The organism is Natronomonas sp. CBA1123 (genome assembly GCF_009741925.1).
Lineage (GTDB): Archaea > Halobacteriota > Halobacteria > Halobacteriales > Haloarculaceae > Natronomonas.
Genome location: NZ_WPCC01000007.1, coordinates 55,032 through 102,032 on the forward strand (window position 1 = coordinate 55,032; position 47,001 = coordinate 102,032).

At 64.5% G+C, this 47,001-nt stretch carries 53 protein-coding genes (1 of these 53 cut by a window edge); 26 read left to right on the forward strand and 27 right to left on the reverse strand.

Annotation, left to right across the window (positions count from 1 at the left end; all coding sequences use genetic code 11):
* The 3 genes in view from GJ631_RS05380 to GJ631_RS05390 are tightly spaced (at most 43 nt apart) and all read left to right on the forward strand, a layout consistent with a single transcriptional unit that may run on beyond the window.
* Nucleotides 1-452, forward strand: partial view of a DNA topoisomerase IV subunit A gene (locus GJ631_RS05380; protein ID WP_156708161.1) — the 3' end only. 655 nt of this gene lie to the left of the window's left edge; 452 of the gene's 1,107 nt are visible here — the last part of the coding sequence; its start codon lies beyond the left edge, outside the window; it ends in the stop codon at nucleotides 450-452.
* Nucleotides 453-492: 40 nt separating this feature from the next.
* Nucleotides 493-1,392 (forward strand): hypothetical protein, encoded by a 900-nt coding sequence (locus GJ631_RS05385; protein ID WP_156708162.1) that lies wholly within the window; start codon nucleotides 493-495, stop codon nucleotides 1,390-1,392.
* Between the two features lie 43 nt (nucleotides 1,393-1,435).
* Nucleotides 1,436-1,708, forward strand: coding sequence for a hypothetical protein (locus tag GJ631_RS05390; protein WP_156708163.1), 273 nt, complete (start codon nucleotides 1,436-1,438; stop codon nucleotides 1,706-1,708).
* Nucleotides 1,709-1,718: 10 nt separating this feature from the next.
* Here the strand turns inward: GJ631_RS05390 and GJ631_RS05395 are convergent, their stop codons facing one another.
* The gene (locus tag GJ631_RS05395; RefSeq protein ID WP_156708164.1) at nucleotides 1,719-2,411 is read right to left on the reverse strand and encodes an MBL fold metallo-hydrolase; all 693 of its coding nucleotides are present in this window, start codon (nucleotides 2,409-2,411) and stop codon (nucleotides 1,719-1,721) included.
* Nucleotides 2,412-2,508: 97 nt separating this feature from the next.
* On the opposite strand from GJ631_RS05395, the gene GJ631_RS05400 reads away from it, so the two are divergent.
* On the forward strand, nucleotides 2,509-2,763 hold the full coding sequence (locus GJ631_RS05400) for a hypothetical protein (protein WP_156708165.1): 255 nt from the start codon (nucleotides 2,509-2,511) through the stop codon (nucleotides 2,761-2,763).
* On the opposite strand, the gene ligA is transcribed toward GJ631_RS05400, so the two are convergent.
* Complete coding sequence (gene ligA / locus GJ631_RS05405) at nucleotides 2,760-4,406, reverse strand: ATP-dependent DNA ligase LigA (protein WP_156708166.1); 1,647 nt, start codon at nucleotides 4,404-4,406, stop codon at nucleotides 2,760-2,762. The genes GJ631_RS05400 and ligA overlap by 4 nt on opposite strands.
* A 204-nt stretch (nucleotides 4,407-4,610) precedes the next feature.
* On the opposite strand from ligA, the gene GJ631_RS05410 reads away from it, so the two are divergent.
* Nucleotides 4,611-5,033, forward strand: coding sequence for a hypothetical protein (locus GJ631_RS05410; RefSeq protein ID WP_156708167.1), 423 nt, complete (start codon nucleotides 4,611-4,613; stop codon nucleotides 5,031-5,033).
* A gap of 144 nt (nucleotides 5,034-5,177) precedes the next feature.
* Here the strand turns inward: GJ631_RS05410 and psmB are convergent, their stop codons facing one another.
* Together psmB and GJ631_RS18490 are read right to left on the reverse strand one after the other, a co-directional pair.
* Nucleotides 5,178-5,897: an archaeal proteasome endopeptidase complex subunit beta gene (psmB, locus tag GJ631_RS05415; RefSeq protein WP_156708168.1), complete on the reverse strand. Its 720-nt coding sequence runs from the start codon at nucleotides 5,895-5,897 to the stop codon at nucleotides 5,178-5,180.
* Between the two features lie 40 nt (nucleotides 5,898-5,937).
* Nucleotides 5,938-6,114, reverse strand: a complete 177-nt coding sequence (locus GJ631_RS18490) for a hypothetical protein (protein WP_197424842.1) — start codon at nucleotides 6,112-6,114, stop codon at nucleotides 5,938-5,940.
* A 313-nt stretch (nucleotides 6,115-6,427) separates the two neighbouring features.
* On the opposite strand from GJ631_RS18490, the gene GJ631_RS05420 reads away from it, so the two are divergent.
* A complete protein-coding gene (locus tag GJ631_RS05420; protein ID WP_156708169.1) occupies nucleotides 6,428-6,790 on the forward strand; it encodes a DUF555 domain-containing protein in 363 nt (120 codons plus the stop codon).
* Here the strand turns inward: GJ631_RS05420 and GJ631_RS05425 are convergent.
* The 5 genes from GJ631_RS05425 to GJ631_RS05445 all read right to left on the reverse strand — a co-directional run bounded on the left by GJ631_RS05425 (nucleotide 6,787) and on the right by GJ631_RS05445 (nucleotide 11,825).
* A complete protein-coding gene (locus tag GJ631_RS05425) occupies nucleotides 6,787-7,335 on the reverse strand; it encodes a CBS domain-containing protein (protein ID WP_156708170.1) in 549 nt (182 codons plus the stop codon). The two genes, GJ631_RS05420 and GJ631_RS05425, sit on opposite strands and share 4 nt — an antisense overlap.
* A gap of 173 nt (nucleotides 7,336-7,508) precedes the next feature.
* The gene (gene purM, locus GJ631_RS05430) at nucleotides 7,509-8,483 is read right to left on the reverse strand and encodes a phosphoribosylformylglycinamidine cyclo-ligase (RefSeq protein ID WP_156708171.1); all 975 of its coding nucleotides are present in this window, start codon (nucleotides 8,481-8,483) and stop codon (nucleotides 7,509-7,511) included.
* A 43-nt stretch (nucleotides 8,484-8,526) separates the two neighbouring features.
* Nucleotides 8,527-9,618, reverse strand: coding sequence for a HAMP domain-containing sensor histidine kinase (locus GJ631_RS05435; protein ID WP_156708172.1), 1,092 nt, complete (start codon nucleotides 9,616-9,618; stop codon nucleotides 8,527-8,529).
* A gap of 60 nt (nucleotides 9,619-9,678) precedes the next feature.
* Entirely contained in the window at nucleotides 9,679-10,326 is a 648-nt protein-coding gene (locus tag GJ631_RS05440) for a metalloprotease (RefSeq protein ID WP_156708173.1), read from the reverse strand.
* Entirely contained in the window at nucleotides 10,323-11,825 is a 1,503-nt protein-coding gene (locus tag GJ631_RS05445) for a TraB/GumN family protein (RefSeq protein ID WP_156708174.1), read from the reverse strand. The genes GJ631_RS05440 and GJ631_RS05445 overlap by 4 nt, the downstream gene beginning before the upstream one ends.
* Nucleotides 11,826-11,944: 119 nt before the next feature.
* Here GJ631_RS05445 and GJ631_RS05450 point away from each other — a divergent pair, with 119 nt between their 5' ends.
* Entirely contained in the window at nucleotides 11,945-12,385 is a 441-nt protein-coding gene (locus GJ631_RS05450; protein WP_156708175.1) for an acyl-CoA thioesterase, read from the forward strand.
* Here GJ631_RS05450 and GJ631_RS05455 read toward each other — a convergent pair.
* Complete coding sequence (locus GJ631_RS05455) at nucleotides 12,382-12,801, reverse strand: universal stress protein (RefSeq protein WP_156708176.1); 420 nt, start codon at nucleotides 12,799-12,801, stop codon at nucleotides 12,382-12,384. The two genes, GJ631_RS05450 and GJ631_RS05455, sit on opposite strands and share 4 nt — an antisense overlap.
* Before the next feature lie 104 nt (nucleotides 12,802-12,905).
* Here GJ631_RS05455 and GJ631_RS05460 point away from each other — a divergent pair, with 104 nt between their 5' ends.
* A complete protein-coding gene (locus tag GJ631_RS05460) occupies nucleotides 12,906-13,358 on the forward strand; it encodes a hypothetical protein (RefSeq protein ID WP_156708177.1) in 453 nt (150 codons plus the stop codon).
* Here GJ631_RS05460 and GJ631_RS05465 read toward each other — a convergent pair.
* Nucleotides 13,355-13,912, reverse strand: a complete 558-nt coding sequence (locus tag GJ631_RS05465) for a YbhB/YbcL family Raf kinase inhibitor-like protein (RefSeq protein WP_156708178.1) — start codon at nucleotides 13,910-13,912, stop codon at nucleotides 13,355-13,357. The genes GJ631_RS05460 and GJ631_RS05465 overlap by 4 nt on opposite strands.
* A 98-nt stretch (nucleotides 13,913-14,010) precedes the next feature.
* Here GJ631_RS05465 and GJ631_RS05470 point away from each other — a divergent pair, with 98 nt between their 5' ends.
* The 3 genes from GJ631_RS05470 to katG all read left to right on the forward strand — a co-directional run bounded on the left by GJ631_RS05470 (nucleotide 14,011) and on the right by katG (nucleotide 16,787).
* A complete protein-coding gene (locus GJ631_RS05470; protein WP_156708179.1) occupies nucleotides 14,011-14,223 on the forward strand; it encodes an HEWD family protein in 213 nt (70 codons plus the stop codon).
* The gene (gene cutA, locus GJ631_RS05475; protein ID WP_156708180.1) at nucleotides 14,223-14,534 is read left to right on the forward strand and encodes a divalent-cation tolerance protein CutA; all 312 of its coding nucleotides are present in this window, start codon (nucleotides 14,223-14,225) and stop codon (nucleotides 14,532-14,534) included. The genes GJ631_RS05470 and cutA overlap by 1 nt, the downstream gene beginning before the upstream one ends.
* A gap of 81 nt (nucleotides 14,535-14,615) precedes the next feature.
* On the forward strand, nucleotides 14,616-16,787 hold the full coding sequence (gene katG / locus GJ631_RS05480; RefSeq protein ID WP_197424844.1) for a catalase/peroxidase HPI: 2,172 nt from the start codon (nucleotides 14,616-14,618) through the stop codon (nucleotides 16,785-16,787).
* A gap of 23 nt (nucleotides 16,788-16,810) precedes the next feature.
* Here katG and GJ631_RS05485 read toward each other — a convergent pair whose 3' ends face one another.
* The 7 genes from GJ631_RS05485 to GJ631_RS05515 form a co-directional block, all read right to left on the reverse strand.
* Complete coding sequence (locus tag GJ631_RS05485; RefSeq protein WP_156708181.1) at nucleotides 16,811-17,305, reverse strand: FlaD/FlaE family flagellar protein; 495 nt, start codon at nucleotides 17,303-17,305, stop codon at nucleotides 16,811-16,813.
* A 63-nt stretch (nucleotides 17,306-17,368) separates the two neighbouring features.
* Nucleotides 17,369-19,090, reverse strand: a complete 1,722-nt coding sequence (flaJ, locus tag GJ631_RS05490) for an archaellar assembly protein FlaJ (RefSeq protein WP_156708182.1) — start codon at nucleotides 19,088-19,090, stop codon at nucleotides 17,369-17,371.
* Nucleotides 19,091-19,108: 18 nt separating this feature from the next.
* Complete coding sequence (locus GJ631_RS05495; RefSeq protein ID WP_156708183.1) at nucleotides 19,109-20,794, reverse strand: type II/IV secretion system ATPase subunit; 1,686 nt, start codon at nucleotides 20,792-20,794, stop codon at nucleotides 19,109-19,111.
* On the reverse strand, nucleotides 20,791-21,531 hold the full coding sequence (locus GJ631_RS05500; protein WP_156708184.1) for an ATPase domain-containing protein: 741 nt from the start codon (nucleotides 21,529-21,531) through the stop codon (nucleotides 20,791-20,793). The genes GJ631_RS05495 and GJ631_RS05500 overlap by 4 nt, the downstream gene beginning before the upstream one ends.
* A complete protein-coding gene (locus GJ631_RS05505) occupies nucleotides 21,528-21,992 on the reverse strand; it encodes a flagellar protein G (protein ID WP_156708185.1) in 465 nt (154 codons plus the stop codon). The genes GJ631_RS05500 and GJ631_RS05505 overlap by 4 nt, the downstream gene beginning before the upstream one ends.
* Nucleotides 21,993-22,433, reverse strand: a complete 441-nt coding sequence (locus GJ631_RS05510; RefSeq protein ID WP_156708186.1) for a fla cluster protein FlaF — start codon at nucleotides 22,431-22,433, stop codon at nucleotides 21,993-21,995.
* Nucleotides 22,433-23,293: a FlaD/FlaE family flagellar protein gene (locus GJ631_RS05515; protein WP_197424846.1), complete on the reverse strand. Its 861-nt coding sequence runs from the start codon at nucleotides 23,291-23,293 to the stop codon at nucleotides 22,433-22,435. The genes GJ631_RS05510 and GJ631_RS05515 overlap by 1 nt, the downstream gene beginning before the upstream one ends.
* A gap of 301 nt (nucleotides 23,294-23,594) precedes the next feature.
* On the opposite strand from GJ631_RS05515, the gene GJ631_RS05520 reads away from it, so the two are divergent.
* Genes GJ631_RS05520 through GJ631_RS05540 form a run of 5 tightly spaced genes read left to right on the forward strand, consistent with a single transcriptional unit; the run spans nucleotide 23,595 to nucleotide 27,612 of the window.
* Nucleotides 23,595-24,170, forward strand: a complete 576-nt coding sequence (locus tag GJ631_RS05520) for an archaellin/type IV pilin N-terminal domain-containing protein (RefSeq protein ID WP_156708188.1) — start codon at nucleotides 23,595-23,597, stop codon at nucleotides 24,168-24,170.
* 3 nt (nucleotides 24,171-24,173) lie between these two features.
* Complete coding sequence (locus GJ631_RS05525; protein ID WP_156708189.1) at nucleotides 24,174-24,761, forward strand: archaellin/type IV pilin N-terminal domain-containing protein; 588 nt, start codon at nucleotides 24,174-24,176, stop codon at nucleotides 24,759-24,761.
* A gap of 6 nt (nucleotides 24,762-24,767) precedes the next feature.
* Entirely contained in the window at nucleotides 24,768-25,223 is a 456-nt protein-coding gene (locus tag GJ631_RS05530; protein ID WP_156708190.1) for a hypothetical protein, read from the forward strand.
* Nucleotides 25,220-27,181 carry a hypothetical protein gene (locus GJ631_RS05535; RefSeq protein ID WP_156708191.1) on the forward strand — a complete coding sequence of 654 codons (1,962 nt, stop codon included), beginning with the start codon at nucleotides 25,220-25,222 and terminating at the stop codon, nucleotides 27,179-27,181. The genes GJ631_RS05530 and GJ631_RS05535 overlap by 4 nt, the downstream gene beginning before the upstream one ends.
* On the forward strand, nucleotides 27,178-27,612 hold the full coding sequence (locus tag GJ631_RS05540) for a hypothetical protein (RefSeq protein WP_156708192.1): 435 nt from the start codon (nucleotides 27,178-27,180) through the stop codon (nucleotides 27,610-27,612). The genes GJ631_RS05535 and GJ631_RS05540 overlap by 4 nt, the downstream gene beginning before the upstream one ends.
* A 22-nt stretch (nucleotides 27,613-27,634) precedes the next feature.
* Here the strand turns inward: GJ631_RS05540 and GJ631_RS05545 are convergent, their stop codons facing one another.
* Entirely contained in the window at nucleotides 27,635-28,099 is a 465-nt protein-coding gene (locus tag GJ631_RS05545; protein ID WP_156708193.1) for a PadR family transcriptional regulator, read from the reverse strand.
* Nucleotides 28,100-28,236: 137 nt separating this feature from the next.
* Nucleotides 28,237-29,130 (reverse strand): NAD-dependent epimerase/dehydratase family protein, encoded by an 894-nt coding sequence (locus GJ631_RS05550; protein WP_156708194.1) that lies wholly within the window; start codon nucleotides 29,128-29,130, stop codon nucleotides 28,237-28,239.
* Between the two features lie 135 nt (nucleotides 29,131-29,265).
* On the opposite strand from GJ631_RS05550, the gene GJ631_RS05555 reads away from it, so the two are divergent.
* The 3 genes from GJ631_RS05555 to GJ631_RS05565 are packed head-to-tail and all read left to right on the forward strand — an operon-like array spanning nucleotide 29,266 to nucleotide 30,429.
* Nucleotides 29,266-29,424, forward strand: a complete 159-nt coding sequence (locus GJ631_RS05555) for a hypothetical protein (RefSeq protein WP_156708195.1) — start codon at nucleotides 29,266-29,268, stop codon at nucleotides 29,422-29,424.
* Nucleotides 29,425-29,458: 34 nt separating this feature from the next.
* A complete protein-coding gene (locus GJ631_RS05560; protein ID WP_156708196.1) occupies nucleotides 29,459-30,157 on the forward strand; it encodes a sugar phosphate nucleotidyltransferase in 699 nt (232 codons plus the stop codon).
* A complete protein-coding gene (locus GJ631_RS05565) occupies nucleotides 30,154-30,429 on the forward strand; it encodes a hypothetical protein (RefSeq protein WP_370518564.1) in 276 nt (91 codons plus the stop codon). The genes GJ631_RS05560 and GJ631_RS05565 overlap by 4 nt, the downstream gene beginning before the upstream one ends.
* Before the next feature lie 9 nt (nucleotides 30,430-30,438).
* On the opposite strand, the gene GJ631_RS05570 is transcribed toward GJ631_RS05565, so the two are convergent.
* Nucleotides 30,439-31,527, reverse strand: coding sequence for a TIGR04024 family LLM class F420-dependent oxidoreductase (locus GJ631_RS05570; protein WP_231753893.1), 1,089 nt, complete (start codon nucleotides 31,525-31,527; stop codon nucleotides 30,439-30,441).
* On the opposite strand from GJ631_RS05570, the gene GJ631_RS05575 reads away from it, so the two are divergent.
* Together GJ631_RS05575 and GJ631_RS05580 are read left to right on the forward strand one after the other, a co-directional pair.
* Entirely contained in the window at nucleotides 31,514-32,548 is a 1,035-nt protein-coding gene (locus GJ631_RS05575; protein WP_156708197.1) for a trans-acting enoyl reductase family protein, read from the forward strand. The two genes, GJ631_RS05570 and GJ631_RS05575, sit on opposite strands and share 14 nt — an antisense overlap.
* Nucleotides 32,549-32,683: 135 nt before the next feature.
* Nucleotides 32,684-33,337: a helix-turn-helix domain-containing protein gene (locus GJ631_RS05580; RefSeq protein WP_156708198.1), complete on the forward strand. Its 654-nt coding sequence runs from the start codon at nucleotides 32,684-32,686 to the stop codon at nucleotides 33,335-33,337.
* A gap of 23 nt (nucleotides 33,338-33,360) precedes the next feature.
* Here the strand turns inward: GJ631_RS05580 and glpK are convergent, their stop codons facing one another.
* Nucleotides 33,361-34,878, reverse strand: coding sequence for a glycerol kinase GlpK (glpK, locus tag GJ631_RS05585; RefSeq protein ID WP_156708199.1), 1,518 nt, complete (start codon nucleotides 34,876-34,878; stop codon nucleotides 33,361-33,363).
* Between the two features lie 78 nt (nucleotides 34,879-34,956).
* Between glpK and thiC the strand changes: the two genes are divergently transcribed.
* Both thiC and GJ631_RS05595 read left to right on the forward strand, forming a co-directional pair.
* Entirely contained in the window at nucleotides 34,957-36,384 is a 1,428-nt protein-coding gene (gene thiC / locus GJ631_RS05590) for a phosphomethylpyrimidine synthase ThiC (protein WP_156708200.1), read from the forward strand.
* Nucleotides 36,385-36,424: 40 nt separating this feature from the next.
* Nucleotides 36,425-37,294: a pyridoxamine 5'-phosphate oxidase family protein gene (locus tag GJ631_RS05595; protein WP_156708201.1), complete on the forward strand. Its 870-nt coding sequence runs from the start codon at nucleotides 36,425-36,427 to the stop codon at nucleotides 37,292-37,294.
* On the opposite strand, the gene GJ631_RS05600 is transcribed toward GJ631_RS05595, so the two are convergent.
* Nucleotides 37,291-37,791, reverse strand: coding sequence for a gamma carbonic anhydrase family protein (locus tag GJ631_RS05600; protein ID WP_156708202.1), 501 nt, complete (start codon nucleotides 37,789-37,791; stop codon nucleotides 37,291-37,293). The two genes, GJ631_RS05595 and GJ631_RS05600, sit on opposite strands and share 4 nt — an antisense overlap.
* A gap of 120 nt (nucleotides 37,792-37,911) precedes the next feature.
* Between GJ631_RS05600 and GJ631_RS05605 the strand changes: the two genes are divergently transcribed.
* Nucleotides 37,912-39,354 (forward strand): sorbosone dehydrogenase family protein, encoded by a 1,443-nt coding sequence (locus GJ631_RS05605; RefSeq protein WP_231753894.1) that lies wholly within the window; start codon nucleotides 37,912-37,914, stop codon nucleotides 39,352-39,354.
* Between the two features lie 16 nt (nucleotides 39,355-39,370).
* Here GJ631_RS05605 and GJ631_RS05610 read toward each other — a convergent pair whose 3' ends face one another.
* The 3 genes from GJ631_RS05610 to GJ631_RS05620 are packed head-to-tail and all read right to left on the reverse strand — an operon-like array spanning nucleotide 39,371 to nucleotide 42,781.
* Nucleotides 39,371-40,852: an oligosaccharide flippase family protein gene (locus GJ631_RS05610; protein WP_197424848.1), complete on the reverse strand. Its 1,482-nt coding sequence runs from the start codon at nucleotides 40,850-40,852 to the stop codon at nucleotides 39,371-39,373.
* Between the two features lie 7 nt (nucleotides 40,853-40,859).
* Complete coding sequence (locus GJ631_RS05615; RefSeq protein WP_156708203.1) at nucleotides 40,860-41,783, reverse strand: NAD(P)-dependent oxidoreductase; 924 nt, start codon at nucleotides 41,781-41,783, stop codon at nucleotides 40,860-40,862.
* Nucleotides 41,780-42,781, reverse strand: coding sequence for a Gfo/Idh/MocA family protein (locus GJ631_RS05620; RefSeq protein ID WP_156708204.1), 1,002 nt, complete (start codon nucleotides 42,779-42,781; stop codon nucleotides 41,780-41,782). The genes GJ631_RS05615 and GJ631_RS05620 overlap by 4 nt, the downstream gene beginning before the upstream one ends.
* A gap of 141 nt (nucleotides 42,782-42,922) precedes the next feature.
* Between GJ631_RS05620 and GJ631_RS05625 the strand changes: the two genes are divergently transcribed.
* Nucleotides 42,923-43,645, forward strand: coding sequence for a histidine kinase N-terminal 7TM domain-containing protein (locus tag GJ631_RS05625; protein WP_197424850.1), 723 nt, complete (start codon nucleotides 42,923-42,925; stop codon nucleotides 43,643-43,645).
* A 288-nt stretch (nucleotides 43,646-43,933) separates the two neighbouring features.
* The gene (locus GJ631_RS05630; RefSeq protein WP_156708206.1) at nucleotides 43,934-45,694 is read left to right on the forward strand and encodes a glycosyltransferase family 2 protein; all 1,761 of its coding nucleotides are present in this window, start codon (nucleotides 43,934-43,936) and stop codon (nucleotides 45,692-45,694) included.
* 1 nt (nucleotide 45,695) lies between these two features.
* On the opposite strand, the gene GJ631_RS05635 is transcribed toward GJ631_RS05630, so the two are convergent.
* Entirely contained in the window at nucleotides 45,696-46,643 is a 948-nt protein-coding gene (locus GJ631_RS05635; protein WP_197424852.1) for a DUF1616 domain-containing protein, read from the reverse strand.
* Nucleotides 46,644-47,001 lie beyond the last annotated feature (358 nt).

Here is a 47,001-nt window from a genome sequence, read left to right on the forward strand (position 1 = left end):
ACGTCATCGTCGTCCACCTCAAGGGCCAACCCGCCCGTGCGACCCGCCGCATCACGAAACGACTCCACGACGAACTCGATTTGCCGGTCGTGGTGTTCACAGACGGCGACCCGTGGTCGTACCGCATCTACGGCTCCGTCGCTTACGGCTCCATCAAGTCCGCCCACCTCTCGGAGTACCTCGCGACGCCGGAGGCGGAGTTCGTCGGCATCCAACCCGAGGACATCGTCGAGTACGACCTGCCGACCGACCCGCTGTCGGATTCGGACATCAACGCCCTCGAGAGCGAACTCGAGGACCCACGGTTCCAGAGCGAGTACTGGACCGAGCAGATAGAACTCCAACTCGACATCGAAAAGAAGGCCGAACAGCAGGCACTCGCCTCGCGGGGGCTGGACTTCGTGACCGATACCTACCTCCCCGAGCGACTCGGGGAGATGGGCGTGCTGTAATCGGCTGCACTATTTTTAGCACGGCCGCCGTGGCCGGCGCATGGACCTCCCTAGGCGTCAAGCGTTGGCCCTCATCGCTGCTGGCGGCATGCCCGCGCTTGCTGGCTGTACGCCCTGTGGTGAGACATGGACAGGTGTTGGGTTCCACGTCGAACCGACGGTCATAGAACAGACAGGTGGATGGCGCGTCAACGCACGTCTGACGGTGAACTTCGACTTCGGTCGGGACGGCTACGGCATCGCGGCGCCTGCTCTGGCACTTTTTGGCACCGACGGCGCCTTGCTGGCAGAAGCGCCGGTTGACGGTCTGATGTGGAGCGACGTTCCGGAAGACGACCGCCGGTCGGACGACTGTGGGGAGTACGCCACAGTAGAGCGTGCGGCGACGCTGGAAAGCGACCGATTCCCAGAGTGGGTTGGTCTCCGGTTCGACCGGTTCGAAAGCGGCTACGATAACCCGACAACGGTTTCAAAATATCGTGGCAAGACACCGGATGGTGACGCTTCGAGTGCGGAGTACGAACGCGTCGATTTGGAAACGGTTGGAGCGCTGTCCGAATCGGTCGAATACGGGGAGGCAACGCAGGACGTGAGGTTCGACACCGGTCGACTCACCTGTGAAAAAATCGAGGGGAATGCGGAAGCACAAACGAACGTTGACCTGTCTTTTAGTGGCCAACGAGCACTCCCCGCCGAACATTACCGCCCGTTCCTCTCGGATATGGAGTTGTCCGGTGACCAGCTGACGGCGACTATAGGTCTTCAGTCTGCCCCTCGGTTCCATCGCGGTGACTGCCTTCGGAGTTCGTGGACAGCAACGGTCGCTTTCGCGGACCGGGAGTCGATGCCGACTGCAGTCGAGGTCAAGAATCTCGATACCGACGGCGAGGTGACGGACGCGACAACACTCCACGTTGAGACTGACACACCGGAATCGTGACCGCTGGGCACACGCTTTTTTAATCCCGGAACGTAGCTTAGTTGTGAAGTGGCGCTGCGGGGACTGTGACCGAGTGTACGACGAACCGCCGGAGACCTGCGTCTGTGGCTCAGCGAACCTCAATCCGGCGTCCGATGAGGACGAGGGTGGCCGCTCTCGTTACTCGCTTCTCGCGGCGCGAGAGCGACTGCTGAATCACAAAAACTCCGACCGAAGCCTCGTCCGCGAGGAACCCTACGTCTCGCTGGCCTTCAGAATCCTGCTTGCCGTCGCCGTGTTCTGTGCCGTTTTGGTCGTCGTCGGCTTGGTATTCTGAACGAGTCGACTCAACCGCCGAGTACGACATCGACGCCCCGCGAACGCAACTCCGCTGTGAAGGCCTCGGCATCAGTTTCGATTTCCGGGAAGGTGTCGTAGTGAATCGGGACGACCACTTCGGGGTCCATCGTTTCCGCGAGGTCGGCCGCCTCATGGCGGTCCATTGTGAACGTCCCGCCGATGGGTGGACAGAACACGTCCACGTCGAGGTGTTCCTGTCCGTCCAGTACGTCGGTGTCGCCCGGCCAGTAAACCGAAACACCACCCAGCGTGACGTGAAACCCACAGCCCCGGCCTTTCGGGTGATACGGCTCCCCGGAGGGCCGGACGTGTGGACCGTCGGGGTCGTTGTACGCCGCCGTCGTCCGGACGATAGCGTCGCCGACGGCGATGTCGGCTTCGGCGTCGACCGTCCGCCGGTCGTACGGGAGGTCAGCTGGCCGCTCTACGTCCCGGTCGATGTGGTGGGTGTTGATGCCTTCAAAGAGAACGAGCGTGGCGTCGGCGGTGGCGACGCGTCGAATCGCGTCAGTATCGTAGTGGTGGTCGTGAGTGACACAGACAACGTCCCCGTCGTTGCCCTGATAGTTGTCCAAGACCCCGTATCGTCCGGGGTCGAGATACACGACGGTTCCGTCGGCTTCGAGTCGGAGCGTCGCGTAGCCGAGCCACTCGAGCTTCAACCCCTCGTGTTCGAGCATACCCCGAGGGAGGCGTTCCGACACCACAAGCCCGGCGGTTTTTCACGCGCTGAAAGTGCGCTGCTCGGTTTATGAGATGGTGGTCCGATTAACTCGTATGGCGACGGACGAGGAGCTGAAACAGCGCGTCACACAACTGGAATCGTCGGGGAACACCGGCGGGTTGACGCCGGCATCGGCGAGCGAGGAACTGGCGGAGTATCGAGCGACGACCAGCGAGATACACGACGAGCTCGCGCGTCGAATCGAGGAACTCGACGACTGTACCGCCGCCGAGGAGGCTCTCGAGGAGATTATCGACCGACTGGACGACCTCGAAGCACGTCTCGACGACCTCGAAGCCCGGGATTAGGTGTCAGCGAGTCGTTCGACGCGTTCGAGGCTGTCGGCATCGTCGGGCGATTTGTCTTTCCGGATGCCGACGAACCGTGGGAATCGAAGGGCGTACCCCGAGGAGTAGGTCGGCGAACGCTGTATCTCCTCGTATCCGACCTCGAAGACGACGGCCGGTTCGATGTCGACCTCGGTGCCCGATTCGGAACGGACGTACGGCTCCAGTCGGTCGTGTAACGCCGCGAGTTCTTCGTCGGTGATGCCGGTTGCGACTTTCCCCAGTGTCTCGTAGCCGTCTTCCGTTCGGGCCGAAAGCAGGAACGTCCCCAGCAGGTTCGCCCGACGCCCCTCACCCCACTCGGCACCGGTGACGACGAGGTCCAGCGTCTCCACGTCGGGCTTTCGCTTGAGCCAATTCTTCCCTCGGTTTCCCGGCGTGTACGACGAGTCGGGGTTCTTGAGCATGATGCCCTCGTGGCCGGCGTCGAGAGCCTCGGCCTCGTACTCGGCGACGGCGTCTGCGTCGTCGGTCAGGACCAACTCCGAAATGCCCGCCGAGAGCAGGTCACGCAGGTGGTCGTGTCGCTCGACGAGCGGTACGTCCAGCAAATCCTCGCCGTCGACGTGGAGACAGTCGAAGGCGTGTAGTTCAACGGCGACGTTCTCGCGGGTCGCGGCTACGTCGTGCTTGCGGCGGAACCGACGGAGGACCTCCTGGAAGGGTAGGGGGTCGCCGGCCTCGTCGACGGCGACGACTTCGCCGTCGAGGATAGCGGGAACCTCCAGTTCCCGGTCGACGAACTCGACGACCTCCGGCAGCGGGTCGGTCACGTCTTCGAGGTTCCGGGAGAACAGTCGCGTCGTCTGGCCGTCGTGGTGGACCTGCACCCGCGCTCCGTCGAACTTCGTCTCGACGGCCGCTCGGTCCCACTCTTCGAGGGCGTCGACGGCGGTTCCGGCCTGTGCGAGCATGGCCTTCACCGGCCGACCGACTTCGAGGTGGATGTCGTCGAGGCCCGCTTCGCCATCCTCGCGGGCGGTTTCGGCGACGAGACCACAGTCGTTCGACACTTGTAGAGCGCGTTCGACCGACTCGACCGGCACGTCGAAGGCCTCGCCAATCCCGTCGCGGACGGTCCCCTCGCCGACGCCGATGCGCATCTCGCCCAACACGAGACGGGCGAGAAAGCGGGCTTCGAGGTCGTCGGCGCGGTTGAACAGTCCGAACAGCGTGTCGAGTTTCGTGTCGGTGCTGCCCGAGCCTTCGGCGGCCGCGAGTGCTCGGAGTTCCGAATCCACCTCCGAGACGGTGAGCCCCTCGCCGCCACCGGCCCCGAAGGCCGAAAGTCCCTGCTGGCCACCCAAGTCCAGCCCTTCGGCGACGGCGCCGATTTCGCCGACTTCGGCCAGTCTGTCCTCGATATCGTTGGCCGATACGTTTGTCCCAGCGGCTTTCGCCAGCGCCTCGTAACACAGCGACGGCCCGATGTCGAGTTTCGTCCCGTCGTGGGCGGGGAACACCCGACCCTGTACGAAGCGTGCGACCGTATCGAGCTCGTCGTCGGCCCCTGCGAACAGCTCGGCGACCAACGCGACTGTCTCTAAATCCGCTGGTTCGGCTTCCATCTCGGCGGCGCGGTCAGCGAAGACGACGAACTCCATCGCTGTCGGCTTGGCCGGTACCGGGATTAAATCACACGGAAGTCAACAGGCAACGGGACGTTCGCTTATGTCGCTTCCGTGGTGTAGGTCTAATCAGCCTATATCGACGAGAGGTGTACTGAAAACAAAACTAAACTGACAGAGCGTGAATACTCAACCCGAAGATAATTTTTTTATCGTTAGCGATAGACGCCTCCGCTTGGGATGACACGACTCCTCAAGACGTCCGGATTCCTTGGATTGGCAACGATGATGGTGGTTGGGTTGTATCAAGCATATCTGCTGTCACCGCCGAACCCCCAAGCGGTACCGGGGTGGGTGGTCGGTGGACATGCACACCTCGGCGTGCTCTCGATTCTCGCGTTGGTGATGGGGTTCGCCGTCGTCGCCTACGGCCTCGTCGGACGCATGCGACAGGCGGTTTCCGGGTTGTTCGTCGTTGGCCAGTGGGGCGTTCCCCTGACCGTCTGGGGTGCTGAACTCACGGGTATCGGTATCATTCACATCACGACGTTCATTTGGGGAGCGGCTCTCGTCGTGTCGATGCTGTTGATGGCTTACACCGCCGCAACCACGGACGCGGTAATCGGCGGCGACGGGCGGTCAGGCGTACAACCGGCGGACTGACCGTTCGGTTTTCTCTCCGAACTCGTTTTCGAATCGAAAAGGCCGTGACTTCTCGGTCATGCGGTATTCCTCCGACGCGTCGAAACCTGCGACCAACGGTCGAAGCGAGCGCTGAGAAAGAAGAGACCGACGACGAGTACCGGATTACAGAACGTCGTCGAAGTCCTTGTGACCCTTGATGTCGACGCCCTCGTCGGTGACGGTGGCGAGGAAGACGCCGTTACCGGAACCGGTGTCGCGCTCGACGGCTGATTTGATGCCGGAGGCCGCGACGCGCTTCGCCTCCTCGTTGCTCATGCCCTCCTCGTACTCGCGTTCAAGGGTACCGTATGCGACGGTCATCCCGGAGCCGGTGATGGTGTAGTCGTCGGCCATCACGCCGCCTGCGGGGTCGATGGAGTAGACGTGGTGGCCGTCGTCGTCGACGCCGCCGAGGATGGGATTGATGGCGAAGAACGGGCCGCCACGGGCGAAGTTCCCCGCGAGGGTAGCCAGCGCCTCGATGGAGATGTCCTCGCCGCGACGGGCCTCGTAAAGGTTGACTTCCGCGCGGAGCGAGCGGATGAAGGACTGAGCGCCGCCGACCGAGCCGACGAGCGTCAGGGCAGCCGTCGGGTGAATCTGTTCGACCTTCTGGACGTCCTTGTTCGAGACGAACCGGCCGCCGAGGGAGGCGCGCATGTCGGTCGCGATGACGACGCCTTCGGATGTCGTGATGCCGATGGTGGTCGTTCCCGTCTTGTTGACGCCCTCCAAGTCGTCCGCGGAGAGGTCGTTCGACGGCACCTCGCCGAGTTCGGGCTCGTACGGCGAGAGGGTGTGGTCCTGACCGGTGCGGGGCAGGGAGGTGTCTGGTTGTCGCATTGCACTGCGGTAGAAACCGACCGCAGATAAAACCTTCCGGTCAGGCCGCCGATTCCGCTTTCTCGTGAGCCTCGCCGAGCCGCTCGACGAGTCGCCCGATGGGGAACGGGATGCCCGCTCGCTTGGCCACGAGCGCGACGGGGAGCAGGGTGATGCCGAGGACGATGCTGAACTGGTACAGAGCGAACATGAACGCCCGGTACGCCTTGAATTCCATCTCGGTCGTGGCAATCCGGTAGGTGGATATAAGCTTTCCTCTCGTGTCGGTGGGTCGGATGATAAATAGTGCAGAACAATAGCGCCGCAGTCATGCGATTCCAGTCGAGTTGTGTTTCGGCGAACTGAGGTTGCACAATCGCCGCCATTGTCGGATTACCCGCGTATCCGGTCGGCGCTATCGCGATAACTTATGGGAACGTTGGCGGTGACGTGCGCGGCTCGATTCGAGGACCGACCGGCGGGGCGGCGGGGCGGCGGGGCGGCGCTCCCGAAACAATAGGGCTATCCGTCGGGGGCCGCAGGGTTCGAGTATGAGCAACTACCTCGTCGCGATGGAAGCCGCGTGGCTGGTGCGTGACGTCGAGGAGATAGACGACGCCATCGGGGTGGCCGTCAGCGAAGCCGGCAAACGGCTCAACAGCGAAGAGATGGACTACGTCGAAGTCGAGGTCGGAGCGACGCCCTGTCCGGCCTGTGGCGAGGCGTTCGACTCTGCCTTCATCGCTGCCGACACCGCGTTGGTCGGGCTCCTGCTGGAGATGAAAGTGTTCAACGCCGACAGCACACAACACGCCTCCCGCATCGCGAAGAGCGAAGTCGGCGGCGCACTCCGTGACGTTCCGCTGAAGGTCATCGAGACCTTCGAAACCGACGACGCAGACGACGACAACTAGGACATGTGGGCCGCGACGTCGGCCTCGGTGATGATACCCTCCAGTTGCCCGTCTCTGACGACCATTACGGCGTCCTGATGGTTGAGGTGGGCGTTGACCTCGTCGAGGGTGGCATCGGGTTCGACCGTCGTAATCGCCTCCCGCATCACGTCGGCGACGGGGAGTTCGCCGGCGTTTTCGTCGTCCAGTTGCCTGATATCCGAATTCGAGATGATTCCCTGCGGTCGGCCGTCCCGGACGACTGGCAGTTGTGAGTAACCTTCCTTCACCATCAGGTCGATAGCCTCGCGGACGCTGTCGTCCGGCGCGACGCTGATGACGCCTTCGTGCATGATGTCGTCGGCGTGCATCACCGCGCTTTCGGCCTCGTCGAGCGCCCCCACGATGCGCCGGAGCGTCGAGAGTCGCGGGTCGACGTCGCCCCCCTCGATGCGCGCGATGAGCGGCTGTGACACGTCCGCACGGTCGGCCAGTTCGCTCTGGGTCAACTCCAGACTCGTCCGCCGCTCACGGAGGTCCGCCGGCGTCGGCAGGTCGGTTCCCATACGAACCAATAACTAACAGTTATACAAAAAGCCACCGGCCCTGTTACGGTCGGTCCGAGGGTTCAAGTACCGAAACGGGACCACCCGGCGTATGCGCCGTGCATCGGCGGTCAGTCCCCAAGGCGGGAGCGTGGGGCAGGGCTGGCCGATACCGTCTCGCCCCGCCTGTTCGCCTACAACTCCAGACCGCGAATCTCGACGCTGTCCCCGGATTCCACGCTGCCGATGACACGTGCGTCGTCGAGTTCGTCGACGACTGCGTCGGCGTCGTCTTCGGGCAACGCCGCGACGAAGCCGGTTCCCATATTGAACGTTCGGTGCATCTCCTCGTCACTCACGTCTCCCTCCTCCTGGACGAACTCGAACACCGGTTGAGGCTCGAAGGGGTCGTCGATGGCGTAGCGGAACTCGCCCATCCGCGAGAGGTTCGTCCACCCGCCACCCGTGACGTGGGCGGCCGCGTGTGTGTCGACGGCGTGGAGCGGTTCGAGCACCTCTCGGTAGATGCGCGTCGGTTCGAGCAACGCCTCACCGACGGTTCGGTCGTCGTAGGGGAACGGGTCGGTGTACTCGTGATTCAGCGTCGCGGCCTCCCGTGCCAGCGTCAGTCCGTTGGAGTGAATCCCCGAGGATGGGAGTCCGACGAGGGCGTCACCGGCCTGCGCCTCGCCGTCGAACAGCTCGTCCTCCGTCGCCAGTCCGGCGCAGGCGCCGGCGAGGTCCAATCCCTTGATAACATCGGGCATTACCGCCGTCTCGCCACCGACGAGGGCGATTTCGGCGCGTTCCGCGCCCGCCGAGAGCCCCTCGCCGACCGCCTCGGAGGTATCGTCGTCCGGGGCCTCGACCGCGAGGTAATCGACGAACGCGACGGGGGTGACGCCCGTCGCGATGAGGTCGTTGACGTTCATCGCGATGCAGTCGATACCGATAGTCGAGTAGTCGTCGAGGGCCTCGGCGACGAGCAGTTTCGTCCCGACGCCGTCGGTCGCAAGGGCGAGATACCGGTCGCCGATATCGACCAACCCCGCGTAGTCACCCTCGAACTCGCCGACGGCGCCGATGAGTGCGGCGGTCGCGGCCTCGCTCGCGTCGATGTCGACGCCCGTCTCCGCGTAGGTGAGTCCCTCGTCGTTCTCGTCGGTCATATCCAATGGGCGGTCCGACCGGAGCAAAAGCGCGTCGGTTGGCTCACGCCGCTGGGAGTCGAACAGTCACGACGGTGCCGCGTGGCTCGTTGTCCTCGATGGACACCTCACCGTTGTATCGGGACACCAGGGTCCTGACGAGATACAGCCCGAACCCTTCGCCGTCGCTATCGGGGGTTCGGGTTCCTGGCTGAAAGTAACTCTCCCGCTTCTCCGGCGGAATGCTCGGCCCGTCGTCGGCGATGCGCACGACGACTTCACCGACGGTCCGTTCTGCGGTCACCGTCACCGTCGGCGTTCCGTCGTGGTGTTCGACCGCGTTCGACAGCAGGTTCTCGAATATCGTATCGATGAGGCTGTCGGCACGAACCGACAGTCCGTCCTCGATGTCGGTTCGGAACGTCGCGTCCGGCGACGCCTCGGCTCTCGACTCGACGACGCATCGCAACGTCGACGAGAGGTCCGTCGACGTGAGGTACAACCCGCCCGACAGCGACTCGGTCAGCGTCTGTGCTTCGTCGATGACCGTGTTGAGGTGTCGTGAGCGTTCGGCGATGAGTTCCGAATGGCGGGCGACGGTGTCGTCGGCGGTCTCGCTTTCGACGAGGTCGGCGTACGACTGGATGACCTGAATGCTGTTCCGGACGTTGTGTCGGAGCAGTCGGTTGACGAACACGAGGCCGTCGCGCTGCCGTTCGGCGGCCTCGTCTGAGGTCATCGAATCGACTGTCGAAACGCCGATGAGCAAGCCGGCGACCGACCCGGCCGTTCCCGCGAGCAGCAACTCGCCCAACATCACCGTCGGGTCCATCGACTGATGCAGCGACCGCCAGCCTTGGGCGAGGGCGACGATAGCGACGATACCGGCAAACCCGAGCAGCGTCCAGAGACTGGCCCACCACCGCTTTTGGCTGTCGAGTTGGGTTCGAGCGAGTCGCAGGCTCACGTAGAGAAGCGCTCCGGAAGCGACGACGACGAGCGCGAAGACGAATCCGATAACGACGGCCGTTGAGGGGACGGTGGGTCGATGCTGCCACAGGTAGAGCGCGGCTGCGACGAGCAGTGTCACTCCCAACCCTCCGATGAGCACGACCGGGGTCGTTCTGACGACAGTCTCCCGATACGTGTAGCTCACGGGTGGAGATGTGGTGTTCCTGTATAAATACCCTCCAGCGATTTCGGCGCTTGAAGTCGGTTAGTACGGGAAGCCGACGAAAACGAACGCCCCGACGGCGAGCAAAACGGTGCCGGCGAAGACGACCGCGAACACGGCTTTGCTCCAGGAGACCACCTTTTTGCCATCTAGGGGCCCGAACGGAATCATGTTGAACGCCGCGAGGACGGCGTTTATTGTCACACCCAACTGCCCCAGTTCGCCGACGAATCCGCCGAAGAAGACGAACGGGAGGAACACGGCGACGAGGACGACGTTCGTCAGGGGACCGGCAACCGAGACCAGTCCGTTCTGCCGTTCGGTGATTCGTCCACGGTGATACACCGCCCCCGGCGCGGCGAAGAGGAACCCGGCGAAAGCGGCTCCGACACACAGTGCGAGCATGGCGTAGTCGGCTTTGAACGCCGCAATCTGACCGAATCTGACCGCCACGACCTTGTGGGCCAACTCGTGGAGGAGGAAGCCGACCCCGACGGTCAGCACACTGAGCGCGAACACGCGAACGAAGAGCGGTGACGTGACGGCGCCTGCGATGTCGGGGAACACCTGCCGGCCGGTCGAAACGAAGATGAACAGCGTAAACGCCAGTCCCAACGCGCCCCATGCGATAGCCAAGTCCCGAAGTTCGTCCGGGTAGAACCGAACGTCCGCGAGCGTGAGTCCGCTCATGCGACAGCCCCCGTGAGCAGGTCTACGCTGTTGCGTACCGCCTCGAGCATCAGCCGAGCGACGCCGTCGGCACCTTCGATTCCCGACCCCGCAAACACGTACGGAAGGAACACCGTCGCGAAGAGGACGCTGCCGACGAAGCTTCCGACGTTCGTCAGCGCGACAATCATGATGAGCCGGAACAGCGGTACGTCCCTGAGGTTCCGCCAGAGGTCACGAATCGGTGCCTCCTCGTCGGAGAGGATTTCGTTGAGCGTCGAGATGTCGCTGACGTTCACGTCGAGATACCGCAACTCGACGTAGCCGGCGAACCACCCCGGCGCGAGCAGTGGATTGACGCTCGTCAGCCACGCGATGCCACCGCCGACGCCCGCAGAGCGCCAGTGGGCACCGGCGAGTTTGGCGAGGCCGAAAGCGAGTATCCCGTTGACGAGGAACCACGCCGCAAACAGCCGGAACAGCAATTCGCTCGAGGCACCCTCGACGCCCGTGTACGTCGCGATGGCCAGCAGGACGAAGAAGACCAGAAAGCCGAGTGTGAACAGGTAGCCGAACAGTTTGTACAGCGAGAAGCGACTGCCGGAGGTTCGGCCGGTCAGCTCTTCCATCGGCGGCAACAGCGACGGGCGTTCGAGGTAGCGTTCGATACCCTCGCGGTGGCCGGCGCCGACGATGGCGACGACGTGTTTGCCCTGGTCGCGCAACGCGACGAGTTGGTGGGCGATGTAGGCGTCCCGCTCGTCGATGAGGGCCTCCGCACCGCCCGGGGAGAACCGCCGGAACTCCTCCATCATCGCGCCGACCACGTCGGTGTCGGTCATCTGTTCGATGTCTATCTCGTCGATATCTTCCTCCGGCACCATCCGTTCGAGGATGGCGGTCAGTACTATCCCGAGGCCGAGGCCGACCCCCAACGCGACCAACAGGGTGTCGGCGATGCCAACGAGGATGCCCGGTCCGATGCCTGCGGGCACGACGAACGGTCCCGCGATAGCGCCGGCGAGTATCGAGACGACCAGCCCGACTCCGATGCCGACGCCCATGCCGACTTCGACGGGCGTTCCGAATCCGATAGAGAGGCTGCCGACGAGCTTCAGTTTCTCCAGAAACGAGAGCCGCGCCCAGAAGCGCTGAATCGTCACCTGGATGTCCCGGTCGACGAGCGCCACGTCGATGCCCAGCGCCTCGGAGGTGTCGATGGCGGCTTTCATGTCGGCGCCGGGTTCGATGTCGAGGCGGTCGCCGAGACGCGCCTGCACGTAGGAGAGCATCCAGTAGGCGAGGAACTGATAGACGGTGTTGCCGCGCAACAGGTCGCCGGCGTCGAGGTCGTCGGGCGTTTCGCCTTTCATCTGGCGGTACCGCCCCTCGTCGAGCTCGACGGCGACCACGTCCGGTCGCTCCTCGTCGATGACGTCCTCGACCTCTTCGACACTCGCCTCGGAGACGTGCGCCGTCCCGACGACCTGGACGGAGCCCTCCTCGACGTCTTCGCTCATTGTCGGGTTCAGTCGGGCGAGCGGCTTACGTGTGTCGGGACGAACTCGGAGGGGTGGCTCCCGCTTGGGCCCCCGGGAACCGACTGGTCTTTTCACGCCGGCCGTCCGATACACCGGCGATGACGGACCTACTGGACACGCTCATCGAGAACAGGTGGATAGTCCAACCGAACCACGCGAACAATCTCGACACCGCCCACGGGGGGAACGTGATGAAGTGGATGGACGAAGCCGGTGCGATGAGCGCGATGCACTTCTCCGGGGAAACCTGCGTGACGGCCCACATGGACGAGGTGAACTTCAAGCGCCCCATCGAGGTCGGAGACGTCGCCCTCGTCAAGTCCTACGTCTACCGAGCAGGGACGAGCAGCATCCACATCAGGACGCGCGTGTATCGGGAGAACCCCGGGCGGGAGGAGACACAGCTCACCACCGAGTCCTACATGGTGTTCGTGGCGATAGACGAGGACCGAACGACGACGACGGTACCCGAACTGACCGTCTCCTCGGAGCGGGGCGAAGCGCTTCGGGAGGAGGCGCTCGACGACGCGCCCCGCTAGCGGACGACGGTAACGGGCACCGGCGACCGCCGGACGACCGTCTCCGCGACGCTGCCGAGGAGAATTCGGGAGACACCGCTGCGACCGTGGCTTCCGATGACGACAGCGCCGATATCGTTTTCCTCGACGTACTCGACGATTGCCCGCTCGGGGCGACCGACGACGGATTCGGTCTCGAGGTCCATATCGACGCGCGCTTGCGCTTCCTCGAACAACTGTTCGGCCTCGGCTTGAGCCTCCTCGTACCACTCCTTCCAGTACCCCGGTAGTGCCGCCCCGGGGGAGGCCTCGTACCCCGCCGCGACGAAGTCCTGCACGTACAGGAGGACGATTTCGCCGTCGCCGTAGCGCTCGACCGCGTGGTCGAGCGCCTTTCGGGCCTGCTCGGAGCCGTCGTAGGGGACTACGATGCGCATGTCCGGAGGTACTCCGTCACCGGTGTTAAACGTGGGTGGGCCGTGCCGTGTCCCACGTCAGAGTTCGTCGGAGGTGGTTTCATCCTCCCCGACGTACGGCCGGTATGGGACTGAACGTCGACGCGCCCGAACCGCCCGAACTGCCGGAGGTCGACACCGGCGAGTACGACGACGTGGACGTACAGGGGACGGAGTACCGCCGCGAGGAACTGGAAGAATTACTCGCCGACGGCGCCTGGGACGACGCCTTCGATGAGTGGGCGGCACACACCGACCTCGACGCCGAGGAGTTCGCCGTCGCCGAGGAACTCGGACTGTTCGCCGAGTTCGATTTCTTCTGGGACGACTTCGCCGACCGGGTCGGCTACCACGCTCCCGGCATCCCTGAGGACTGGCGTGAGCGGGAACTCCACCCCGAATTGAACTCTTGGGAGACGGTGTCCGGTATCAACGCGGCGCTGGCTGAGTTCGGCGACACGGTCAGCCGGACGCTGAAAGAGGAGTACATCGACTGGGAGGCCGAATACGAAGCCCCCGACGACCTTCCGGACTTCTAGAACCGCTCGTAAACCGCGGAGAGGGTCGTACTGGAGCGGACCTTCCCTTCGAGGGCCTCGTCGAAGACGTCGCGGTCGGCACCGCCCTCGATGGATAGCGGTGACTCCAGGGCGTAGACGTTGAACCGGTACTCGTTTCGTCCCGGCGTCTCGTGACACGGCGAGCGATAGCCGACGAACCCCTCGTCGTTGGTTCCCTGTCTCGCCCCCTCGACCGACTTGACGCTCGGACCGTTTGGGATGGCAGCCGGGAGTTCTAGCCGACCCGCTGCGGGAAGGTTCCACAGCAACCAGATGGTGGCGGAGCCGTAACTCCGGAGCCACTCACCGACGATGGCGAGCGATTCCGGGCCGTCGGGGACGCCCTCGACGACCAGCGGTGGCGAGACGCCCTCGCCATCGCAAGTGAACCGCTCTGGAATCCGGCCGTCCTCGAAGGCCGGGGCGGACAGCGTCAGGTCGTCCGGTTCGGGCGGTTCGCCACCGACGGTACAGCCGGCGACCGCCGAAAGCCCGACTGCCGGAAGCCCCGCCAGTAACTCGCGCCGTCGCATACCCGCCTTTCGTGCTCCGCGTTAATGACCCCACCGGGACGGATTCGCCACGCCGTTCGAGCGGTCCCTTGATTATGGAGGCCGTCGTTCCTTCGGGTATGACGGACGAAATCGTTCCCCCAACCGAGCGGCAGTGTGAGCTGTGTGGTCGGACCGACCGTTGGGACGCCGACAAACAGAACTGGGTCATCGCCGTCGAGGACGGCGAGCGACAGGTCGGCAACAAACACTGCATCCACGAGTGGGACATCAACGGCCGATACAACCCCGTCGAGGGCAAGCCGAGCGTCGGGTCGGACGCCGACGCCTGATGCCGACGGTTTACATCACGGCTCCGCCGGAGGCCGCCACCGAACTGGCTGAGACGCTCGTCGAAGAGCGCCTCGCGGCGTGTGTCAACCGACTCGACTGTCGCTCGACGTATCGCTGGGACGGAGATGTCGTCTCCGAAGAGGAAGTCATCCTTCTCGCGAAGACGACCGACGAGCAATACGCCGCACTGGAGTCCCGAACCGAGGAGCTGCACCCCTACGACGTTCCCTGTATCGAACGGTTCGACGAGGAAGCGGTCGGGCCCTCGTTCGGCGAGTGGGTCGCCGAGAGCGTCGATTCGGAAAAATAATCTGTCTCTTTCGAAAGGGAACCTTTCCGTTTTACAATCCAAACTTTTGTATCCGCGTTCCTCCAAGAGGTACGTACCGCGATGAACGACGACACCCCTGCCTCCGAGATGGGTACAGGCCGAAAGTCTACCAAGGACTGGTGGCCGAACCAGCTGAACCTAGATATCCTCGATCAGAACGCACGAAGCGTGGGCCCGATGGACGAGGACTTCGACTACGCCGAAGCGTTCGAGTCACTCGATTTCGAAGCCGTCAAACGAGACCTCGAGGAGGTGATGACGACCTCCCAAGACTGGTGGCCCGCTGATTACGGCCACTACGGTCCGCTGTTCATTCGAATGGCGTGGCACAGCGCCGGCACCTACCGCACCACGGACGGACGCGGCGGTGCCTCCGGCGGCACACAGCGCTTTGCCCCCGTCAACAGCTGGCCCGACAACGCGAACCTCGACAAGGCGCGCCGACTCCTCTGGCCCGTCAAACAGAAGTACGGCCGCAAACTCTCGTGGGCCGACCTGATCGTCCTCGCCGGCAACGTCGCCATGGAGTCGATGGGCTTCGAGACCTACGGCTTCGCTGGCGGCCGAGAAGACGCCTGGGCGCCCGACAAGGGCGTCGACTGGGGGCCCGAAGAGGAGATGATGGCGGACAAGCGCCACGACGAAGAGGGCAACCTCGAAGGCGACCTCGCCGCCGACCACATGGGTCTCATCTACGTCAACCCCGAGGGGCCGGGCGGTGAACCCGACCCCGAAGAGTCCGCGAAGTACATCCGTCAGTCCTTCGACCGCATGGCGATGAACGACGAGGAGACGGTCGCGCTCATCGCCGGCGGCCACACGTTCGGGAAGGTCCACGGCGCCGACTCCGACGACCACCTCGGGCCGGAGCCCGAAGCGGCCCCAATCGAGAACCAGGGGCTCGGCTGGGAGAGCGACTACGGTGAGGGCAAAGGTCCCGATACGATTACGAGCGGCATCGAGGGGCCATGGACGCAGTCGCCCACTGACTGGGACATGGACTTCCTCAATAACCTGCTCGACTACGAATGGGAACCGGAGAAGGGCCCCGGTGGTGCCTGGCAGTGGACGCCGGTCGACGAGGAACTCCACGAGTCCGCACAGGACGCCCACGACTCCTCTGAGAAGGTCACGCCCATGATGCTGACCACGGACATCGCTCTCAAGCGAGACCCGGACTACCGGGAAATCGTCGAACGCTTCCAGGAGAACCCCATGGAGTTCGGGATGACCTTCGCGAAGGCCTGGTACAAGCTCATCCACCGCGACATGGGCCCGCCGGAGCGGTTCCTCGGGCCGGAGGTCCCCGACGAGGAGATGATTTGGCAGGACCCCGTCCCCGACGCAGATTACGGCCTGATCGGCGACGAGGAAATCGACGCGCTCAAAGCGGAAATTCTCGAGTCGGACCTGTCGGTCTCCCAGTTGGTCAAGACCGCCTGGGCGGCGGCGGCGACGTACCGCGACAGCGACAAACGCGGTGGCGCCAACGGCGCACGCATTCGGCTCGAACCGCAGAAGAGTTGGGAGGTAAACGAGCCCGAAGAGCTGGAGACGGTGCTGGGGACTCTCGAAGGGATTCAAGAGGATTTCAACGGTTCCCGGTCCGACGGGACGAGAGTCTCGCTGGCCGACCTCATCGTTTTGGGCGGCAACGCGGCCGTCGAGCAGGCGGCCACGGAGGCCGGATACGACGTGGAGGTCCCGTTCGAGCCCGGACGCACGGACGCCTCACAGGAGCAGACCGACGTCGAATCCTTCCAGGCGCTCCGGCCCGAGGCAGACGGGTTCCGGAACTACATCGACGAGGCGGAAGCCGACCGCAAGCCAGAAGAGCTGTTGGTCGACAAGGCCGACCTACTGGACCTCTCGCCCCACGAAATGACGGTTCTGGTCGGCGGCATGCGCGCGCTGGATGCGAACTATCAGGACACGGACCTCGGCGTCTTCACCGACCAGCCGGAGACGCTGACCAACGACTTCTTCGAGAACGTCCTCGACATGAGCTACGAGTGGGAGCAGGTCTCGGAGAACGTCTACGAGCTACGCGACCGTGACACGGGCGAAGTCGAGTGGAAGGGCTCCCGCGTGGACCTCGTCTTCGGTTCGAACTCGCGGCTTCGGGCCATCGCAGAGGCCTACGCAGCCGACGACGGCGAAGAGCAGTTCGTCCAAGACTTCGTGGACACGTGGAGCAAAGTGATGAAGCTCGACCGCTTCGACCTCGAGTGAACTGACCGTCGGGTTTCGCGACGCTATTTTTCGCCGTCGAACATCGAGTCGTCGAACGGGACGCGGCGTTCGGTGTTGCCGCCGTCGGCCACCGCACTACTGTGTGCCGAGCGGGATTGCCACTCCGACTGACCGTCGGGTTTCGCGCGCTGTTCGGCCATCGACGCCAACAGGAGTTCGGCTTCGAGGTCGTCGCCAGCGATGGCGGCGACGTACTCGAGCGACCGAGCGTGAGCGCCGAACGGCGTCCCGGACAGCGACGACAGCGGCCCTTCGAGCGTGCCGGGCTCGTCGTACTTCTTGTTGTGGAGCTCGTCCATGCCGAGGCCCCGGAGGTACTCCAGCAGGCCCTCGCGGGCCTGTGGCGTTATCCATCCGAGTCGTTCGTAGTACTCCAGGGCGTTGAGCGCACCCGAGGTGCCGAAGGTGTTCCCGAGGTACTCCATCCACTCGATGACGGCTTTCACCCGGCCAGGTTCGGGGTCGACGGTTTCGAGGTACGGTTTCTGTGGGCTCATGACCCGGCGTACGCGTCGGATTAGCTTTAAAGAGGATACGGTTTCGAGGAGTGAGTTCTCGACTTACGCGATGAGGCCGCCGACGACGTACTCGGTGAGGACGCTGACGAGCGCGCCGACCCACGTCAGCAACACGAAGTGGAGGAACCCGGAGACGGGGTGGCCGCGGTCCATCAGTCGAATCATCAGCGACGACAGCAAGGCGTTCAGGAGGATGACGAACAACAGCAGGAACTCGATGAGGTCGATGTCGTAGAGGTCAGGGTTGAACAGCATCGTCGCGATTTGACTGTCGCTTTCGGCCAATCCCTCGGCGATGGTGAGCATCTGGCCGGCGATTTCCAGCCCGATGAACGCCGAGAAGATGGCGGCTGCCGTGATGCCGTAGACGACGCCGATGAACGTCGTCGTCGCCTGCTCGCGCTGTTCGCGGACCCGCAACACCTCGTTGAAGTTCTTCGAAATGACCTGCCCGAGCTGTTTCGGGTCCCCGCCCATCCGACGACCGACGACGTACATGTCGCCGAACTTCTGGATGAGATACGACCCGGATTCGATGGCGAACAGTCGCCACGAGCGGGCGGTGTCGATGCGGGTGTTCAGTCGCTTGTAGAGGGCGTCGACGTTCGGCGTCAGGGCACCGAAGTCCTTGTTCCGGAGCGTTCGGAGCACCGACGCAGTCGAGGACTGCTTGACGCTCTCGACGCTGCCGAGCGCACGGATGAACGAGGGAAACCCCTGGTCGCGGTCCTTCACGCGCTGTTCTTCCCGACGCATCGCAATCCCCGGAACCGAAAGCGGGGTGACACAGACGCCCATCCAAATCGCCAGCGGTACGGTATCGCCCGCAAGCGGCCCGTATCCAAGCGAGGAGAGCAACGCCACGGCGAGTGCGAGGCCGGTCAACAGGAAGCCGACGCCGAGGTACGGCCACGTTCGCCGGATTGGCGAGCGCCCTTCGGCGGCGTGAAACCAAATCGGGTCCTGTGGGGCGACGGTGTGGATGATGAAGAGGAACGCGCCTTGCACGAAGACGAACATGACGATGACGCCGCCGACCAGAAGCGTCGGTGGCACGGCGATGAGCAACGGCAACACCGTCGCGAAGACGAGGACGAACGTCGTCGACAGCATCATCGAGAGGTACAACTCCTTCAGCACGTCGAGTTTCTGGAGGTCCGATTCGTATCGGATGACGAACTGCTGGATGATGCTGTCCTGTTCGTCGACGAGGAACTCGCTCATGTTCTGTCCGGCGCCGACGGTGTAGGCCAACCGTTCGAAGAAGTCCTCCAGCAGTTCCGAGGGGACCTGCTTCGAACGCCGGCGGCAGGCGTCGTCGAGGCTCTGATTCCACGTGTCGACCAACGCGACGACACGGCCCATCTCCTCGGCAAGGGCACCGTACTCCTCGACATGTGAGAGCCTGCGGAACACCTCCACGCGGTCGATGTTGGTCATCGATAGCACGGTGATGTGTGTCAGAAATAGGTGGAACCGCTCACGAATCTGTTTGCGCTTGCGGTCCTGGACGACCTTCGGGTAGGCGACGGCGCCGAGAAACGACAGTGCACCGAGCAGCGACAGCGGCAACGAAATGGCGAGTGGCGCGCCGGCGACGGTCGCCCCGATGGGGAGGCCGATTGCCAGCGCCGTCGCCGGAAGCAACACCAACAGCACATACCGCTCCAGCGACATCTCCATGTACCGATAGGAGTCCGCCACCGAGAGAACGACATCCCGGAGGTCGACCTCGAAAGAGCCCTCGTCGTCAGCGGTCGCCATCGGCGTACACCTCCCACATCAGGGTCTCGCCTCCTCGGATAGCCCAGCGATGTCGATGGGCAGTGCCTCGACGCCGTCGCGCTGGAACGTCTCGATGGCGTCGTTGACCTCGTGGTAGCCCAGTATGTCGGCGTCGATGAGTCGGCGGAGAACCTCCGCACGGCGCTCCAGTTCGTCGTAAATCTTCCTCGTGTCGCGGTAGCCGAGCAGCGTCGCGATTTGCTCTTCGAGGACGTAGGAGTTGTTCTGGCCCTTGAACACGACCTCGTCGTCGCGAGGGTCCCAGCCGAATGCTTCCCGTGTGACGACGCCGCCTTCGTGGTCGGAGTACCCCTCGATTTCCTGCACCGAAGTGACCCGACGGAGGATGTCGTCGCCCTGCTTGACGCGGTTCTGGAACAGCGCCACGTCGCAGTTGTCCATGAACGTCTCGGGGACGTTGATGGGGTTGGACGTGAAGCGCTGAATCATCGAGACGATGTCCGAGGCGTGGAACGTGATGAGGACGGGGTGGCCGGTCTGGGCGGCCTGAAACGCCATCTGGGCCTCCGCGCCACGAACCTCGCCGACACAGATGTAGTCGGGACGGGACCGCAGCGCCGCCGCCACCAAATCGAACATGTCAACGTCCGCAGAGCCGTCGCCCTGTCCCTCCCGAGTCAGCAGTTGCTGCCAGTTCTCGTGTGGCGGTTTCACCTCGGCGGTGTCCTCCGCCGTGTAGATTTTGTGGTCGCGTGGGATGAACGAGAACATCGAGTTCAGCGTCGTCGTCTTTCCGGATGCGGTTTCACCGACGACGAAGACGGTCTGTTCGTTCTCCATACAGAGCCACAGATACGCCGCGAGTTCCGGCGAGAGCGTCCCCCACTTCGTAATCTGGAGGATGGACAGCGGCACCTCCTCGCCCTGTCGGATGGTCAGGGAGGGGCCCTTGATGGAGACGTCGTCGGAGTAGATGATGTTGATTCGCGACCCGTTGGGCAGCGTCGAGTCGATGATTGGCTGGGAGTCGGAGACGGGGTGGTTCATCCGTTCGCCCATGTTGCGAATCCACGACTCGAACTCCCGTGGGGTGCCGAAGTCGACGGTGGTCTCGAGCATCCCGAAAGTACCGTGGTCGACGTAGCAGTTCGAGGGACCGATGACGTGGATGTCCTCGTTTTCGGGGTCGGTCATCACGGGGTCGAGCGGTCCGAGCCCCGCGATGTCGCGCTGGAGGCGATAGCGGAGTCGGTCGTACGTCTCCTTTCCGACGGTCATGCGGTCGCCGACGAACTGCTCGCGGAGGCCCGTCAGCGCCGTCGCGTCGCCGTTGACGACCAGCGTCTCTTCGATGAGCGAATCGAGGAACTCGGTGAACTCGGCGTCCGTCGAGGGCGCCTGTCGAGTCACCGAGAGGTCCAACACCCGACTCCGGAGGCGCTCGTAGCGTCGTTCGTCGGCCTCGCCGTCCAGCGCCGGTTCGATGCAGTAGTACATCGTCTCGACGCCGGTGTCGCCGTAGACGTGGGCGAACACCGGAGGTTCGGTGGCGTAGATGATGTTCGGGCGTTGGGTGTCGTGTTCGTCGTCCGGTTCCTCGACGAGCAGCGGATACTCGCCGGTGCGGTCGTTGAACGTTTCCAGGTGGTCGGCGAGGTGTGGGTGCTCCGCTGCGTACGCTTGCAGTTCGTCGCCCATCCGGAGTGTTCCGTGGTCGCTCATGCGATAGTCCTCGATTCGATGACGACGCCGCGGCCCTGCTGGACCGCGAAGCCGATGGTGTCGTCGACGGGGTTTTTCATGCCGGCGAACCGCCGAACGACGGCTTTCTGTCTGATTTCCTGTCCGACTGTCGACGTTTCGAGTTGGAGGTACACGTCCGAGACATCCCGGAGTGGTTGGAGAGCACGGTCCGTAACCGTCGCGGGATTGACCGTCAACACGACCGTCCGGTCGTCGGCGGTCCGCTGGCGGAGCGCGCTGACGATGCGCTGCATCGCGTGGTCCTCCTCGCCGCGTTCGGTGACGGCGTCGAAGCGCGGGTCGTTTCGCAACATCGCATCGAAGCCGTCGACGACGAGAACGTCGCCGCGCCAGAGGGGGCTCGGCGCGAACAGCCGCGAGATGAGTCTGCGCGTGCCACGTTCGCGGCCACCGGCCTCGACGTGGGTGTCGACGTTCGCGTGGAAAAAGAGCAGCCGGTCGGCGAGCAAGTGGTCGACCACGTCGTAGGACAGCGAGTTCATCTGGTCGATGTACTCACTCGCCGTGAGTTCCGTCGAGACGACGGCGGTCGAGGTGCCCTCATCGACGAGTCCGTAGGCGATTCGTTGCGAAAGGACGCTCTTGCCGGCGCCGTCGCGCCCTTCGAGGAGACACACCGACCCCGAGGGAAGCCCACCGCCGATGGCGTGGTTCACCCGGTCGCGGTCGGTCAGTCCAATGGAGTAGTGGCTCATACGTAGAAGCGCAACACCTCCTCGTCGCCATCGACGATGACCGTCGCCCGGTGTTCACCAGCGTCGAGGCTCGCGTCGAGGTCGATGACGAGTTCGATTACCTCCCCTTCCTTCCACGTGTCGGTGTTGGTACTCACCACGTCGATAGTGGTCGACGACGGGACGACGTACTCGCCGTCGAACACCACGTCGACGAGGTCGGGGTCCGTCGGTAACGGACGAGCGCCGGTGTTCTTCACGAGGACGGTCACCGTGTCGTTGGTGCCGTCGTAAATCGCGTCGCTCCCAGTGTCGCTGATAATCGTGATGTCCGTCTCGAGCTGTTCCTCGACGGAGTCGCCGTGGGTCGTAATCGATTCGGAGATGCCGCCGATGCTGTCGACCATAACGCCGGAAACGCCCGCTGCGATGCCTATCGCGGCGATGAACAGGATGAGACTGGAGGCGGAGAGACTCGCCATTCAGACCCCCTCCGTCGTCACGTTCGTTGCGACTTGGACGCCCGGACGGGTCGCGACGTGGACACGCTGTGGTTCGGTCGTCGTATCGTAGGTGAAGACGAGCCGCGTTCCCGGCGACCACAGCGACCGCTGGGCGTCGCCGTCGACGGCAGCCGACGGGTCGACGTACTCGCCGTCGACGAGGAGGTCGGTCTCCCCCGAATTGAGCGTCGTCGTTCCCGTGTTGTCGAGGCGGACGACGAGTTCGTCTTCGGTGGCGTTGTACACGGCGTCGACTGCCTCGATGTCGGTGTTGCGTTGTTCGAGCATCCTGTCGTCTCGTTCCGTCAATCCCTCGCGCTGTGCTTCGCGTGCGTCCTGTACCGCTGGTACGAGCGTCGCGGCGCTGACCAACAGGCCGATGAATATCACCGCCGTCGCGCCGCTCGCACTGAATCCCATTAGATGTCTATTGCTGCTAACGCCCCGAGTCGTCGAACGTAGCCGTGACTGTCGGCGTGATTACCCGCCGAGAGTTCGGAGGGCTCACCGGGGTCGACGTGGGCGTCGAGATGTGGCCCACTGAGAACCGCTTCGAGCTCACGCCGGACCGACGGGGAAATCCAGCCGACCGACTCGTAGTACTCAAGCGCTTTCAGCGCACTCGCGGGCCCGGACGCACACACGAGTTCCGAGAGCCACTCGAAGACCAGTAAGTCTGCGGCATACCCGCCCTCGATTTCGGTGAGTTCCGCGGTGGCCTCCGCTGGGACCGACGTCCGTTCCTCGGAAGTTCGTTCCTCGGTGTATTCTTCGGCGTCGAGGTCGTCGACGGCCGACTGTTCCTCGTCCCACAGGAACTCCTCGTCGTCGACGGGGTCGACGTTGGCGTCGGTTTCGCCGTCAGTCAGGTCCTCGAAGGTCACGACCTCTTCGTCGGTATCTTCGTGAGGGCCGTCGGTGTGGGTGTCGTCGGGCGAGGCGTTACTGTCGCCATCCCCACCGTCGGGTGTCTCGACGACACCAAAGCCGTTACCGGAGTTTCCATCCTCGAAGGGGTTCGACTCGGCGGTCAACTGGTCGTACACGCCGAGCAACTGCCGGACGGTGTCGTTGACCTCCTCGATGTCCTCGGAGAGTTCCGATTGTTGGCTCCGAATCGCCTTCAGCGACGACTCCGTCTGTTCGAGGCTCGACTCCAAATCGCCGACCCGGACGTCGAGGTCCCGGAGCGCCCGCTCGTCATCGTCGGGCTCCGACTCCGACGACGGTTCGGTCGATTCGGCATCGACAGCCGGTTCCTCGGGTTCGGCGTCGCTCATACTCTGTCCTCCTCCGTCGAACAGCTGTTCGAAGATGTCCATGGTTCGTCTCCCGTCACCCGCGGGTGACCCGCGCATGTTCGTGGCACGCGAGGGACTACTTCGTCGGCCCCCTTTACCCGCCGTTCGCTATCGGGTGGCGTTACGGCGGGTGTATCGAGGCTCGAAACGCAAGTCGATACGTCGTGTGAATCGTTGCCGACCTCTTTTTTATACGGGGTTGTCCGAGGCAGTAGGGGTTGTGCCCCGTTCGACCCGAGCCGGACCGGCCGGCAACGGGTCGGGACACAGGAGACAACAAATGATACCACTACCAACGGACGACGACCGCGGTCAGGTCGGTATCGGGACATTAATTATCTTCATCGCGCTCGTTCTCGTGGCGGCAGTCGCGGCGGGCGTGCTCGTACAGACTTCCGGGCTCTTGCAGAGTCAAGCTGAGAGTACTGGTGAAGACGCTCAATCCGAAGTCGGCAATCAGATTTCAGTCGTCGGCGCGACCGGTACGGTGTCGAGTTCGAACGTTAGTCAGGTCGATCTCGTGGTGAAGAAGTCTGCAGGGTCGGACCCAATTGACCTCTCGGATGCCACCATCGAATACACCAGTTCAAGTGCGAGTGCGACGCTGACACACGCTGGAAGTACAAGTGCCAACGAATTCACCACGTCCAAAATCAGTGGCGACAGCAGCACGGTCTTGACCAACACCGGTGACCGCGTTGAAGTCTCCATCGATGCCGCCACTATCGAGGGTGACAACGGCATCGCGGAAGGCGAAGAAGTCCAACTCCGAATCGTCGACCAGTCTGGTGCAACGACCATCTACGGCGTCAACGTCCCCGACTCGCTCGGAGACCGCAGCTACGTCACGGTGTAATCCATGTTTGAGGAATTATCAATCAAAGAGGACCGCGGTCAGGTCGGTATCGGGACACTAATTATCTTCATCGCGCTCGTTCTCGTGGCGGCAGTCGCGGCGGGCGTGCTCGTACAGACTTCCGGGCTCTTGCAGAGTCAGGCAGAAAGTACTGGTGAAGACGCCCAATCCGAAGTCGGAAATCAGATTTCAGTCGTCGGCGCGACCGGTACGGTGTCGAGTTCGAGCGTCAGTCAAGTCGATCTCGTGGTGAAGAAGTCCGCAGGGTCGGACCCAATTGACCTCTCGGATGCCACCATCGAATACACCAGTGCTGGCGCATCACAGACATTAGTCTACGATAGTGGTAACGCGAACGGAAATAACTTCGCTACGACAGAAATATCGGGAGGTTCCGCAACGGTGTTGACCAATACGGGTGACCGTGTAGAGATTACTATCGACACGGACGCAGCGGAACTCGAAGGTGGCAACGGCATAGCCGAGGGCGAGGAGGTCCAACTCCGCATCGTCGACCAGTCCGGTGCGACGACCATCTACGGCGTCAACGTCCCCGACTCGCTCGGTGACCGCAGCTACGTCACGGTCTAACACCGAATGAACGCGACGCGACTCTCGGTACTCGGTCTCTGTGCGCTCGTCGCCGCGACGGCGGTGGTCGCGGGGCCGCTCGTGCCGGGGGCTGCGCTCGCGGGTTCGGAGCAACCAACCCAACTTTACACGGGTTTCGACACGGGGACGGACGGCCTCGACGCCGACCGTCGCTTCTCGTCGGGTCCGATTTCGACGACGACCGAACGCGGGAACGGCTCCGCGACGGTCGTGGTTTCTTTTTCGGTCGAGACAGCAGATTCGCCAGCGACGCTAACCACACGCTTCGACTCGGAGAACGCCACCGACGATTCGGTGGTCGTTTCATCGAGAGAGACGGCAGCGGTCGAGTTGCGTCCGGCGGTCGGCCTCGACGGTGAAGAGACCGCGACACTGTTCGTCGAAGCAGCAGTTGACGGGGAGACGTACGTGTTGGACCGCAAAGAGGTGCGATTCGAGTGAGCACAAAAACGCCAAAAAAGCGGCTGCTCGCCGCTCGCGAAAGAGGTTGGGAGCGACTCCATTGGGCGCGTGAAACCGCGTTCCGCGTGCCGTTCGGCGACCGAATCGGGTGGACGCTGTTCCTCGGTGCGCTCGTCTTCTACGGGCTGTACTGGCGCGTCGACGTGTTCATCATCGATACGTTCGCTATCGTGAACGCTCTCGTGAGCGTTGCCGACGGGAGTCTCGCCATCCAGACGGTGGCGTTCGGCCCAGACCACGGGGCGACGCCGGGCGTGTACGTCTCGGAGGGCGCTCTCTACGGCCGGAATTACGGTCAAATCGTGTTGTCGTTGCCCGCGTTGGTGGTACTGGAGGCGGTCTCAGCCGTCGCTGACCTCCGAATCGCGCTTACGGGGTTGTGGTGTGTAGCCGTCGCCGGTGTCACACGAAGCCTCGGGAGCTTCCTCGCTCGGGAGCGACTCGCGACGCTGTTGGGTAGTTCTGTCGCGGCGCTGCTGTTCGTCGCCGGCGTGCTCTCTGCGCGACAGTTGCCCACGGGTGTCGAACCGCTGTTGGCGCTGCAGTTCACGACGATGGTCGCCGCGGCGCTGTGTGCCGTCGTCGTCTACCGGCTGCTGACGCGGTTCCACGACCGGCGAATCGGCACGGCTGCGGGCGTATCGACGCTGGGGCTCGCCACCGTCGCGTTCTGGGCACCGATACCGAAACGACACGCCTTCGTCGCCCTGTTCGCGCTCGTCACCGTGTACTGCTTTGCCCGGGCTCGTGAGGGACCGGTCACGAGCGAACGGTGGTGGCGAGCTGTGTCGTACGCTTCAGTTGGAGTGTTAGCGTGGGTGAGCGCTCCCGACGCACTCGTCCTGTTGGTCGCGCTTGGGCCGCTCGATTTGCTGTTCGCACGGCAGAACCGGCCGCTCGACCTCATCGTCGTCGGCAGCGTGTTCATACTCTCGCTCGTTCCATTCTTCGTCACGAACGCCCTGATTTCGGGGAATCCGCTCGTGCCGCCACGGATGCTCCAGTCAGCGAATTCGGCCGGTGTAACTGCTGATGCCGTCCTAGGTGGGGGCGAGGGGGGAAGCGCCGGAACGGGCAGCGAACCGGCGGCGAGCGATTCCGGGGGTGGCTCCGGAACCGGGGGGTCGACGAGCGGTTCGGGGCAAGGGACAACCACAGGCGAATCGACGCCGGACCGACTTGCAGTCGTCGCGAGTCTGGTTGCGGGGATGGTGTCCTCCACGACAGCGGCGTTCGGCGTTCTACTCGACCAGTTCACGCGAGCAGTCGAAGTACTGAACGCGGAGCGACTTTGGCACGTGTTCGTTCGGAGCGGTACGATTCCGGGCGTCGATTACGGTCAGACTGGCGGTGAAACCATCGAACTGACGCTTCTGGAATCGGCCCCGCTGCTCGCAGCGTTAGTCGCGGCCCCGGTCGCGTTCTTCCGGCGGTTCCCTGCCGGCTTCGACCGTCGGGACCCGAAGACCGGCGTCGACCTCCTCGCAGTCGGCTTCGGTCTCGCGCTGACGTTGTTGTACCTGCCACGCCTTCCATTGCACTCGACGATTACGGTCCGGTATCTGGCCCCGATGACGCCGCTTGCAGTGTACGGCGTGTTCAGATTGCCCGTCGTCAGACGGGCGGTTTCGGCGTATCCCGAACGCTTCGCCGGGGGACTCCTCGCCGGAACCGTCGGCGGGCTCTCCTTTGCAGCCGTCGCCCTCGTGGGAGTAACACCCGGAACGGGAATGCAGACCCATGGGGTCGTGAACCTCGCTGTGGCAGCTGTCCTCGGAGCGTGGGCGCTGACTGTGAGTATCCGTTCCGAGGACGAACACGTCAAGCACGGTGCGACGCTTCTCGGCATCGCCGTCGCTGCGATGGTCGTGTTAGTACTGACTTCGGGACTGGCGTACTTCGCAGCTGAACGAATGTTCGTTTTACCATACAAATGACACGAAATACGGGCGAGCACGACGAACCGGCACGAGAATCGAACGATAGCCCACCGAACGCCCCAATCGACGAGAACCCGGAAGGAGTTCTCGACCCCGCCGAGTTGGGGACACCCGACGAGGTAACGGAGTTATCGGACAACCGCTTCGTCGTCGCCCCAGACGATTCGTCGGACGTCCGTCGGTCGAATCCGGCACAGAACGCACCCAAAGACGATACGGACGACGCTCCGCTTCCGAGCGGTGCGTACGCCGCGGCGGTGACGATGCGGACGCCCGACGGAACGCGAACGACGCAGGTGTCGACGAACGACGTCCGTGAACTGTTCGACGAGCTGTTGCTGTGGTACGTCGAGGGGATGGCACCGGAGGCGGATCCCGAGGAGGCGCTGTCGGTTCTGGTGAGAGAGTCGTCGCTGTCACTGGAGTGAGTAGTCGGAGAAACGGGTCGGCTTACAGTTCGTCGAGCGCCGAGTAGAACACGAATCCGAGTGCGAGGTGCTGTTGCATCGCGTCCTCGATTCGAGTGCGGGTGTCCTCGTCGTCATCGATTCGGTACTCCTTCGTCCGGACGAGTTCGTGCATCTCGAGGAGGTCGTCCGCTTCGAGTTCGTGGAGCCGCGGGTAGACGGTTCCCGGACTCAACCGCGCGTCGAACACCTGTGAGAGGTCTTCCATCAGCCCTTTTCCGTGGGTGTCGCCGTCACGCATCGCGACCAACACGAGGAGGAGTTCATCGAGGGAGTTCTTGACGAGTTCCTCGTCGAATCGGAACCGCCGCCCCGGGAACAGTTGGTCGGTCACTGCGTTGACGACCTCTTTGGACTGGTTTCCGGCATCGCCGGAAACGGGGTCGGCATCGGTCAATTCGCGGTACAACTGCTCGACGGAGGCTCCCTGCTGGCCGTTTGCGCTCATCGTCTCACCGTGGGTCGGGTGACCATACACCCAGTACTCCACATACCAGTATAATTGGGGCTTAGCGTTTTCATCCGCTGAAAAAGCCCCGTCCGAAACAGAGTGGGGGCGGTGGTTCAAGACCCGGAGCTCGGTGTTCAGTCGTCGACGAGCGTCCGGAGGCCCGCTTCGAGGTCGATGGTGGGTTCGTAGCCGAGTGCCGACCGCGCACGGCCGATATCGGCACAGCTGTGTTGGATGTCGCCGGGCCGTGGGTCGGTGTGAACGATTTCGGAGTCGCTGCCGACGCCGTCGCGAATCAGTTCGGCGAGTTCGCGAATCGTGACCGATTCCCCAGTGCCGACGTTGTAGGCCCGGCCGACTGCGTCGGTTTCGGCGGCCAGCAGGTTCGCACGAACGACGTCGTCGATGTGGACGAAATCTCGGGTTTGCGTGCCGTCGCCGTGGACCGTGATCGGGTCGCCGTTGCGTGCCTGCCGAAGGAAGACGGTAATCACGCCGGCGTAGTCGCCGCCGGTCTGTCCCGGGCCGTAGACGTTGAAGTAGCGGAGTGCAACGGTATCGAGCCCGTAGAGGTCCTCGTACAGTCGGGCGTAATGGTCGGAAGCGACTTTGTCGAGGCCGTACGGAGAGGTCGGTTCGAGTCGCTGGCCTTCGTCGATTGGCGTCTCCTCGGGGTCGCCGTACACCGCGGCGCTGGAGGCGATGACGACCCGAGCGTCGTGCGTCCGTGCGGCCTCCAAGACGTTGAGCGTCCCCGTCGCGTTGATGGCGTGGCTCTCGGTCGGTCGTTCGACCGATTCGGCGACGCTGACGAGTGCGGCCTCGTGGAACACCACGTCGACGCCCTCGACGGCGGCGTCGACGGTCGCTTCGTCGCGGATGTCGCCCTGGATAGCTGTCACCCCGTTGGGATGGTCGCCCGCGACGGTGTCGAGAACCGCCACGTCGTTGTCTGTCGACAGCGCATCGGCGATGTGGCCGCCGATGAACCCCGACCCGCCAGTGACGAGAACCGATTTGTCTTCCATCGTCCCAGATAAACGCCGTCCGAGGTGTTATAACGACCGGTGGCGTCGACGACGGCATCGCGACGCCGCCCCACACTTTCACTTTCACTCCGGACTAGGCTGGCCCCTTTATTACTGTCGCCGGTACGAACAGGTATGTCCACGAACATCCAGTCGACGGCTGAAACGACTCACAACGGCGTCTTGGAGGTCAGCGACCTGCCGGCGACGCGGGTCCAGCGGTACGCCCGCGAGGCCGACGACGTGTACTTCGAGCGGAAGGGCGGTCGGACGTTCCTCGTCGCCGAGCGGTAGACGGCCTTTTTTCCGCGGGGACCCAACACCCAGTATGCAAGGCGTCGTCCCCGCCGCCGGCCACGGCACGCGGCTCCGTCCACACACCGACGACCGACCCAAGGCGCTCGTCGATGTGGACGGAAAACCCCTGCTCACACACGTTTTCGAGACGCTGGCTCCGCACGTCGAGGAGTACGTGGTCGTCGTCGGCTATCTCGGCACGCAAATTCGGGACCACTACGGCTCAGCGTATCGCGGGGCGCCGATAACGTACGTCGACCAACCAAAACGGGATGGACTCGCAGATGCAGTCCTGCAGGCCGAACCGGTGGTCGATGGCCCGTTTCTCCAGTTGAACGGCGACAACGTACTCCGTGGGAACGTCGGCGCTGTCGCCCGACGGCATCGTGAGACGGACGCCGACGCAACGTTGCTCGTCGACCGGGTTTCGCCGGAGCGAGCGCGACGCGGCGGCGTCCTCGAACTCGAAGACGACGAGGTGGTCGGCCTCGTCGAAAAACCGGACGACCCGCCGTCGCAGCTCGCGACGACCGGGTGTTTCGCGTTCTCCGAGCGCGTCTTCGAGGCCTGTCGCGCAATCGAGCCATCGGAGCGAGGCGAGTTCGAACTCGCCGATGCCATCGAGTGGCTCTTGGCCGACGGCGGCCGTGTCGAGACGGTTCGCCTCGATGGCTGGCGCATCAACATCAATACGCCAGCGGACGTCGAACGAGCGGAGGCATCTCTGTGACCGACACCACCGACCCCGCGGCGCTGTACGAACACCTCGCCGCAACGGCGGAACTTCCCATCGAGCGACGCGCCAGCCGACTCCTCGGCGAAGCGGAAGCGGTCGCCGACGACCTTCGGGACTGCAGTCCCGACGTACAGACACAGCGTGCGGCCATCGTTCTCGAACTGCTCGAAGAAATCGAGGAGACGGGCAATCCGGAAGCGGACGAACACCTGGAGTGCGCACGGACGCTCGCGGCCGATTTGGCCGACGACAGCGGCGGCAGCTGAAACGGCCGATTACGCCGACGGCGCCAACACATCGACGGTTCGGCGGCGTTCTTCGGGCGTCATCTCACCGAAGAACCCGACTCGAACCGCGTCGACGCCGTCGACGGCCTCGAAGCGCGCGACTGTCTCTCGGACTTCCTCGGTTGTTCCAGCCGCAACCAACTCCTCGACCATCTCGTCGGTGACCGCGGCGACGGCAGCCTCGCGGTCGCCGTCGGTCCACTTTTCGTGTATCGCGTCGGTTTCGACGTCGAACCCCTGCCGGGAAATCGATTTTCGGTAGTAGGGACCGTAGGCCCCAATCATGAACGCGAGTTGTCGGGCGGCGATGTCGCGGGCTCGGTCGCCGTCGTCGAGGGCACATGACCGGACGGTCACCGAGACGCGGATGTCCTCTGGGTCGCGGTCGCCGAGGTCGGCGCCGCGTCGGAGGTCGTCCATCCGTTCTTCGAGAGCGTCGGTCGTGAAGAGCTGTGGCACCCAGCCGTCGCCGAACCGACCTGCCGACTCGACGGCTTTCGGGCCGAGTGCCGCCACGTCGACGGGAACCTCGGCGGGTTCGACGCCGCGCAGTTTGAGGCCGCCGCCCTCGAAGAACTCGCCGTCGTAATCGACGCGTTCGCCGCGAGACACCTGCTTGACGATATCGATGGTCTCTCTGAGTCGGCGGAGCGGTCGTTCGTAGGTTTCGAGGTGCCACTTCTCGGTGAGGTCCGGCGATGAGGTGCTGAGGCCCATCCGGTAGCGGCCGTCGCTTGCTTCCTGTAGCGTGACGCCGGTTTGGCCGAGTAGGGCCGGCGAGCGACCGTACGGCGAGAACACGTCGTTCGAGAGGCCGATGTCGTCGGTGCGTTCGGCCAGCGTCGCCAGAAGCGTCACACCGTCGCGTCCGGTCACCTCCGGCAGCGAGATGCGGTCGTAGCCGCGCTGTTCGGCGTGGGTCGCTACCTCGACGATGTCGTCTATCGAGTCCAGTCCGCCCGGCAGGACGATGTCGCGTGTCATGTTGGTCGCTGCGTCGGCGGAGGGCTTGTAGCCTGCGGCGTGGTCGGGGTTTTTGGGTTCGCCCGTCGTCTCGGTTGTTATGACGCTGCTCATCTACGGCGCGTACGGCTACACGGGCGAACTCATCGCCGAGGAGGCCGTCGACCGCGGCATCGACACCATCGTCGCCGGTCGCAACGGGGTCAAGACCGACCACCTCGCGGTCCGGTTGGACTGTGAAGGACGGTCCTTCGGCGTCGACACCGCCGAGGCGTATCTCGACGACGTCGACGTACTGCTCAACTGCGCCGGCCCGTTCGTCGACACCTACGAACCGCTCGTGGAGGCGTGTCTGGAGACCGGAACTGACTACCTCGACATCACCGGCGAGTTGTCCGTCTTCGAAGCCATCGCCGAACGCGACCGGGAAGCCGAGAAGGCGGGCGTCTGTCTGCTTCCCGGCGTCGGCTTCGACGTGGTGCCGACGGACTGTCTGGCCGGCCACCTCCACGACCGCCTTCCCGAAGCGAACGAACTCCGACTCGGGTTCGACCCCTCCGGAACCATCTCCCGCGGGACGCTCGCGTCCGTCATCGAACACCTCGACGAGGGGGGAAAGGTGCGATGGGACGGCGACGTCGTCGACGTACCGCCGGCCCACGCCAGCAGACGAATCGACTTCGGACGGGGGTCGCGCAACGCCGTCACCATCCCGTGGGGCGACGTCTCGACCGCCTACTACACGACGGGCATCGAGAACATCGAGGTGTACACCGCGGTGCCGCCGATGGCAGGAACCGCGATGAAGGTCGGTCGCTTCGCCACGCCGGTTCTGGGGTTCCCACCTGTCAAGCGGTCGCTACAGACGCTCGTCCGAGCGACGATGACCGGCCCGAGCGAACGCCAACGTAAGGAGGGTGCCTGTTACGTGTGGGGCGAGGCGACCGACGGCGAGACGACGGTGACCTCGCGCCTGAAGACGCCCGAAACGTACGCGCTGACCGTCGATGCCGCGACGACGGCCGCCGAACGCGCGATGGAGGAGGACCTCTCGGGCTTCGAGACGCCGGCGGCGGCGTTCACTCCCGAGTTCGTCCTCGACCTCGACGGCGTCGAGGGCTTCTTCGACGAGTGATACGGACTGTTGTAACTGGTTACCGGTGAACGCTCGTACCGGGTCAGCGTTCACCAGTAACGGACTACAACAGTCCGTATACCCCTTCGACGCGCTCGCCAGAAGATATACACATCGGGCAGGCCGACTCCCGGTATGGTTCGTCGGATTCTCACGACGGTTCTTGTCGCCGCGCTGGTCGTCGGGTTAGTGGCGCCGGGGGCTGTTGGTGCGGCGACACCGGCGGCCGACGGTGCGACGCTTTCTGCCGGTGACGGTATCGACGCGCCGCTACTCGACCGCCTGCGACCGACAGCGAGTTCGAGTAGTCTTAGCCGCGCCGACACCGACGGCGTCCTCGAGCAACCGACGCGGTCGGCTGTCTACGGCGCCATCGAGGCCGCACCGGGGACCGACCTCGGAAGCATCGCCGCGAGCGTCGGCGTCACGAAGTCGACCGTCCGATATCACGTCGGCGTCCTTCGGGAGGCCGGCCTCGTCGATGCGGCCGAAGTCGCGGGGTCGTTGCGGTTCGCCCCTGCAGAGGTAGACGCCGAACTCGCTGGCGTCCTCGGTGCCGACGGAACGGGGACGGTCCTCGCCGCCGTCGCCGCGAACGAACCGGCATCGGTGACGGCCGTCGCCGAGGCGACCGACCGCGCGCCGTCGACGGTGTCGTATCACCTTTCGGCGCTCGAAGACCGCGGCTTCGTCGACCGCGAGCGGACCGGCGAAGCGGTCGTGACGACGCTGACGGAGTCGACGCGGTCGGCGATAGCCGACGGCGTTCCGGCGGCATCGAGCGACTGAGACGAACTCCAACGGTCGTCTGACTACTCGGTGGCCCAGTCCAGCGACCGTTCGACGGCCTCGCCCCACCGGTCGTACCGCGCCTCGACATCCGTGTCGGCGTCCGGTTCGAACTCGCGGTCGATACGCCAGTTCTCGCGGAGTTCCGAAAGCGAGTCCCAGTAGCCAACGGCGAGTCCAGCGGCATAGGCGGCACCGAGTGCGGTCGTCTCGTCGACCTCCGGACGGACGATTTCGGTGCCGAGGATGTCTGCCTGCAGGCCACAGAGGAAGTTGTTCTTGACCGCGCCGCCGTCGACGCGGAGGCTCTGTAACTCGAGGCCGCTGTCCTCGACCATCGCCTCGACGACGTCCCGCGTCTGGAAGGCGATGGCCTCCAGCGTCGCCCGGACGACGTGTTCCTTGCGGGTGCCGCGGGTCACTCCGAGAAGGGTCCCGCGGGCGCGCTGGTCCCAGTGGGGTGCGCCCAATCCGGTGAAGGCGGGGACGAAGTAGACGCCGTCGGTCGAGTCGACGCCACGGGCGAGGCGCTCGGTGTCGGCGGCGTCGTCGATGAGGTCGACGTCCGAGAGCCACTCTATGGCGGCGCCGGTGGCGAAAATCGACCCCTCGAGTGCGTACTGCGGTGGTTCCCCGGAGCGCTGGAACCCCACTGTCGTCAACAGGCCGTGGTCGGAGTCGACCGCCTCCGGGCCGGTGTTGAGAAGCAGAAACGACCCGGTACCGTAGGTGTTCTTCGCGTCGCCCGCATCGAAGCAGGTCTGGCCGAACAGCGCCGCCTGCTGGTCGCCCAGCGCCCCGGCGACCGGTACTTCGGCGCCAAAGGTTTCGGCGTCGGTGTAGCCGTACACGTCGGCGTCGCTGGAGGGGCGAACCTCCGGGAGGATTGCCCGCGGAATCGAGAACTCCGCGAGCAGCTCGTCGTCCCACGCCAATTCGTGGATGTCGAACAGAAGCGTCCGGGAGGCGTTGGTCACGTCGGTGACGTGGGCACCGGTGAGGTTCCAGACGAGCCACGAGTCGACGGTGCCGAACCGCAACTCGCCCGCTTCTGCGCGTTCCCGTACGTCGCCGCCGCCCCCGCGGTCCGGCGCGATGGGGTCGGCGTTGTCGAGCAGCCACTCGAGTTTCGTCGCCGAGAAGTACGCGTCGGGCTGTAGTCCCGTCTTCCGGCGGATTTCGGCGGCCTTCCCCTCGGCTTCCAGCCGTTCGACTCGGTCCGTGGTTCGGCGGTCCTGCCAGACGATGGCGTTGTGGACTGGCTGGCCGGTTTCTGCGTCCCACAGTACCGTCGTCTCCCGTTGGTTCGTCACGCCCATGGCGGCGAGGTTACCCGCGTCGATATCGGCGCCGGAGAGCGCCTCCCGAAGCGTCCGTCTCGCGTTTCGCCATAGCTCCTCGGGGTCGTGTTCGACCCACCCGGGTTCGGGGTAGAACTGCTCGTGGGTCTCGTAGGCCGCGCCGTGGACCCGGCCCTCGCGGTCGAACACCATGCTCCGGGTACCCGTCGTTCCCTGGTCGATGGCCGCGACGTACTCCATGCGGACTCCCCGCCCGCTGGGGACAAATACTGACCGGCGGCGGAATGCTTATTACTAAGTTGTATTACTAGATTATACATGCCGACGCAGCTACAGCGCGCACGGGACGGCGAGGTCACGCCGGCGATGGAGCGGGTCGCAGAGCGGGAGAACCGAGACGCCGAGTTCGTCCGCCAGCAGGTCGCGGAGGGGCAGGCGGTCATCCCGAACAATCACGGCCACGAGGCGCTCGACCCGATGATAATCGGCCGGGAATTCGCCACGAAGGTCAACGCCAACATCGGCAACAGCGAGACGACGAGCGGCCTCGACGAAGAGCTGGAGAAACTTCACACGGCGGTCCACTACGGCGCCGACACCGTGATGGACCTCTCGACGGGCGCGAACCTCGACGAGATTCGAGAGGCGAACGTCGGCCACTCCCCGGTTCCCATCGGAACCGTTCCAATCTACGAGGCGGTCACGAAGGTCGACGACGTGACCGAGTTGACGCCCGAGTTGCTGCTCTCGGTCATCGAAAAGCAGGCCGAACAGGGCGTCGACTACATGACGATTCACGCTGGCGTTCTCGCCGAACACCTGCCACTGACCGACGGCCGGACGACGGGTATCGTCTCCCGCGGTGGGTCGATTCTCGCCCAGTGGATGGAGGAGAACGGCGCCCAGAACCCGCTTTTCACCCACTTCAAGGACATCTGTGAGATATTCGCCCAACACGACGTGACGTTCAGCCTCGGCGACGGGCTCCGACCCGGGTCGCTGGCGGACGCCTCCGACGACGCGCAGTTCGCCGAACTCGACACCCTCGGTGAGTTGACGCGGCTGGCGTGGGACCACGGTGTTCAGGTGATGGTGGAGGGGCCGGGACACGTCCCGCTGGACGAAATCCAGCACAACATGGAGCGCCAGCGAGAGGTCTGCGACGGCGCGCCGTTCTACGTGTTGGGGCCGCTCGTCACCGACATCGCACCGGGGTACGACCACATCACCAGCGCCATCGGTGCGACGGAGGCCGCCCGCCACGGCGCCGCGATGTTGTGTTACGTCACACCTAAGGAACATCTGGGGCTTCCGGAGGCCGAGGACGTACGTGATGGACTCGCGGCCTACCGCATCGCCGCCCACTCCGCGGACGTGGCCAACGGACTGCCGGGCGCCCGCGACTGGGACGACGCGCTCTCGGAGGCACGGTACGACTTCGATTGGCGCTGGCAGTTCGACCTCGCGTTGGACCCCGAACGCGCACAGTCGTATCACGACCAGACGCTGCCGGGAGACAACTACAAGGAAGCGCGATTCTGCTCGATGTGTGGCGTCGAGTTCTGTTCGATGCGCATCGACCAAGACGCCCGCGACGCCGACGGCGAGATGGACGACATCGACGGCAAGACCGACCTTGAATCCTCGCCGGCCGCCGAGGTGAACCTGCCGCCGACCGGCACCCACGACGCCGACGGTCTCGAGGACGTGCCCGCGCCCGATGAAGCGGCCGCGGACGACGACTGACGGGGGATAGTATAAGTTGCCGGCAGTCGCTGGAACTGCTATGACAGACCCCTCCCTCGCCGAGGGTGGCCTCTCGTCGTCCGAGATGAAGCGAGTACGGCAGGCCGTCCACGATTCGGCGGCCGCCGAAGTCGCGACCGCCAACGACGACCGCCCGCAGACGTTCCCGCTGAGTCCGTTCTACGACGACGACACCGAGTCGGTCGTCGTCACCTCTCCGCCAGCATTCTCCGGAAAGGTCGACGCGGTCCGGGAGAACCCGAAGCTCTCGCTGCTGTTCTACGACGCCGAGGAGCCGTTCGTCCTCTACGGTCGTGGGACGGTTCGCGACGACGACCTCGAAGCCAACGCCGAGTACGTCCGCGAACTCATCGAGGACGAACCGCCGTCACCGAAGCGGGAGGGGTTCTCGAAGACGACCGACGTGTTGGAGTCACGCGTCGGCCGGTTCTTACTCGGGTGGTACGCCCTCCGCATCGTCGTCGAAATCGAGCCGGTCCGCATCGAACCGGTCGAAACCGAGGTCGGCGAGTTCCCGCCGTGGCCCGCAACCGACCTCGACAGGAGCGAGGCGGAGTCCTACGACCGACTGGCGCTCACCGTCGTCGACGAGGACGGCTGGCCGACAACACGGTCGGTCGCGGTCGTCGAGATTCGAGACAAGGTGGCGCTGCTCGACGTGTCGCTGTCCGTCGACGACGGCACTCCGGCGTGCCTGCTGTGTCACTGGCATTCCTCGGGGTTGGACAAGCTCAGCCAGCGGCTGTACCGCGGGCAGTGTCGAGCCGAGGGTGACCGCGTGGTGTTCGACCCGGCGAGTTCGTTTTCCATGCGCAACGAGACGCTGTGGGACCGCCTGAAGTTCATCGTACAGGGGAAGTGGCGAACGCGACAGTACTTCCGGGATTAATCCAGAATTTCGGAGGACTCCATGTGCTCGCGGGAGAGTTCGACGTAGCGGTCGCCGGCGTAGGCCCACGGCGAGTCCTCGACCTCCTTGATTTTCTCGGCGGGCGTGCCGGCGTACAGCGTGTTCGGCTCGATGTCGGTGTCCTCGGTGACGAGGCTGTTGGCGCCAACCATCGCCCGTTCGCCGACCGTCGAGCGGTCGAGAACCGTCGCACTCATTCCGACGAGGGCGCGCTCTTCGACCGTCGAGTTGTGGACGATGGCGGTGTGGCCGACCGTCGCGTACGGCCCGATTTCGGCTCCCTCGTGGAGGACGGCGTTGTCCTGGACGTTTGCCCCCTCCCGGAGCGTGATGTTGCCGTGGTCGCCGCGCAACGTCACGTTCGGCCAGACGCTCGCTTCGGCCTCGATAGTCACGTCGCCGATGACGACCGCGGCGGGGTCGACGTAGGCGCTTTCGTGGATGTCGGGTTCGGTGCCGTCGAAACTGCGTATCATACCCGATGGTCCGCGGGCGGCGAGTTAAACGTACGCCTCCGGCGGGACAGGCTTTAGTCGTCGCCCGCCCTCTGTATTGTATCGGTTAGGGCGACCATACCCGCCGAGGACTAACTATCTATGTATAATTCAGGCCCGAACGGCGAGGAGAATGAGATACAATCCGAACACGGCCGACTCGGCGGCCTCACCCGCCGTCGACTGCTCGCCGCGACGGCGGCGAGTGCGACGATGGCCGGACTGGCCGGCTGTTCGTTCCAACGCGGCGGTGGAGAGCCGGGGAATACACCGGCCTCGACCCCGAACACGAACCCAACCCCGACATCTGATACCCCAGAGCCGGAGCCGTACTTCGAACCGGGGCCGACCGTCGGCGTCGAGACGGTCGCTGAGGGATTGGTGTTGCCGAACGTCCTCGCGGTCGCCCCGGACGACGACCGCCTGTTCATCGCCGACCAGACCGGCGTCGTCTACGTCCACGAGGACGGTAGCCTCCACGAGGAGCCGTTCTTGGACGTCCGCGACCGCGTCATCGAACTCGGGAGCGACCTCCCGAGTTGGGTCGCAACCGACGAGCGCGGCTTCCTCGGGTTCGCGTTCCACCCCGACTTCGCCGACAACGGCCTGTTCTACGTCCGGTACAGCGCCCCGACGGACGAGGACGGAATCGACCACCGTGAAATCCTCTCGGAGTTCAGCGCCACCGACGGCACCGCCGACCCCGATTCCGAGCGAATCCTCCTGGATTTACCGTGGCAGCGACCGATTCATCAGGCCGGGACGCTGGCGTTCGGGCCCGACGGCTATCTGTATGCGGCCTTCGGTGACGGACTCAATCCGTCTCACGGGCAAAACTTCCTGGACAACTTCAGAGGGAGTATCCTCCGGTTAGACGTAGACGAGCGAGATGGCGAGAAACCCTACGGGATTCCGTCGGACAACCCACTCGTCGGCCGCGAGGGGCGGGACGAGTACTTCGCGTGGGGCTTTCGAAACCCCTGGAAGATGGCCTTCGACGGCGAGACGCTCATCGTCGGCGACGTCGGACAGGAGTTGTTCGAGGAAATCAACGTCGTCGAGCGCGGCGGCAACTACGGCTGGCCGATAAAGGAGGGGAGCAGTTGTCACGACCCCGCACAGCCGGGTATCCCGCCGGCGGACTGTCCGGACACCTCCGAGCGCGGCGAACCGCTCGTCGACCCTGTCGTCGAGTTCCCACACTTCGACGGCGACCGGGCGGTCGGCTTCGCCGTCATCGGTGGACACGTCTACCGCGGCGACGCCGTCCCCCAACTCGACGGCGAGTACCTCTTCGGCATCTACACCCGTTCGTTCACCGCCCCCTCGGGGCGAATCGTAGCGGCGACACCCGAGGGCGACTCCTGGCCGACACGAGAACTCCAGTTCGCCGGCAGTGAGAACGGCGAAGTAAACCTCAACGTCATCTCCATCGGCCAGGACAACGACGGCGAGGTGTACGTCCTCGGGACGACCGCCGCCGTCAGCGAGGGCATGGAGAGCCAGCAGGGCGGCACCGTCTACCGCATCGTCGACGCCGAGTAATCGTCCGAGGACCCGACTATCCGGTGAAGTTCGCGACGTTCGCTCGCAGTTTCCCTCTGAGTGACGACGAGCTCAGGACGACGAGGAAGTACACCACTCCGCCGAGTAAGATGTGACCGACCAGCGCCGGTGCGGTCGTCGGCGGAACCACCGTCGCGAGACCGGCGAGGACGAGGACCATGACGGCGCCGGCACCGACACACCAGCCGATGTCACGAAGCGCGAAGGAGACCGGATGCAGTCTGCCGAGGGAGACCCCCAAGACGGCCGTGTTGAGCGCCATCGCGAGGCCGGTCGCCGCCGCCGCGCCGAGGAGTCCGTACCGAGGAACCAATGCGACGTTGAGGACGATGTTTACGGTCAACGAGACGACCGTCGCGTAAGCGCCGATGTCCGGTCGGTCGAAGGCGCGTATCGTCGCGTCGAAGACGACGTTCACCGCGGCGACGATTTTCTCACCCATCAGTACGACCAACGCGCCGGCTGCGAGGACGTACTCCGGGCCGAAGACGACGCCGAGGAGGTTCTCCGAGAGTAACAGCACGCCGAAGAACGCCGGCACGACGAGGAACAGCGAGGCGGTCAGCGACTCCCGAACGGTCCCCTCGATTCGCTCGAATTCACCCCTCGTGCGCCACGCACTCAGTTGGGCGAAGACGGTGTTGCCGACGATGCCGCCGACGAGGCCGGCCATCAGGGTGAGTCGCCACGCGATTTCGTAGCCGGCGACGTGGGCCTGCGTCAGGAAGTAGCCGATGACGAGCAGGTCCATCGTGTTGTACACGTGGCCGCCGAGCGCCCAGACGCCGTTGTACTTCGCGTAGTCGACGAGCGACCGGAAGTGCCGACGGGACGGGCGGGCGAGGCGCGTCGAGACCCGGGTCGCGCCGCCGGCCAGCATGAGCAGATAGCTCGCGATGAGTCCGTAGATGAGCGCCGCTGCGCCGTATCCGAACTGAATCAGGACGACTGCGACGGCGACGTACGCCACCAGCCGAACGAAGTACAGAAGCGCCGTCTGCTCGGTCCGCAACTCCCCGCGGAGGACGTGAATCGACAGCACCGACAGTTCGTACAGCAGTGCGGCCACGACGAGCAACGCGGCCACCTCGGCGCCGACGTAGTCGTTTATCGCCTCGCGGAAGGCGGTGACGACGACGGCCAACACACCGAGCAGCGCCAGTTTCAACAGCAGCGTCGCCGCCAGCATCTCGCCGGCTTCGCCGCCCTCGCTGATTCGCTTCTCCACCGCCCCTCTGAGCCCGAAATCCGAGAACGTCGCAAGCGTCGCCAATGCCGCCTCGAAGAGGAAGAACACGCCGAGTCGGGTCGCACCCAGCGCCGACGCGAAGTACACCGTGGCGGCGAAACCGATGACCGCCCCGAGGACCTCGATACCCAACAGCAGTCCGCCGGCGCGGGCGAAGTTCAACTGCCGGGGGACCGTCGGCCGAGCGACGGGGCGAACCGAGTCGACACTGCGGGTTTTCTCGTCCATCTGGCGGCTACAGGAGGCCGACCTCCCGGTACCACGCGGCGGTGTCCTCGATTGCTGCCCGCCAACCGCGCTGTTCGACCGGGGCGCGCTCGGTGAGTCCCGTCCGAAGGGTGCCGAAGTCGCCGCGTTCGGCGAAGCCCGACCCGCCGACCGGCGAGACGCCGAGTCGGTGGAGGAAATCGATTGTCGGGACGATGCCGTACTTCGTCAGCGGGTACGGGACGTTCACGACTCGGCAGTCGCCGCCGACCGAATCGGCGACGGTTCGCATGACTTCGACGCTGTCGACGTTCGGTCCCGAGACGAGATAGCGGCGCTGGCCGCCGACCGTCAGGGCGTGTTCGACGGTTCCGACCACGTCGTCGACGTGGACGATGTTGTAGTCGTCGTAGGTGTACAGCGGCGGGACGAGCACGCGGTTGGCGGCGACGGGGCGAAACATGTCGTAGCGTGCGAGTCGATAGTCCCGCTGGCCGAGGATGTAGGTCGGATAGACGATACTGTACTCGAAGCCGAACTCGCCGTCGACGAACAGCTCCTCGGCACTGGCTTTCGAGGTCTGATACGTCGAGTCGGGGTTGATGGGTACCTCTGGGTGGGCGCCGATGGTGCTGGCGAAGACGACGTTTTCGACGCCGGCACCGTCGGCGGCCTCGAGGAGGTTCGCCGTCCCCTCGACGTTGATACCGGTCATGTCCTGTCCCGGGTACACCGCGGCGGCGAGGTGGACGACCGAATCGACGCCCGCCAGAGCAGACGGCAGACTGTCGGGGTCGCGGATGTCGCCGGCGACCGTCTCGACGCCGTCGGGCAATCGCCGCTCCGAGGTGCCCGGTCGAAGCAGTGCGACGGGGTCGTACTCGCCGTCGACGAGCGAGTGGACGACGTTGAGGCCGACATACCCGGTCGCACCGGTGACGAGGACTCTCATCGCTTCCCCTCCGCGAGTTCGTAGGCGCTGTCGATTACTTCGGCGACGGCGACGCCGCGTTCGACCGGTGCCGACGTGTTTCGGTCGCCGGCAACGACGTGGTCGACGAAGTCCGTCAGGCGTTCGGTGTTGGCGTCGTCGGTCGTCGCACCGTACAACTGCGTCAATCCGATGTCGACGATGGGCGTTTCGCCGTGGCGAAACTCGAAGGGCCGGCCGTGAATCGCCCCCGACAGCGTGTCGCCGTCGAACTCCAACCACCCCTCGGTGCCGACAGCGACGTGACGCATGAACACATCGGGTTGCGTCCATCCCACCGTGAAATCGACGGTGAGGTCACGCGCTGGGAAAGCAAGAGAGAGTTCGGCCACGTCCTCGACGCCCCGGTTTCGGGTGTCGCGAAGCCGACAGTCCTCGACGGTGGCATCACCGAAGAGGTCGAGGTACATATCGAGGCTGTGCGGCAGCAAATCCCGCATCACCCCGCCGCCGGAGACCGAGCGGTCGTAGTACCACCCCTGTGTCGGCGGTGTCGAGTGATGGGTCGTCCGTACCTCGATGAGTTCGCCGAGCAGGTCGTTCCGAAGTATCGACATCGCCTTCTTGGCGTTCTCGTAGTAGCGGGTGAGGTAGCCGACCTGCGTGATGACGCCGGCGGATTCGGCCGCCCGCTGCATCTCGCGGGCGCTGTCGGCGTCGATAGTCAGGGGTTTCTCACAGAAGACGTGACAACCGGCCTCGACGGCCGTCAGAAAGACGTCCCGGTGGGTCGACGGCGGCGTACAGATACTCACCACGTCGAGCGACTCGGCGTCGAGCATCGCTTCCGCCGAGTCGTAGCCCTGCAAGCCGAACCGCGATGCCGTCTCGTCGCGCCGGGATTCGTTCAGTTCGGCGACGGCGACCACGCGGGTCGACCCGTGGTCCCGATACGCCGGGATGTGGTAGTCGGTCGCCATCCACCCCGCCCCGACGACGCCGACACTGTAACCGCTCATTACGGGGTGGTCGTCGGTCGACAGTATAAATCCCTGCCAGGCGACGCCCTCCGCTGGCGGCGGTCTGTCCCGACGCGCGATTTCGCCGAGGGGCGACGGCCCATATTGTTAAATATAAACGCCTTAATATTAGTGACGAACGTGATTACATTCCTCGTATACGTAGTTGCCTTCGGCACGGCGGCAACGGCCTGTTTCGCCGCCGTGTACCGTGCCGGGTGGCTCGCGACCGACGAAGCCTGCGTCGGTCTCCGCGCCCTTCTGGTAACCGTGGGGCTCTGGTCTGTCATTCAGACCCTCGTTTTCCTCGCTCCGTCGGAGCCGTTGATGCTTTCGCTGTATCTCGTCGGCCAAGCGGTCGGGTTCGCGAGCGTCGGCGCGTGGCTGTACTTTTGTTCGGCGTACACGGGTCGGAGCCTCCATCGACAATCGCGCTACTGGTGGGCCGGGTTGTCGACGTACGCCGTCGTCTCGACGGTAAAGCTCACCCAACCGATTCACGGGGCGTTCGTCGACACGCGGCTGGCGACGGAGCCGCTCCGATACCTCGTCGTCGAACCGGGTGTGTTGTACTGGTCTTTCCTCGCGTTGGCGTACGGCCTCGCTGGGGTCGGATTCTACTGGCTGTACGAACTGTTCGCCCGAACCGAGCGCTCGACGAAGGGATTCGCGCTCCTCGTCGCGAGTACCGCTCTGCCCGCCGTGCCGACGGTTTGGTCGTTGTTTCGGCCACGGCAACTGATTCCGATGCACTACGAACCGCTCGGTGTGGCCCTGTTCGCCTTCGGCGCGCTGTATCTGGTCCATCCGACGTTCTTCGAACTCCACGCCCACAGCCGATACGACACGGTCGATACGGAGTGACTGACCGGCCAATTATGACGGATTAAGAACATATTTCCGATATGCTTTTATCAGTATGAACCTAATACTCGGTAATACGGCATACGAGTGGGTGAGACTCAGGCGGGACCGTCTCGGGATAGTGTGGTTATGAAGACAATAATAGATGAGCAAGACACGTTCGTCCGTCGAATATTCGGACTTCGAACACGGTGAATACCAGTGAGCGGCGTTTCGGAGTATGGCGCCGTTACCGCCGACGGCGTGCGAGTCGAGAAAACCCATTCGAAGCGTGAAAACGAGCTAGCGGTGACACTCGAGTTCCGCTCGGAGCGCGAGGAACCAGTCGCCGTCCGATTCGAGGACGAGCTCCCGGCCGACGGACGCCCGGCCGGAGTCGGCGAGCGCAGCGAACACAACGGTAACGATTCGGCGCCCCGCGGCGGCCACATCGACGGCGTGCTCGCTCTCTCCGACGACGGTGTGGTAGCAGTGACGTACCTCGTTTCGGTTCCGGATGAGACGGTATCGTCTCCCAGCGACGACGAACAGTCACTGCCGCGAATCGTCGAGGTTGAACCAATCGAACCGGAGTCATCGACTACGGTCGAGACGCGTGCCGGATGGCGAACGCCCTCGGGGGAACGCATGCCGTTTTCGGTCACGGTGTCGGATAATCACTCGCCCCCATCGCAGGCCTCCGTAGACGGCGTCCGGGTGGTCGATATCTCCTCGTCGGTAGGGTCGGACCGTCTCGATGGTGTCGCTGATACCGACCGTCCGGCCATCGGTATCATCGCCCGCGCCGAGGACGACGACGGCGTCTACCGGACGATACTGGAGGCACGAAAGCGTGGGTTCGGGGTCTTTCTCACTCCGTTCGGCTACGGGACCGAGGAACTGATCGAAATCGCCGACACCCTCGGCGTCCGAGTCGTCGAACCGACCGAGGACGACAGCAGTTGGCGGACGCTCCAGTCGGCGTTATCGGCGGCGGCCCGGGAGGCAGGCCATCCCGGAATCGTCTTCCAACCCGAGGGCTGTCCGCGTATCGATTACGACCGGACGCTTGCCGCGTTTGCCGAAGACGGCTTCGAGATTCATGCGGTGCCGGAACGCCCCGATATCAAACCGGGGAGCCCCCACGTCCTCGTCGCCATCCCGGCGTACAACGCGGCCGGAAGCATCGAGTCGGTGGTGAGTGAGGCGAGACGGTTCGCCGACGAGGTGGTCGTCGTCGACGACGGCAGTACCGACGGGACGGCCGACCGCGCCCGCGAGGCCGGTGCGTCCGTCGTCATCCACCCCCGGAACCGCGGCTACGGCGGGGCTCTCAAGACGATATTCCGGGAGGCCCACCGCAGGGGCGCGGCCCACCTCGTCACCATCGACGCCGACGGACAACACGACCCCGGCGACATCCCACGGCTGGTCGCCACCCAGGACGACAGCGGTGCGGGCGTCGTCATCGCGAGTCGCTACGCCACCGACAGCGACACCGACATCCCGTTCGTGCGGTCAGTCGGCCTCGCCGTCGTCAACCTGCTGACGAACGTGACGATGGGACGATGGCGCCGCTCGCGACGGGTCCGGGACACACAGAGCGGGTTCCGTTCCTACACCGCCAACGCGGTCGAAACGGTCGTCGATTCGACCGACATCGGCAACGGAATGTGGGCGAGTACAGATATCCTGTATTCGGTCAACGAGGCGGGCTTCGATTTCCACGAAATCGGGACGAAGATTCGCTACGACGTCGAACACGGCAGCACCGAGAGTGCGGCGAGCCACGGTATCGGATTGGTCCACAACATCGTCGACTTCGTTCAGCGGTCCCATCCCATCCTGCTGGTCGGCGCCCCCGGGGTGATGGTGGTCCTCCTCGGAGCGTTGCTGGCGGCGTGGTCGTTGCAACTCCAGCTCTCCGGAGAGCTCTCGATTCCCCTCGTGGTCGTGGCGAGCATCTCGATTGCGGTCGGTGCCGTCATGTTGACGCTGTCGGTGCTACTGCACGTGTTGAACACACACCCCTTCTTCGACGACGAGCGATGGCAGGACCGCCGCGAATAGCTCAGCCCTCGCTGACCTGCACCTGCAGGTGTACCTGTCTGTCCGCGTTGTCCGGCCCCGGGTCCGTGGGTGCTGGACCGAAGTACACCAGATAGGTGAGTCGCAACTCCCCGGCGACGGTCGGAACGACCTCGTGTTCGGTAACCGTCGTATCGCCATCGAGCGAAACTGTGAATCGGTCGAGTTCCGTCGAGGATTCGACTGTCGCTCCGCCGTCGGTCGTGTCGACATCGTGTAACGCGACGACGGCGGTTGCCTCCGAGGTCCCGTCGGGACCGGAGACGGCGAGGTGAAGGGTCGTCGGTTCGCCGACGGTCAACTCCTGGGGGTAGTCGTCGGCGACGAGGTCCCCACTGGATTCGGTCAACAGATACGCCTCGCTTCCCCCGTCGACGGAACCGGGGGCGGCGTACACCGCCCCGGCGGCCGTGAAGATACACAGCACCACGACGACCGACAGTACGGCGTCGACCCGACTACTGCCGACGAGAGTCGAGCGCGTTCGACTGAACGCTGCCGGGGCGGCGACGCCGAACTGTCGACCGCCGGTGGCTCGTCGTCGGCGCCACGCGGCGCCGAGGGCGAGTACCGTCACCGCGTTGATGCCGACGAGGATAGGAACTGCTCGAAAGCCGTACACCGTAAATTCGAGGGCGACACCGACCGCCACGACGACGCCGACGCTCGCGCCGACGGCGAGGACGAGTCGCCCGAGAAGCCCGAGGCGACGGCGGCCATCGACGTGGCCGCCGTCTTCGGGGAACAGTGCCGCGACGACGGCGTAACCGGGAGCGAACAGAAGCACCGAAATTGCGACGACCGCTCGAACTTCCTCGGGAGCGGCCGGAAGCACGACGAGCAGGTCGAGAACGACGACTGCGACGACGACCGCGGCGAGGTCGGCGTTCCCTCCCGTCCCGTCGCTATGAGCCCCCTTTGGACGTGACACGGTGTCGGGTTCTCCGCCGCAGTACAAAAACACGCTGGTGGGACCGACGGGACTGTGACCCGACGGCCAAGGTTAAGACGCCGGCCGGTGTCGGTTGCCCTGATAGATGCGCCACACAGACCGCGTTCGTGCCCGGTGTTCCGCCATGCGCCGAGTAGCGTCGTCGGAGCGGGTCACCCTATGAGCGGCGATGGCTCGTCTCCCCGGCGCCGTCGGGCGGAGGCGTCGAGTCACGCCCTCGGCACGCCCGGCGTCGTCCGCCGACCGTCGGTGCCGACGGCGCTGCTCGTTAGCCTCGGCGCGGTCGGCGTCGCCGCGTCGTTCACCGCCCCAGTCGCCGCGGCCGGGTTCACGGCGA

Excerpts from the sequence above, each read along its gene's own strand:
- GJ631_RS05505 (WP_156708185.1), bottom strand. The coding sequence starts at position 21,992 with ATGGCGAGTCTCTCCGCCTCCAGTCTCATCCTGTTCATCGCCGCGATA.
- GJ631_RS05530 (WP_156708190.1), top strand. The coding sequence starts at position 24,768 with ATGAACGCGACGCGACTCTCGGTACTCGGTCTCTGTGCGCTCGTCGCC.
- GJ631_RS05455 (WP_156708176.1), bottom strand. The coding sequence starts at position 12,801 with ATGCGCATCGTAGTCCCCTACGACGGCTCCGAGCAGGCCCGAAAGGCG.
- GJ631_RS05400 (WP_156708165.1), top strand. The coding sequence starts at position 2,509 with ATGGCGACGGACGAGGAGCTGAAACAGCGCGTCACACAACTGGAATCG.
- GJ631_RS05450 (WP_156708175.1), top strand. The coding sequence starts at position 11,945 with ATGACGGACCTACTGGACACGCTCATCGAGAACAGGTGGATAGTCCAA.
- GJ631_RS05525 (WP_156708189.1), top strand. The coding sequence starts at position 24,174 with ATGTTTGAGGAATTATCAATCAAAGAGGACCGCGGTCAGGTCGGTATC.
- cutA (WP_156708180.1), top strand. The coding sequence starts at position 14,223 with ATGCCGACGGTTTACATCACGGCTCCGCCGGAGGCCGCCACCGAACTG.
- glpK (WP_156708199.1), bottom strand. The coding sequence starts at position 34,878 with ATGGAGTACGTCGCGGCCATCGACCAGGGAACGACGGGTACCCGGAGC.
- thiC (WP_156708200.1), top strand. The coding sequence starts at position 34,957 with ATGCCGACGCAGCTACAGCGCGCACGGGACGGCGAGGTCACGCCGGCG.
- GJ631_RS05570 (WP_231753893.1), bottom strand. The coding sequence starts at position 31,527 with ATGAGCAGCGTCATAACAACCGAGACGACGGGCGAACCCAAAAACCCC.
- GJ631_RS05515 (WP_197424846.1), bottom strand. The coding sequence starts at position 23,293 with ATGAGCGACGCCGAACCCGAGGAACCGGCTGTCGATGCCGAATCGACC.
- GJ631_RS05610 (WP_197424848.1), bottom strand. The coding sequence starts at position 40,852 with ATGGACGAGAAAACCCGCAGTGTCGACTCGGTTCGCCCCGTCGCTCGG.
- GJ631_RS05485 (WP_156708181.1), bottom strand. The coding sequence starts at position 17,305 with ATGAGCCCACAGAAACCGTACCTCGAAACCGTCGACCCCGAACCTGGC.
- GJ631_RS05460 (WP_156708177.1), top strand. The coding sequence starts at position 12,906 with ATGGGACTGAACGTCGACGCGCCCGAACCGCCCGAACTGCCGGAGGTC.
- GJ631_RS05540 (WP_156708192.1), top strand. The coding sequence starts at position 27,178 with ATGACACGAAATACGGGCGAGCACGACGAACCGGCACGAGAATCGAAC.
- GJ631_RS05600 (WP_156708202.1), bottom strand. The coding sequence starts at position 37,791 with ATGATACGCAGTTTCGACGGCACCGAACCCGACATCCACGAAAGCGCC.
- GJ631_RS05470 (WP_156708179.1), top strand. The coding sequence starts at position 14,011 with ATGACGGACGAAATCGTTCCCCCAACCGAGCGGCAGTGTGAGCTGTGT.
- GJ631_RS05550 (WP_156708194.1), bottom strand. The coding sequence starts at position 29,130 with ATGGAAGACAAATCGGTTCTCGTCACTGGCGGGTCGGGGTTCATCGGC.
- GJ631_RS05520 (WP_156708188.1), top strand. The coding sequence starts at position 23,595 with ATGATACCACTACCAACGGACGACGACCGCGGTCAGGTCGGTATCGGG.
- GJ631_RS05605 (WP_231753894.1), top strand. The coding sequence starts at position 37,912 with ATGTATAATTCAGGCCCGAACGGCGAGGAGAATGAGATACAATCCGAA.
- GJ631_RS05420 (WP_156708169.1), top strand. The coding sequence starts at position 6,428 with ATGAGCAACTACCTCGTCGCGATGGAAGCCGCGTGGCTGGTGCGTGAC.
- purM (WP_156708171.1), bottom strand. The coding sequence starts at position 8,483 with ATGACCGACGAGAACGACGAGGGACTCACCTACGCGGAGACGGGCGTC.
- GJ631_RS05560 (WP_156708196.1), top strand. The coding sequence starts at position 29,459 with ATGCAAGGCGTCGTCCCCGCCGCCGGCCACGGCACGCGGCTCCGTCCA.
- GJ631_RS18490 (WP_197424842.1), bottom strand. The coding sequence starts at position 6,114 with ATGGAATTCAAGGCGTACCGGGCGTTCATGTTCGCTCTGTACCAGTTC.
- GJ631_RS05595 (WP_156708201.1), top strand. The coding sequence starts at position 36,425 with ATGACAGACCCCTCCCTCGCCGAGGGTGGCCTCTCGTCGTCCGAGATG.
- GJ631_RS05410 (WP_156708167.1), top strand. The coding sequence starts at position 4,611 with ATGACACGACTCCTCAAGACGTCCGGATTCCTTGGATTGGCAACGATG.
- GJ631_RS05615 (WP_156708203.1), bottom strand. The coding sequence starts at position 41,783 with ATGAGAGTCCTCGTCACCGGTGCGACCGGGTATGTCGGCCTCAACGTC.
- psmB (WP_156708168.1), bottom strand. The coding sequence starts at position 5,897 with ATGCGACAACCAGACACCTCCCTGCCCCGCACCGGTCAGGACCACACC.
- GJ631_RS05495 (WP_156708183.1), bottom strand. The coding sequence starts at position 20,794 with ATGAGCGACCACGGAACACTCCGGATGGGCGACGAACTGCAAGCGTAC.
- GJ631_RS05545 (WP_156708193.1), bottom strand. The coding sequence starts at position 28,099 with ATGAGCGCAAACGGCCAGCAGGGAGCCTCCGTCGAGCAGTTGTACCGC.
- GJ631_RS05465 (WP_156708178.1), bottom strand. The coding sequence starts at position 13,912 with ATGCGACGGCGCGAGTTACTGGCGGGGCTTCCGGCAGTCGGGCTTTCG.
- ligA (WP_156708166.1), bottom strand. The coding sequence starts at position 4,406 with ATGGAGTTCGTCGTCTTCGCTGACCGCGCCGCCGAGATGGAAGCCGAA.
- GJ631_RS05445 (WP_156708174.1), bottom strand. The coding sequence starts at position 11,825 with ATGAGCGAAGACGTCGAGGAGGGCTCCGTCCAGGTCGTCGGGACGGCG.
- GJ631_RS05425 (WP_156708170.1), bottom strand. The coding sequence starts at position 7,335 with ATGGGAACCGACCTGCCGACGCCGGCGGACCTCCGTGAGCGGCGGACG.
- GJ631_RS05500 (WP_156708184.1), bottom strand. The coding sequence starts at position 21,531 with ATGAGCCACTACTCCATTGGACTGACCGACCGCGACCGGGTGAACCAC.
- GJ631_RS05385 (WP_156708162.1), top strand. The coding sequence starts at position 493 with ATGGACCTCCCTAGGCGTCAAGCGTTGGCCCTCATCGCTGCTGGCGGC.
- GJ631_RS05620 (WP_156708204.1), bottom strand. The coding sequence starts at position 42,781 with ATGAGCGGTTACAGTGTCGGCGTCGTCGGGGCGGGGTGGATGGCGACC.
- flaJ (WP_156708182.1), bottom strand. The coding sequence starts at position 19,090 with ATGGCGACCGCTGACGACGAGGGCTCTTTCGAGGTCGACCTCCGGGAT.
- GJ631_RS05395 (WP_156708164.1), bottom strand. The coding sequence starts at position 2,411 with ATGCTCGAACACGAGGGGTTGAAGCTCGAGTGGCTCGGCTACGCGACG.
- GJ631_RS05510 (WP_156708186.1), bottom strand. The coding sequence starts at position 22,433 with ATGGGATTCAGTGCGAGCGGCGCGACGGCGGTGATATTCATCGGCCTG.
- GJ631_RS05440 (WP_156708173.1), bottom strand. The coding sequence starts at position 10,326 with ATGAGCGGACTCACGCTCGCGGACGTTCGGTTCTACCCGGACGAACTT.
- GJ631_RS05575 (WP_156708197.1), top strand. The coding sequence starts at position 31,514 with ATGACGCTGCTCATCTACGGCGCGTACGGCTACACGGGCGAACTCATC.
- GJ631_RS05580 (WP_156708198.1), top strand. The coding sequence starts at position 32,684 with ATGGTTCGTCGGATTCTCACGACGGTTCTTGTCGCCGCGCTGGTCGTC.
- katG (WP_197424844.1), top strand. The coding sequence starts at position 14,616 with ATGAACGACGACACCCCTGCCTCCGAGATGGGTACAGGCCGAAAGTCT.
- GJ631_RS05555 (WP_156708195.1), top strand. The coding sequence starts at position 29,266 with ATGTCCACGAACATCCAGTCGACGGCTGAAACGACTCACAACGGCGTC.